This is a genomic window from Acetobacter indonesiensis (genome assembly GCF_000963945.1).
Lineage (GTDB): Bacteria > Pseudomonadota > Alphaproteobacteria > Acetobacterales > Acetobacteraceae > Acetobacter > Acetobacter indonesiensis.
This window is the reverse complement of sequence record NZ_BAMW01000026.1, coordinates 56,743-111,366: the sequence shown is the minus strand read 5'-3', so window position 1 is coordinate 111,366 and position 54,624 is coordinate 56,743. Positions and strand designations below refer to the sequence as shown.

The following is a 54,624-nucleotide window of genomic DNA, read 5'->3' as shown; positions in this document are numbered from 1 at the left end:
CACACTCTGGTGGCGGAGGGCTGGCGACACATCAGAGGGCTGGACCTGTTCAGTCTGCCACCCCGCACCACCAGACACGGCAACCATCACACCGCAGACAATGGATGGACTGGCCGCAACGGCATGACAGGCAGGAATGTCGTGGGAGACTGAGCAACAACCACAGTCAGATATCTCTGGGGTCTTCTTACAAGGAAGGCCCCTTTTTTATGCGTCTATGAAGAAGAGTGTCCCTACCTAAAAAGGAGATTTGTAGACGAACCTATTTATTCATTTTTTCTATATCAACATAGAGAAAGGGTATTTATTGACCCTTCTTCCTTCTACCTCCTGAAAGCCTAGCGTTCGTTTTAAGAGGGGGAATAAGAGGGGTAAAAGTTTTTCACAAACTTCTAAGTTATTGTTTTTATTGGCTTTTATTTTACTGATTGGCGGACCCGAGAGGATTCGAACCTCCGGCCTTCAGATTCGGAATCTGACGATCTATCCAGCTGATCTACGGGTCCACGGCCACTTACCTAGCGCAAAGCAAGCAAGCTGCCAAGCCCGTATTCCACGCGGATGCAGATTCTGGGTGCCTCAAGCGCAAAAATAGTCTGATTTGCCTGTGAGGTGCCATGAACGGGACGCCACCTCATTTGCTTTCTGTCATTGTGATATCAGACGGGTTGATCTCTGGTTCGTTGTGGGCTTGTAGCGCTGGCTGATGCCTCTCTTTGCCAGAAGCGTCGTCTTTCCGTGGTGCGGGTGGGGCGCACTCTTCATTGCCCTGTGGACGCCCTAATTGCTGTTGCCCCATTCTTTGGTGGCCGCCAAAACCACCGATCATCGAAGGGCCCATTCTCATCGATCCAGAGGACCCGTTGCCCATTTCTGGAAAGTGGCCTCTCATTCCGTCTGGGGAAGGCCCACGGTGCTGACAGTTTTGCGTCGTATCATTCTCATGAGCGCAAGCTGTCAGTCCTATGACTGTAATAAATAAAAGTAACCCAAAAATGGAAAAGGAACGTCTCATATGCGTCTCTCACGCTGTTTATCCAGCGGCTCTGTCGTGTGTGGCTACTTAAAGCATGAGCGCAAATGAAAGAGAGAAAAAAGGAATATTTTTCTAAAATTCCCTATAATTTTCTGAAATGACACTTTTGTATCGAAAAAATCTGGGGATATTATTTTTCTCAGCCACCCAAAAAGGACGACTTCATTAAGCCGTCCTTTTGATTTAGGTATAAGACTGCGTTAGGGATAGGATATTAGTTGCCGCCCTGATTGTCATTCTGCGGACCGTGCCTTTCGTTAAACTGACCGCCGTCTTGGGTATTCTGATTTCCAGACTGGTTATTTCCGTTTCTGCCATTGTAGCCACCACGGTTGTTACCAAAGCTACCGGAGTTTTCACGGTTGCTGTTCATGCGTTCCATGCCACTACGATTGCCAGAGTTTGATCCCATGCCTTGCATGTTGCCCATCTGACCATGAGAACCGCCCATATTTCCCATGCGGTTATTCATGCTTCCTCCTTGACCACCTTCACGGTTGCCATGCCGACCAAAATTTTCACTTTGAGACTGCTGGTCGTTGTCTTCCTGTGCATGCGCCAGAACCGGGACTGCGCAGAGTAATGAAGCTGTCAGAAAAAATGCTTTCTTGATCATCTGAAATCCTTTCCGCTGGTGGTTTCGTGCCAGCGATAAGAAAAAACGCTATGGCTGAATAAGAGCGCAGCCAAGAGCGATAAGAGGATGGCTGGCATGTTCAGGTCAGGAGCGTAATGGAGAAAATGCACGGATTTTTCTTAGTTAATAAAATAAGTGATTTATATAAAAGGATTTTATCTAAAAACAAAAGACGATACGCAATAGGTTGTGGTGTAAAAACCAAAAGATATAAAATATAATTTTATGAAATATGTCAGTGATGACATGAATATTTTCTAAAAACGTTTACTTAAACGGTGTTTCCCTGGAAAATAAAAAGGGCAGCCTAAGCTGCCCAAAAATAACAAACCCGAATGTCTGGTCAGTAACCACCGCCACCGCCGCCAGCATAAGGCCCTGATTGGCGGCCACCCTGCTGGTTTCCGTAGTTGCCGTAATTCTGGCCCTGACGGTCGTGGTCACCATAGCCACCATGCCTGCCGCCACCCGGGCCGTGGCCACCCATGCCGCCGGGTGGGGGTGGTGGCTCGCATGCTGCAAGAGCACACGTTGCGAGAATAGCTGCGGCAGTCGCAATATTTTTTAACATGATGCCCGTTACTCCTTTATCTTCTCGCACCATGGCGGATGAAAAAGAGGAAAATAAGGCTACTGGCTTTTTATTGTGACAAAATTGAAAAATACCACGTTTTTCAATTATAAAGGCCAAGTGGACCGGCTATAAACCATAATCCGGCTATCAGCAGAATACCCGCCAGAATGACAGGCAAGACAACAGCAACCAGAAAGCTGCGGCCATTCTGTTCTGGTTCAGGGATTCCATTTGCGCGCAGAATGGCATCCGCGCGGGCGTCAATCTCTGCGTCTTCAGGGTTCTGTTCCGTCCAGTTTTCATCAGCCATGAAAAATACCTTTCTGTTCAGGGCACTGTATCAGCAATATAGCCTAATGTGGTCATATTTGCCTTGCTTTTGTCGCAATGTGACTGCCTTTTTCATTCGAAACGTTCGTCCCATTTCGGTAGTTTCAAGCATGAAGCAAACTCTTCTTACTCTGACATTCCTATGCGTCGCTGTTACAGGGTGTGCATCCCATAAACCTGATGATGCAGACAGCGTATGCCAGCATAAAAACCCTTCAAAAGGCATGCATGGTAGTTTCACATCCAGTGTAGGGCATGCTGTTGGTGGTGCGCTGCCTATGGCGTTGGGGGCAATTCCGGGTGTGGGCAGTGCAGCGGGGTTTGCCGGTATGGGAATGCAGCAGGCCATGAATTCATGGGGCGGCGGCGGTGGAGGCCCTGGCCAGCAGGATGATGGTTTCAGACAAAGCGGTTTTGATCATTCTCATCGCGGACCGGATGAGGAAAGGGATTTTGACCAAAGTCAGAATAAGGTCCCTTCAGTTCCATGCGGCAGTGAGTCAAAAATTGTTGCACAAAGCAATGATCAGGACATCCGGATGGATGAAGCAAAATAGGTCTTCAGGAAAACCGATAGATTGTGAATGAAAAAAGGCTACCCGTTGGGGTAGCCTTTTCTGGTTTCTGATTACTTATCAGCCGGAGGAGGTGGTGGCGGAGGCGCACCGTCACCCGGCGGTGGGGGAGGAGGCGGGCAGTGAGCGTCCTCTTTCTGCTCGGCAATCTGTGCAAGCTGCTTCTTTGTCAGCACATCATGAATCTGCACTTCTTTCTGTAGATGTGCTGTTTCACGCTGTGTGTGAAGCGTTGCCAGTTGCTGTGTCAGCGTGTTGAGCTGTGCTGTATCAACCGTGCCCGGCGTGGTCAGCAGGGTGCGGATCTGTTCGTGAATGGAGTGTTCCTGTTCCATATCACCTTTAAAATCAGGGCGGTTGGCCTCCATAATCGCCTTGATTTTCTTTTTCTGCTCGGACGTCAGTTTAATGCCGTCAAGCGACAGAATGTGACCATGCGGATGGCACATGCCATGGTGTGGTGGCGGAGGAGGCGGCGTAGGCGTATCGTCTGCCCGCGCAACTGAGCCCGCCGCGGTGAAAAGTCCGAATGTAAGCGCCGTGGCTAGCAAAGCCTTTTTCATTTCAAATGCCTTTACCGTCATTCAAAGGGAAAGACCCGACTGGTGCCTTTCCATGATCGTATGATGCTTAAAAATATATGGTCATAAAATGGCGGCCAGATAGAGAATTGGACAGATAAACAGATCTTCCAAATTGTTTTCAGCGCTACGTCTCGCGTCACATTAATCATAAATACGAATAAATAGGTTATATTTAAAAATAAAATATCTTAATAAATATAAAATAAAACAAGACTAAATTGGTTCATTTACTTATAGTTCTAAATATATAATTGACTGTTAAAGAAAAAAGAGTAGCCTCCAGATTAGACGGATAGATACAGGTTTGTGATAGATCATCAGAACCTGATCTACCCATCATGTTTTGCAGGTTTAGAGGCGAACAGCCCGTGTCGTGTCACATGGCTTTGCCCCTGAATGCATTTGACGGAGGCCGGAAATGGGCATGTTTGCGATTTTGATTGTTATGGGGCTGGACATCATTCTGGTCGGTTTGAAGTTGAACGAACTTAGCTTTCCCGCTTTTGTTGTCGCCTTCGTGGTGCCGGCAGTTCTGATGGCAGGCTACGTTCTGCAGGGGATCAAGCAGGATAATCTTTCTATCCACTGATTTCCGGCCAATAGGTCAGACAATTTTACGCCTGCGTGATCCGTCACGCAGGCGTTTTTTGTTTGGATAGTTGCAAAACAAAAACGGGCACTAAACGCAATACGCACCCGAACCGGCCTGTGAGCATTTATTTTTTATTAGAAAGACAATCCGCGACAGGCGACTGGTGGAGCTGAGGGGAATCGAACCCCTGACCTCCTCATTGCGAACGAGGCGCTCTCCCAACTGAGCTACAGCCCCGCCTGTTCTATTTTCGGGTGTAAAGGGCTTATCAACGCGCTGTCAAGCTGTATTGTAGGCGCAGAAAACGGGTGATTTCGCCCGGAAAATCTTGGCCCTGAGGAGTCGCGGTTTGCTGTTTGGCCTCTTTTTTCTGTTGATGCGTCTGCTGACCATTTACTGTTGGATTTTGCTTCTTTCCTGCATTTTCATCAATTTGTGCATGTTCGGCATTCTGGACAGCCGGAATCAACTGGTCTGGAAAGTTGGCGTGTTCCTCAACCGTTTAACCGAACCGGTTCTTGAACTCGTTCGCCGTCTCTTGCCCAACCTGGGTGGTATTGATTTCAGCCCTATGGTCGTGCTGCTGGGCATCCAGTATGTGTTGCAGCCCCTTCTGGTAGAAGTCTTCAGAACACTTCTGACACGCTAAAATACGAGGCAACTGATAAGGGGCAGGGCTTACGTAGCCCTTACCCTTCAGGCAGTAGATTTAGAGCCTGTCATGACGAGTGACAGGCCATTTTACGTTTTTCAGGAAAGAAGATCGCGCCTGTCGGCAAAGAAAGTTAATTTTCTCTGTCGTGCTGATCACAAAAAAACGGCGACAGGCCATTTTTCAATAAGGCTAAAGTAGCCGGTTTTATTGAAGAATTATTTTTGTAAGAAATTGGAAAGTTTAAAGCTTTCAAGATGGTGCCCAAGACCGGGATCGAACCAGTGACACTGCGATTTTCAGTCGCATGCTCTACCAACTGAGCTACTTGGGCACCGCAACCTTGCGGTGTGAAAGGGGGTTTATCCCAGCCAGCCGATGGGATCAAGTCACCTTTCGTCGTTTCTTTCTTCTTTTTCCATATTTTCTTCATCAACCGGTGGTCCGGGGATGCGATATTGCCCGGTAAACCAGCGTCCAAGGTCAATATCGGCACAGCGCTGCGAACAGAACGGCCGTGTGGCCGGTTGGTTGGGTTTGCCACATACGGGGCAGGTTGAAGTTTTACTCATGGTCTGTAGTCCAGAAAAAATCCGGTAAGGATGGATCAAGGGTCAAGGCTAATGGCTTGCCGCGTTGGGTTATGCAGTCCGTCATAGCCTGTGGGTCTTTTTCCAGCGCAGTGATAATGCCCACACCTCCACGCAACCGACTGGCTTTGGGGTGGTCAGAAAGAATACGGCGCAGAGCGTTCAGTGCCCGCCCATGCGGAGACGACAACAATTCTGGCAAAGACGGGTGGATTCGTGCCCGCACTATTTCTATCAACCCCAGTGCCGTGACACCGAGGCAGCGTGGCCGCAGAGGATCGTCCTGAAGCATCACTTTCACGGGTTCCAGTAATGCCTGCCGCTTACGCGTAGAAAGGCCAGCGGGGTCAATCAGAATGGCACCTGATAGATTTCTGAGTTGTATCTGGCGCAGCAGGGCGGGAAGGGCATCCCGATTGGCCGCGAACTGAGCAGTCTGCTTGGTCCACCCTGTAGAGGTTGGGGGGGCATCCATATCTATGGCAATAAGGGCAGGGGTCGGGGTAATGCTGGCCTGCATACCGCCGGGAAGCGCAACAGAAGCGTCTTCCAGCGCATCACAAGCCTGCGCAATATCGGCTGGGAGGACGTGAAATCCCTGTGCTTTGCGCGCTCGCAAGGCTTGCGGTATCAGGGCTGATGCTGCGGCAGAATCGACAATAATGCGCGCCTCTGGCCAGCGGTCTGACAGACGCACCAGCGGTGTTGGTCCCCGCACTATTAACCCAACTTTATCCGGCAGAATGTCAGGTGCGGGCACCTGTTGTAGGCGTAGCCCTTTGCCTCCCTGTGCTGCGCGCGTCACACGAACGACGAGGGTTTGGCCTTCTGTCAGGGGCTCCTTACCGCTTTGAAGCGGAAGAAACCCGCTTTCTCCACCACCAAGGTCAAGAAATGCACCGCCCATACCGGGTACAAGGGTGCTGATACGGGCCAGATAGACGTCGCCCACACCGTCAGGTGCTGCGGGCCGCCACAAGGCGTAATCAAGAAGGTTCTGATGGTCTGTGACAGCAAGCCGGTATTCACCGGGGAAAGACGCGATGCGAAGAAAAAGGCTCACGACACCCAGTGATAAGGCTGACCCCGCAGTAATTGGGCTGTTTCGAACAGGGGCAACCCGATAACCGCTGATGGGCTACCTGATACAAAGCGGATAAAGCCTGCGGCATGGCCCTGCAGGGCATAGCCCCCGGCTTTGCCTTGCCAATCACCAGCGTCAAGCAGTGCTTCGATCTGCTGCTCTGTCAGGCGGGAAAAGATAACAGCGGTTTCTACAATTCGCTCACAGACACGGCCATTCGGCCAGGTAGCTGTAGGGCGGCAGTGGATCGCTGTCAGCACCGTGTGGCGGCGGCCAGAAAGCATCCGCAGGCAGGCACGCGCGGTGTCTCTGTCTTCAGCTTTTGGCAGAATGCGGCGGCCAAGGGCTACCACTGTGTCAGCGCCAAGCACCAGGGCCGGGTCTGTTATCTGGCTGGCAACCGATACGGCTTTTTCTGCTGCCATGCGACGCACGTACGGGCGTGGCTGTTCGTCACGCGCGGGTGTTTCATCAATATCGGCAGGAAAAACGCGATCAGGCGTCAGCCCCAGCTGGGCCAGAAGGTCCAGCCGGCGGGGCGATGCCGAAGCCAGCACAAAGGCAGGACGCGCCGCTTTTTCCGTGCCATTGGGCCCGGATGCGGTCATTGTCTTACTTGAAGCGGAAGGTGATGCGACCTTTTGAAAGGTCATAGGGTGTCATTTCAACATTCACGCGGTCACCGGCCAGCACACGAATGCGGTTCTTGCGCATTTTGCCGCTGGTGTGCGCCAGAATCATGTGTTCGTTGTCGAGTTTTACCCGGAACATCGCGTTGGGCAGCAGTTCAGTTACCGTGCCGCTAAATTCAATCATGTCTTCTTTAGACATGGCGTCCTTCGTTCATTTTAAAGCCTCGTTACAGTTTGGATGTGCAGATATGGGTGAGGGACCGTATCCGGTCAAGCATTAGGTGTGCCGTGCGCCAAAGCATCCAGTCGGGCGGAGATGCTCAGGGCATGGGCTTCAAGCCCTTCTGCATGCGCCAATGCCACCCCGGCGGGGCCAATACGCCGCAGCGCATCCGGCCCACCGGATAGGAAAGTGGTGCGTTTCAGGAAGTCAAAAACAGACAGGCCAGATGCAAAGCGTGCCGTACGGGATGTGGGCAGCACATGGTTGGGGCCACCGACGTAATCCCCCACGGCTTCCGGGCAGTAGCGGCCAAGGAAAACCGCGCCTGCGTGCCGTACATGCACAAACAGGCTTTCCGGGTCATCCACCATCAGCTCAAGATGCTCGGGTGCCAGACGGTTTGCCAGTTCAACCGCTTCTTCCAGTGAGCGCACAATGAGCACCGCCCCGTTTCGCTCCCAGCTTGCCCCGGCAATGGCGGAACGTGACAGGGTGCGCAGTTCGGTTTCAACGGCTGCAATAACGGTGTCGGCAAAAGCGGCATCAGGCGTAATAAGCGTGGCCTGCGCCAGTTCGTCATGTTCAGCCTGCGCCAGCAGATCAAGCGCAATCAGGCGAGGGTCCGTAGCCGAATCGGCAATCACGACCACATCAGATGGCCCCGCAATGCTATCAATGCCGACATGCCCGAACACCTGCCGTTTGGCTTCTGCCACGTAGGCATTGCCGGGGCCGACAATACGATCAACCGGGCGAATGGTCTGGGTGCCAAATGCCATGGCCCCCACGGCCTGCGCCCCCCCAACACGGTAGATTTCCGTTACCCCTGACCGATGGGCTGCTGCCAGAACCAGCGGGTTAATCACACCGTCCGGGGTGGGCACACACATAGCCAGGCGCTGAACACCCGCTACACGGGCAGGAATAGCGTTCATCAGCACAGAAGACGGATAGGCGGCTTTGCCACCCGGAACATACAGGCCAACGGCATCCAGCGGGATCCAGCGCATGCCCAGCGTCATGCCTGCATCATCTGTGTAACGAATACCCTCTGGTAACTGCGCTTTATGGAAAGATTCGATCCGTTCCGCCGCAACATCCAATGCTGCCAGTAATTCGGGGCTCACCTTTGCACGGGCTTCGGCTACTTCGTCAGCAGTGAAAGCCAGTTTTTCAGGTGTTAGCGGCAGACGGTCAAACTTTTCTGTCAACGCGCATAAGGCAGTATCACCATCGCGGCGCACTTGCCCCAGAATATCCGCAACCGGAGCATGAACTTCCTGCCCTTGCTCTTCCCGCGCCGTCAGCAGGGACGCAAAAGCGGTTTCAAAATCAGAATCGCGAATGTCTAACCGTTTCATGAAGACTGCTCTGCCTTAGCGTTCTCGGTCTGTTTGGCTGTGGCCTCAAGAGCCGTACGGAATCGGGTTATGATGGCGGCAATTTCTTCAGGCCGCGTTTTCAGTGCCGTTCTGTTAACAATCAGACGGCTGGTGACATGGGCAATCGTCTCAACCTCTCGCAGGCCATTGGCGCGCAGGGTTGATCCGGTATCGACCAGATCCACAATCAGACGAGAAAGGCCCAGCATGGGGGCCAATTCCATAGCGCCATGCAGATGCACAATATTGGCGTTAATGCCGCGTGCGGCAAAATAGCGCCGTGTTACAGCCGGATATTTTGTGGCGGCACGCACTTCTGACCATCTGGCCCATTCAGCCGGGTCATGCGGTAACTCTTTTGGCTGCGCGATGGAAATGCGGCATCCGCCAATACCCAGATCAAGCGGGGCATAAATTTCCGGGTAATCAAATTCCATCAGCACGTCCGCACCACAGATGCCAATCTGTGCGCCGCCAGACGCCACAAATGTCGCTACGTCAAACGACCTTACGCGCACAACATCCAGTTGCGGGTCTTGGGTGGGAAAGCGCAGCTTGCGGCTGTTGTCGCCCAGACAATCATCAGCTGGCGCGCAGCCAGATTGGGCCAGAAGCGGCGTAACAGCTTTCAGGATACGCCCTTTGGGCAGGGCCAGAACCAGCGGCCCCCGTGTTTCCGTGCCCGAAGAGCGTACGGTCTGAAGATCAGGCTGGGGCACGGTCATAAAAACTCCGGTCGGACAGCAGGGCAAAAGAAGCGCGACGGCGGCACTCCTAGCACAAGGCGGCCCGGTATCAAAGGCAGCAGGGCAACCTGGGGCGTGTTCAAAACACGCCCCAGGCAATTATCCCTTAACGACGCCACCACCCCGTGCGACGGCGGGTAGCCGGCTGTTCGTCATCAATGACGATCGGCTGCACGATGGACGGATCAGCAGCATCCTTGCCGTCAGCAGCAGTGTCTTCGCTTTTGCTTTCCGCAACTGTCGCTTTGGCCGCAGTGCGACGGCGACGGGGGGCAGGCTTCTGCTCTTCCGTTGCGTCATCGGCAGCAGTGTCCGCTTCAGAAGGGGCTGCTGCCGCTGTTGTGCGCGATGTGCGACGGCGGCCGCGCGGTTTGGCTTCTTCTGTCGCTTCAGCAGTGTCAGCCACTGCATCCGCTACCTTGCGCGTGGTGCGACGACGGCGTGGTTTGGGCGCGTCTTCTTCCGGCGCATCGGCCTGCTCTTCAGCAGGGGTTTCAGCGACGGGTGCGTCCGCGTCCTCACCCTCTGTTTTCCGACGGCGACGCGGCGTACGGCGGCGGGTCGGCTTGGTTTCTTCTGCTGCACCTTCGGCGTCCGTGTCCACGGCTTCTGGTGCCGTATGCGGTTCAGCTTCAGTTGGCTCTGGGGCCACAACCGGGGGTTCAACCGCTGGTGTGGTCTTGGCTGTGGGAGCAACCCGTGCAGGTTGTGCTGCGGCATCAGCATCATTCACGCTATTTTCGATCAGATCGAAAATATCGATGCTGCCACCAAACGGATTGGCTGGTGTCGGACCCTGCCACACAGGCCGCGCCGGGCGTTCCGGGCGAGGAGCCGGACCTTCTTCAATCGCTACCCGAATTTCAGGGCGATCCTCACGCTGCACACGTGAATGACGGGTGCGGCGACGCCCTGGCACCAGATTGCCGTTTTCGTCATGCTTGGCTGGTGCCTGATGCTGTGCGTTGGCTGCTGCGGCAACCGGTTCTTCACCCTGTTCATCCGTAGCATCGTTCTGCTGGGTCTGCTGTTCGTCACGCTGCCCGTTGCCCCCACCACGACGGCGACGACGGCGACGGCGACGGCGCGGTTCTTCGTCGCTGCCTGCGGCTTCGGTCACGGCTGGGACGGCGGTCTGGTTTTCTTCTCCATCCGCTTCCGCTTCGATGACCTGTGCCTGCGCTGGTGTTTCAGCGGCAACATTTTCCACTGGTGGCAACACATGCGGTGCACGGCTTACGCGCGGCGGCTGCAGGCGCTCAATCCGGATTTCCGGAATCGGCAGCGAGGAGTCAGCCGCAAACAGGATTTCCATGTGGTGGCGTTTTTCAATTTCAGCCAGCCAGTCGCGCTTGTTGTTCAGCACATACAGCGCGATTTCACCTGCAACATGAACGGTAATAACTGAAGCGCGGCGGCGTGCGCCCTCTTCTTCAACCGCACGCAACACATGCAGGGCCGAGCTTTCAATGCCACGAACCATCCCCGTGCCCTGACAGTGCGGGCAGGTGGTAAAGGCCGCTTCCGCCACAGATGGGCGTAGCCGCTGGCGTGACATTTCCAGCAGACCAAAGTGAGAAATCGAGCCCATCTGGATGCGGGCGCGGTCCTGCCGCAGGGCATCTTTCAGGCGACGTTCGATTGTGATGTTGTGGCGACGTGACTCCATATCAATGAAGTCGATCACAATCAGCCCGGCCAGATCGCGCAGGCGCAACTGACGCGCGACTTCATCAGCCGCTTCCTGATTGGTGCGGTAGGCGGTTTCTTCAATATTGCGCTGATTGGTCGCCTTGCCGGAGTTCACGTCAATCGCGACCAGCGCTTCCGTCTGGTTGATGACCAGATACCCACCTGACCGCAGCGACACGACGGGCGAGAACATGGCGTCCAGATGCCCTTCCACATGGTAGTGGGTAAAGAGCGGCTGGTTTTCCTTGTTCCACAGGCGCACTTTTTCAGCATGCTGCGGCATCAGCAGGCGCATGAAATCGCGTGCCGCTTTCCAGCCACTTTCCCCATCCACCAGAATTTCGCTAATTTCACGCGTGTAAACGTCGCGGATGGCGCGTTTTACAAGGCTCGCTTCTTCATAAATCAGTGCTGGGGCGACCGACTGCATCGTCAGCTCGCGAATGTCATCCCACAGATGAAGCAAATATTCGCAATCGCGCGTAATTTCCGGGCCAGGGCGTTGGGCACCAGCCGTACGCACAATCATGGCCATGCCACGGGGCAGGTTCAGGTCAGAAATAATATCACGCAGACGACGACGGTCAGCCACAGACGTAATTTTGCGCGATACCCCGCCACCACGCAGCGCGTTTGGCATCAATACGCAGTAACGGCCAGCCAGAGACACGTAGGTGGTCAGCGCGGCCCCCTTGTTGCCGCGTTCTTCCTTGACAACCTGAACCAGCAGAACCTGCCGGCGGCGGATAACTTCCTGAATGCGGTAGTTCCGCATGAAGCGCGCAATGCGCTTCTGAATCAGGGCTTCTTCGCCCGTGTCGGTTTCACCACCAACATAATCGGGTGCGTTTGACCGATTATTCTGGCGCGGAGCGTCTTCGCTGGCTTCTGCTGCGCCGTCAGCCTCACCAGATTCAACGCCGTCTGTTTCGGCTGTTGCGGCGTCGTTCAGGGGCACGTCAGATTCAGCGTCCGTGTCCTCGTTATCGGACTCGTCAAGAAGCTGTTCTTCTTCTGCCTGCAGGGCCAGCAGCTTTTCACGGTCGGCGACCGGAATCTGGTAATAGTCGGGGTGAATTTCGCTGAAGGCCAGAAAACCGTGACGGTTGCCGCCATATTCAACAAAGGCGGCCTGAAGGCTAGGCTCTACGCGAACAACGCGGGCAAGGTAGATGTTCCCTTTAAGCTGCTTTTTGGCAGCGGCCTCAACATCATAGTCTTCAAGTCTGTTTCCATCCATCACGACGACGCGCGTTTCTTCCGCGTGCGTCGCATCGATCAGCATACGCTTTGACATAAAAAGAAAAACTCCGGTGCGCTGGTGGCCGGCCTGTCCGGTGCATCCGCAGGGGCGGGGGGGCACAGGACGGGGGCGCTTCCAACTGGCAAGAATAGGTATTTGCGAAAATAAGAGGGGCAGAGCCCTGCCCGGACAGCGAGGTGACAGCAGAGCGACGGGAACAGAATTCTGTCTCCGCTCTGGTCATGCACTCAACACTAAGGCCCCGGGCGATGGTCATGTATCCTTCAACCAATGTTTCCTGATCCCATCCGCGCGGGGCGGCGCTGTAACGCCAGCCGCGCCCTTTGACGAAAAAAGGAGCGGAAACAGGATGCATGACGGGCAATCTGCCTTGAGCCATGCCTCCCCAACATGACGCAAAGCGGAACAAACCGCAAGCCGTTCAGAATAACTGTTTTTTAGGTCTTTCTGTTCTGACACGGTTTCGACATTATTAGGCGCAACAGTGCCACACAGTTTTCTATGAAGGTGCGAGAAAATTATGCCGCCAGAGCACCCCGCCTGCAAAGACACGCTGTCCCGTCTCTGGCTGGCAGACCATGCTCCGTCTAAAGGGCTGATACCTTCTGCCGTCACGCCGCCGCTTCTGTTGCCTGACTCTCTGACCCGCCGTGCGCTGGTTGGGGTTGGTATTGTGGCAACAGGTCTCATCGCTTCAGCCGCTCATGCCGCCGGGCGGGCGAAAGGGACTCTTGGTTCGCCCCTCTCAGCCCCGGCCATTATTGGGAAGGCGCAACCTGCTTTGCCATTGGTCATGCTTGACCCTGGGCACGGGGGCAAAGATCCGGGCGCTATCGGCTTTTCAGGTACGTATGAAAAGCATGTGGCTGAAGCTGCGGCAGATGAACTTCACCGGCAACTGCTGGCCACAGGGCGGTACCGTGTGGCCATGACCCGTACCTCGGACCGCTTTATTCCCTTAGACGGGCGCGTGGAGCTGGCACAGCAGCATGGGGCTTCGCTCTTTATTTCCATGCACGCTGATGCGCTTCACAATGCGTCTGTGCGCGGTGCAAGTGTCTATACCCATTCTCACGGCGCGTCAGATAGCCAGACGGCGGCTCTGGCCCAGACTGAAAATAGTGCAGACCGCTTTGGGGGGCCGCTGGTGCAGGGGGCATCCCCCGAAGTACAGCAGATTCTGGCTAGTCTGGTGACAGAGGAAGCACGTCGCGGGTCGGCCCATATGGCCAGTGCTGTCGTGTCCTCTTTTCAGTCCCGCATTAACCTCCTGCCGCACCCACATCGCCACGCGGCCTTTGCTGTTCTGAAATCAGCGCAGATTCCGTCTGTTCTGGTTGAGATGGGATTCATGTCAAACCGGCTTGATGAAGCAGCGCTTCGTCAGGCGGGGCACCGGGCCATGGTGGCGGGTGCCATGTGCACGGCGGTGAACCGTTATTTTTCTGCCGCTGGCGTTGGTTTGGCGGGCTAACGCGTTATTGGGCTGCGCAAGGCCCCTTGGCTGATCTGTGTGTTTGTTGATACAATGCAACATTATAACATGACGGACAGGATGCATTATGAAACAGACACAGCGGATCAAACTTGGTCTTGCAGGCGTTGTCGCAATAGGGGCGTTGCTGGGAACCACAGCACTGACTTTTTCTGCCTCCCCAGTATGGGCTGAAGATCAGAAGCCTGCTTCTGAAGCATCCAAGCAGAAAGATGCCGGGCAGGATTTTTTCACAAAACCCCAAAGTGTTACCTCCAATGGCTCCGTTACGGTGCATGGGGCGCATATTGAGTATCAGGCTGTATCAGGCACATTGATTGTTCACCCAAAAGGGTGGGATGATTCTGCCAGTGCAGATGACGAAAAAGATAAAAAGCCCGGTGCAGCAGCGTCAATTTTCTACGTTGCCTATTTCAAAAAAGGAGCCGCTGCGGAAAACCGGCCTATTACCTTTATTTATAACGGCGGCCCGGGGTCTTCCAGCGTGTGGCTGCATATGGGTGCTTTTGGCCCCAAAAAAGTTGTTACGGCGGATGATGCGCATACACCAGCAGCGCCGTATAGCATTGTGAACAACAATGACAGCCTGCTTGACGTGTCCGATCTGGTGTTTATCGACGCGCCGGGCACAGGCTATGGTCGCCTGACAGGAACCGACAAAGAAAAAGCCTTTTTCGGCACCGACGCTGATGCCAATGCGTTTACAGACTTCATTGCGCAGTTTTTGTCCCGCTATGGTCGCTATAATTCTCCCAAATATCTGTTTGGCGAAAGCTATGGCACAACCCGTTCCGCCATTGTTGCCAACCAGTTGGCGGATGACAAAGGTATTGATCTGAACGGCGTCATTCTGCTGTCCCAGATTTTGAATTATGATAACGATATTGATGCCGCACAGATGAACCCGTCTGTCGATCAGCCTTATGTGCTGTCATTGCCCAGCTATGCGGCAACGGCATGGTATCATAAACGCCTGCCCACGCAGCCGGCTGATCTGAAAACGTTCCTGCAGGAAGTCGAGCATTTTGCCCTGACAGACTATACCTCTGCGTTGCAGGACGGAAACGCCATTACGCCAGAAAAGCGCGATGCCGTTGCCCAGAAACTGCATGATTACACTGGTCTTCCGGTTGATTACATCAAGAAAGCTGATCTGCGCGTAAATGGCGGAGAGTTTGAAAAAACGCTTCTTGGTGATAAAGGTATCGACACAGGTCGTCTGGATAGCCGCTTTTCTGGCCCCACAATGGACCAGTTGGCGCAATATCCGTATTACGACCCGCAATCTTCCGCCATGTCTTCTGCCTATATTGCAGCGTTTAATGACTATGCGCGGAACAGCCTGCATTACGGCAACAGCCCCGCATTTGGTAACGGGTATCAGGAATACAAATTCTTTTCTGATGCCATCATGAAATGGGATTTCTCGCACAAGCAGCCGAATACGGATTTCCCTATCCATAATGCGGTGAATGTGCTGCCTGATCTGGCGTCTGCCATGAAGCACAACACCAGTCTGAAAGTTATGCTGAACCAGGGGTATTTTGACCTCGGTACGCCTTACTTCCAGGGTATTTACGAAATGCGCCATCTGCCGGTGTCTTATGACCTAAGCAAAAACGTGCAGATTGTACAATATGAATCCGGACACATGGTCTATGCGCATCAGGATTCTTTGGCGCAACTACATGATAACGTGGCAAAGTTTATTACCAGCACATACAAACCCACTTCAGCCGCGAAGTAACAAACGATCCTTTTTCTGCCAGAGATAGTCTTTGACAGAACAGGTCTGAAAAAACGGGGAGCTCTCTAGTGGAGAGTTCCCCGTTTTCGTTTCAGTAAGACCATCAGCAGGCTTATGCTTATACCCGCCATCGACCCCAGCCCAAACCAGTATAAGAGGCCGTAAGCAACGTCCCGGGCCAGGCACAGGAATAACCCCAGCAAAGGTCCGACAATCCGCAGACAGAACAGAGCCTTCTTTTTCTGGTTCGACGCAGGAAACAGTTTCAGTGTGCGGGGTTGCAGACTTTCATGCGCCCAGAAACTGATAGCCCACAAAAAAAATACGCAAAATGCCGTCATACGCTGCGTCGCTTGAGAATGGTCAAACTGAAAAGCGCGCTAAGGCCAAGCAGAAACACTAAAATATCTAACACATAATAGCGTGTGGCATCATGCAGCCATGAATGTGTCTGGCTGCAAATATCAAGGGCGGGAACGCCCATCGCCATGATTGCTAGTGCTGTTATCTGAAGTTGCCACCCAATAAGCGGCTTTTTCAGTATTGAAAATAAAACGCCATGAAGACAGCTAAGCGCCCACAATGCAAAGAAAACATCTGTTTCTGCACTTAACCGCTCTGGCATGTTAACGGGCAGCAGGCGATTAGCCCAGAATAGCCCCATAATGCTGATGGGCAGGCCAATAAAGGTCGCAAGTGTCAGCCCTTCAGCAAGCCTGAACATGATTCTGTTTCCAGCGTTCTTGCGCCGTTTGATCAGAAAAAGAACAAGACCGCTGGCCATAAGAACGGTGCAGGCAAAACCAGAGACAAAATAAAGCCACAGCAGAAGGCGCGTTGAAAAACGGGCATAATGCAGACCATGTATCAACTGCGTTGTTTTGGCTGCTGCGCCGTTCTGAATGTGGGTGCCAAGATAATGCCCATCCGCACGACTGAAGGAGACCATATCGCGGCTCAGAAAAAGGCTGGCTTCATCACTTCTGAAAATACGAATTTCTGTTTTAGAAAACAGGATCAGTTCGCATTTATCTGTTTGTAAACGCTCTTTTGCTTCAGCAATAAGCGGAGCCAACGGGGGCGGTAGCAGGTCTGTTTGCTGTGCAGCCGCTTTGCGTCCACCTTTTGGGCGATCATCCGCCTTTTGCGCTGTCTGTTCCGAGTGCCGGGCAACAAGCAAAGGGTGAGGCGGCAAAATACCACGCGCCCGTATGGCCGTGCCCGTGTAAGTGATCATGATAAGAAAAGGCAGAAACAGAACGCCCGTAATCAGATGGGCATCCAGCCATGCACGCGGGCGGGCACCAAAAGGGCGAAACACAATCAGGTCTGGCCACATGGCTTTGATCTGAATGGCAATGCCGGACCCGATAGCCACCAGCAGACATATCCCTAAAATAGTGACGATCGTGCAGCCTAAAACCGGCCCGCTGCGAAGCGCGAAATGGAAATCAAAAAAGAACTGCCCCCCGGCTGTCTGTCGGGCGGGAAACAGGTGCCCATCAATCGGGTCAAGCACCGGGCCGATAAATTCGTGCCCGTCATAATGCAAAACGCGGATAACCGGGTCACGCCATGATGGCAGTGTTATGAAAGCAAACCGGCCCTGTTGCTGTTCGGCCTGCATGGTTTCGGCAGCATGATGCAATGCCACTGGGGTGGCAGTAACGGAGTTGGCTTTAAGAACAACCTCTGGCTGCATCCATTGCGTTATTTCTTTGTCAAAAACGGCCAGTGTGCCTGTTGCAAAAATAGCAGTCAGCACCAAGCCGCCAAGAAAGCCGACCCAGCTATGTAGCCAGCCCATATGGGTGCGAAAGGTTTCACGCATTGTTATGGCGGCCACTTACAGAAGGCCACGGCATACGACAGCACCAATGCCGCAGCAGACCAGCGCAAGCCATAGCCCCCATTTATAGGTGCGTGCCCCATAAGCCACCAGAATCAGCAAGGGTAGCAGGGCGGTGGCAATCACTTCTCCTACATTCACGGCTATACGGTTTTCTTCACCGCCCCATTGCAAACTGGTGATCACGGCAAAATGGGCGGCTACATACGCAAGCACGCAGGCGCACGCCAGCCATCCAATACGGCGATAAACCGTCTTGCGTTTTTCAGCCTTTTTTGTCCGTGCTGACACGGAAGCAGGCTGCGTGCCGGGGCTGGCAGGTTTAACCATTGATACTCTGTTAGGGTTTGGATGCCACAGTGTTTAGACAGAATTGCATCAAGATGCGAATCTAATGTTGAGAATAGCTCTTAATCGCGTATATGAGGTGCGGCAATTCGAAAATGTGAGAAAGTTTTGAAGATCATGACAGGCTCTCTGGTGCTGTGGCAGTCCTCGCGGAAGCAGATGCTGCGGATTATGCTTGCTTCTGTCTGTATGGCCTCCCTTACGGCGGGAGCATACGCGCAGTCGGCAAAGCCAGCAGACAGCGCCGACAGCGCGGCTGGCCAAACCAGTCAGGCAGCCAGTCAGGACGAACAGATTGTGGTCAAGGCCAAGCGCCGTAACCAGATGGAAGTCATAAGTGGTGGTCAGCTTGGTGCGCTGGGCACAAAAAAAGGGCTGGATGTGCCCTTTAACATCCGCAGTTACACATCCAGCCTGATACTCAACCAGCAGTCTCAAACTTTGGGGCAGGTGCTGGAGAACGACCCATCAGTCCGTACCACGTATGGCTATGGCAATTTTTCGGAAATGTTCGTTATTCGCGGTTTCCCGGTTTATGGGGATGATATCGCCATTAATGGCCTATACGGCATTACACCGCGCCAGCTTGTGTCTCCCCAACTGTTTGATCAGGTACAGGTGCTGAACGGTGCCAGTGCGTTTCTGAACGGTGCTGCGCCGGGTGGTTCCGGAATTGGCGGCAACATCAACCTGATGTTCAAACATGCTGAAAACACGCCTATTACCCGTGTTACGGGCGACTATACCAGCAAAGCCATTGGTGGTGGCAGTCTGGATGTCGGGCGTCGTTTTGGGCAGGATAAAGCCTATGGCCTGCGCCTGAACGTCGCTGGTCTGTCAGGGCAGAGCGCGATTGATCATGAACGCAGGCATAGTGCCGTGCTGGGTGCGGATTTCGATTGGCACGATGATAAAACGCGTATTTCTCTTGATATGAATTTCCAGAATCAGGGCGTGAACTGGGGTAGGCCGGGTGTGTTTCTTGGCTCAGGCGTTACCAAAGTGCCGCGTGTGCCATCGGCCTCACACAATTACGGTCAGGCATGGACGTATAATGACCTGAACTACATTTTTGGTATGCTGAATGTCGAGCATGATTTTTCAAAATACCTGACAGCCTATGCTGCCTTTGGCGGTATGGGTGGCGATGAAAAGGGTGATTATTCATCACTGACGGTCACGAACGGGCAAACAGGTGCTGCCACAAACGGGGCCATGTATGTGCCGGTGGTGCAGACAAACGAAAGTACGCGTGCTGGTGTTCGGGCCCATTTCTATACCGGCCCGGTCAAGCATGAAGTCAACGCTGGTGGCTCCGGTTTGTGGGAAGAATTTGATACAGCTTACGCGATGGCTTCAGGCTCTATCGCCTCTAACCTTTATCACCCAACTTATACAAGCCGACCAGCCAATGCTTATATTGGTGGGAATGTCGATAACCCGCAGCGCAACAGCTTTACCCGGCTTTATAGCCTGTATTTTTCAGACACGATGTCTTTCTGGAAAGATCGGATCTCTCTGACAGCAGGTTTCCGCTATCAGAACATGCTGCTGAATGGCTACGCCTATAATGGGGGTGCCATGACCAGCCATTATGACCGGGATGCCATCACACCGGTTGTCGGGCTGGTTATTCGCCCCACCCGTCAGACGTCCATCTATTTCAACCGGATTGAAGGCCTTGCGCAAGGACCGCAGGCAACAGGAAATGTTGTCAATCTGGGGCAAATCTTCCCGCCCTATAAAAGTGTCCAGTATGAAATCGGTGCGAAATACGATACAGGTCGTTTCAGTACTACACTGGCATTTTACCAGACGTCCCAACCTAATTCTTACACAGAACCATTCGGGAATACAGGGCAGCTTATTTTCCGTGCTGACGGTATGCAGCGTAACCGCGGGGCTGAACTGACAGTCAACGGCCAGATTCTGCCGGGCCTACGCTTCAATGGCGGTGCCACGCTGATTGATGCCAACCTGCGGAAAACTGGTGACGGCACTAATAATGGGCATACCGCAATTGGCGTGCCAAACTATACCATTAACGGAAACCTTGAATATGATCTGCCTTTCCTGAAAGGTGGAACCGTTATCGGGCGCGTTGTAAACACCGGGAAACAGTGGGTGAATACAGCCAATACGCTCCACATTCCTGTCTGGACACGGTTTGATCTGGCTCTGCGTTATACATTTGCGGTTGAGCACAAACCGCTGACGTTGCGTTTTGGTGTCGATAACATTGCAAACACACGTTACTGGGCTTCAGCCTTTAACGGGTATCTGCTTCAAGGCCTGCCCAGAACTTTCAAATTCTCTTTCACGGCTGATTTGTAAGGCCGCGTTTCAAAGCCTGTAATACTCTTGCTGGCGCGCGTGGTCAGCGTTAATGCAGAGACAGCTTGGTAGAGGTCTTTTTTTAACTCTACCGTTTCTGAAACCACCTCTCGGGGTGGTTTTTCTGTTTCTGGACACCCAAAATGCAAGATGTACGATGCGCCACAGCCGAAGAGGTTGCGGTTCTGCGGGAGCGCGTAGCCCGTGTGGAAGGAGGGCATGACCATCTGCGTGATGGTCTGGATAGCCTGTCCCGACAATTTTCTGAATTAAGGCGAGACCTGACGCAGGCTATTGATGAAAATGCCGCCTGTACCCGGCAGGAAATCATGTCCCGCGTAGAAACTATTGGGCGCAGCACCCAACAGCGCGATGCCGAGGTATCAGACCGACTTGCGCGTATAGAAGGGGGTATCCGTCTGGCAAACTGGCTGACCGTGACAGTTATTGCAATCGCAACAACATTGTTGAGCTGGGCCAGAATGGGTGACAGCTTCTGGCATATGTGGGCGCATATTCTGGCAACCCATGCATGATGTCCGCACAGCAGATAGCCGCCCGTACCGCGTGGGGAGAGGCCAGGGGCGAAGGCGTTTCTGGCATGCAGGCGGTTCTGAATGTGATTCAGAACCGTGTCATGCACCCGGGGTGGTGGGGGCGGGATGTTGTGTCGGTCTGTCAGGCCAATCAACAGTTTTCATGCTGGAACAGGCAAGACCCGAACAGAGCAAAACTGTTATCGGTTACTGACAAAGACCCGCAGTTTTGCGTTGCCTTGCATCTGGCAGAAAAAATGAATGGATCTGCACTGCCTGATTTAACGGGGGACGCGGACCATTATTTTGATTGTCGTGGGGGCAGACCGTTCTGGGTACAGAAGAAATTTTACCGAAAAACAATAGGCCATCACGCGTTTTATCGCGTTGGTCTGCACGGAGACGGGCAATGAAGCAGGCGCTTATCACAGGCGGTAAAATTAGTGGCATTGCCGCGGCTGTGCCTCTGTTCCTTTCACAAGTTCCGGCCCCGTGGGACACAGTTGTTTGCGCCGTTATAATTGTTTGCGGTGCAGTTACAGCTGCAATCCCTGCACCAGAAGAACAATCAGCCTGGTTTCCCGCTTATAAAGTGGTTTCTATGATTGGTCTTAACTTCGGCTGGGCGGCTAATCATCTGACCATATTACACGGCGGTGCGGCACAGTCTGACGAAAGCCAGAAAAAATAAAAACAGTTTTTTAAAAAGACACAGATTTCCACACGCTGCTGCAAGGCAGCGTTTTTTATGGAGCATCTTTTCATGACACGATATTCTCGCAGACAGGTTTTGCATGCGGGCGGGGCAGGGTGCGTGCTCGGGCTGTTAACGGCGTGCACTCTCCAGTCAGACGGGCCGGTTACGTCTCTATCGTTAAATATTGCAAAAATTCAGGCCTATGCTCAGGCAGGCTACAATTTTTCGCAAATGCTACTGTCTATTCCTGTCGTTGCTCAACAACTAGGTGAGGCTGGTTGCGCCTTTGTGAAAACAGTTGGCCTGAATATTAACACTGCATTGGATGCCCTGATTGCCACAGCAGGTGGTGCCTTAACAGTTTCCTATAATAACGCATCTGTCAAAACGGCTTTTCAGTCTATCCTTTCAGATATTCAGATGCTTGTTTCACAAGCCGCGAATATTTTGAACACACAAGGTAAGTCTGATTCTATCAGCCAGAAAATCCAAATGGCCCTCACAGCGGCGCAGACTATTGTTTCGCTGATGCTGGCTATGATCAGGTCTTCAGTGGTTGCCAAAGCGGTTCGGCCTGCCATGAACGAGCACGAGGCCCTGCATTATTTTGGTGTGGACTGTCCTGCATGATCTGCAAACTACTCAGCATTCTGTGCGGCATGGTTATACAAACCATTTTTGTAATTTTCTTTGTATGGGCAAAGCGGAAACGCCAGTGGCCTGAGGGGTGAGGCGCAAAACACTTTGCTCGCTTCTCTTTGTCCCTGTTTTTGTGGCCTCATGCGCAGGGTCAACACTGCGCGCTAAAAAGGATTTGATCGGCTTGTCCCGTTCAGACCTGATTGCGTGTGCAGGCATCCCGGATGGGGCTATGACGCTGAAAGATGAAGAAGTATTAGAATGGAAGCAGGAGCAACCCACACAAGGTAGCTTTTCCCTTAAAACTCCCTTTTCTTTCGAAATCGATTTTGGTCCTAGTGGTTTGTGCCATGTCGTGGCGCGCTTGCGGCATGGCTTCGTCATACAGATTGCTTATACCGGCCCGAGCACAACTATTTTAGGGCCTTATCACGCTTGCTGGTCGCTGGTTTCTGCGTGTGTGAACTGGCGAGATGCTCTGAAGCTGGACGTTAATCGCAATCAGGGAACAATGTTTCCCCAAAGACGTTAACCGTAAAAACAGGGAGTGTTCTATGATGGAAAAACTATCTGAAGACTTTCAGAAGCGGCAAAAACCGGTCGCGCGTCTTATTGTATCGGCCAGTGTCGCGCTTGCAGTCTTTTTTATGATGATTGCGAAAGCAATACGCAAAAAATAATCTCGACCCGATCTCTTTCTGCTGGAAATAACAAAAACAGCGGGAAGAGTTTTTTATTTGCATTCTCTTGAATGAAAGCAGCCATCAGGCTGCTTTTTTAGTTCTACAGCGTCTTTTAACGCACGCTCTCTTTTCGGAATGTCATGCAAAGAAAATTAGGATGTCGCCCGGCAGAATGCCGGGTTGGGCAGCCGCGTCTGTCGTCCTTGCGGATGATGGCGCGGTCTGCCCCTGTGCGTCTGTTGCGTAACCACATCAACCCGGCCCCCCTGATGTTGGGAAATGACAAAGTAGGAAACTGTACATCCGTTGGTCTGGCCAATCATATTCGGGCAACAGCAGCCCTTGCGGGGTTTCAGGTTGATATAGTGCCTGAAAATGCAATCAGCTTTTACAGCCGCTCAACCGGATATGTACCCAGCCGCCCGGAAACTGATCAAGGGGGTGTTGAAGTCGATGTTTTGGCGTGTGCCTCTCGGATCGGGTATGATGTGCCACATCAGCGGTTCTACCCTTTATGGGGGTCATCGGAACCTGAAGATCTGAATGCCTTGCGGTTAATCGTTGCCGGTTTTGGGGCTGCTTATGTCGGTGTGCAGCTTGCACAGGCTGACCAGATGTCGGGTATTTGGGATACAATAACCCCCGGCAACCAGCAGCCCGGATCATGGGGTGGTCATTGCCTTCTGGTGTGGGAGTATACTGGCACAGCGGATGATGACCTTGTCACTGTGTTGACATGGGGCATCAGGCAGAAATGCACATGGCGGTGGTTGCGGTCCCGCCTAATGGAAGTGCATGGCGTTATCTGGCCTCAGCTTGTGCTGCCAGGCGGCCTTTACCCTACCGGAGATGACTTGGAAAAACTGCGGGCCGAGAACGCGGCTTTTCTGGGAAACTGACACAACCCCCATAGGTTGTACCCACTATCCACAGGCTTACCCACGTAAGCATCCGCAGAATCTGGGGATAACTATCGTGTGCCAGATAAGATGACGTTCTAGTGGAAACATGCTTTGATCTTGATAAGATCAGACGCTGTTAGAGCCATAATTTTTCAGAAAGATATCGTGCAAACGGGACGGGGAGAGATGACCGTCTCAGCCAGACGATAGATACAAAAAAACCACGGCGAACCGTGGTTTTTTTTTGGTGCCCAGAAGAAGACTCGAACTTCCACGACCTTGCGGCCACAGATACCTGAAACCTGCGCGTCTACCAATTCCGCCATCTGGGCTCAGACTGGCAACCCGGTGTCCCGGGCTGGTGAAGGGGGATTTACCCTGACTGTCTGGGGGCGTCAACAGGGAAAATAAAAAATTCTGACAGATTTGTGTGGTGGCCTGCTCTGGCCCTGTGCGGGTGAATGGCACACACTGAAATTCATCTGCCTGACCGGTGCACGCGCAGCGTGAAGCGGTGCCCGGAAAACGGCAGAGTGCTTTGCTGTGACCTTCAGTAAAGCATGGGCTGACCATCTGGTGCCAATGATGTGGCGTGTTCTGAAGCAGCCCGTCAGAAAACGAATGTGAGCAGGAGAGTGTGAAGTGAGCACAGCCAAGATTGCCACGGTATTGGGTGGAAACGGTTTTGTGGGGCAGTATGTCGTGCAGAATCTGGCGGCCGCTGGCTATACAGTGCGTGTTGCCAGCCGGCGGCCCGATCGCGCGGCGTTGCTGCGCCCATTAGGGCGTGTTGGGCAGATAGCCCCTTTCTATGCGTCGGTGCTGGATGATGCGTCTGTGGCGTGTGTGGTCAAAAATGCATCTATTGTCGTGAATCTGGTTGCTGTCCTCGGTTCAACATCCCGACAGGGGCTGGAAGCTGTCAACGTACAGGGGGCGGAGCGCGTGGCTCGCCTCTCCGCGCAGGCCGGGGTGGGCAGCTTTGTACAGATGTCTGCGCTGGGCGCATCGCCATCAGCGGCTTCTGCTTACGGTCGCAGTCGCGCTGCGGGGGAGGACGCTGTTCGTAAACATCTTCCCAATGCGTCTTTTGTCAGGCCTTCCGTTATTTTTGGGCCGGATGATCACTTCTTCAATCTGTTCGGCACTTTGGCTCGTTATCTTCCTATTCTGCCGGTTTATGCGCCTGCCGCGCGGTTACAGCCCGTTTTTGTTGGGGATGTCGCCCATGTGGTGTCACGTGTGGCGCTTGACCCTGCGCTGGCGGGTAAAGTCTGGTCTTTGGGTGGCCCAAATGTGCTGACCATGCGTCAGATTTATCAGTGGGTACTGAAGGAGACGCGGCGCAACCGGATTCTGTTTGCCGTGCCGCCTGCATTGGCAAAAATTCAGGCAAGTATTTTTGAGCGTTTGCCGGGTAAACTGATTACCCGTGACCAGTTGCTCATGCTTTCAGAAGATAATGTTGTGCCCCCCGGCCAGCCCGGCTTTGCGGATCTGAATATTGCGCCCCGTAGCATTCAGACCACAGTCCCCTTCTATCTTGACCGCTATCGGGCGGGGGGTGGTCGTTCTGGTGTTCTTGTTCCAGAACAGTAAGTTAGAGTAATATTGGTCCGATTTGGTATGTAAATCGTATAAGATTTAAGGGTGAAATTGGTCTGATTTCAGGAAAAACGAAGAAAGGGCAGCAATACTGTCTTTTCAAGTCGGGGGCTAAGGCGCTACCTGATGTTCGCTTGTTTTGAGGGGTGAAGTCTGTCTGGCGCGCCCTTTTTCCAGGAATTGCCTCATGACCACACCGATGCTCAAATTTATCTCTGTTGCGCAGAAGCAGCCTGAAAAACGGACCGCACAAGACCGGCGCGCCGACTTCAATGAAATTTATGAAGATTTTCAGCCTGTTGAAGCGACCGAGCAAGCCAGCCGGTGCTCGCAGTGCGGCGTGCCCTTCTGTTCCGTTCATTGTCCGTTGGGGAACAACATCCCGGACTGGTTGATGCTGACGGCTAACGGACGGCTGGAAGAAGCATATGAGATTTCTTCCGCAACCAACACCTTTCCTGAAATCTGTGGCCGCATCTGCCCGCAGGACCGCCTGTGCGAAGGCAACTGCGTTATCGAACCCGGATTTGAAAGTGTTACCATTGGTGCAGTCGAGCGCTATATTACTGATACCGCTTTTGAAAATGGCTGGGTCAAACCCACCCGTCCGGTAACTGAACGCGCAGAATCTGTCGGGATTGTCGGTGCTGGCCCTGCTGGTCTTGCTGCGGCGGAACGTCTGCGCGCCATGGGGTATCAGGTGCATGTGTATGATCGGTATGACCGCGTGGGCGGCTTGCTGGTTTACGGTATCCCTGGCTTCAAACTTGAAAAGGAAATTGTCGCGCGTCGCCACGCCCTGCTGGTTGAAAGCGGTGTCACGTTTCATCTGGGGCAGGGGATCGGCAGCGGCGCGGACGAACTGGCCTTTGCCGAACTACGCAACCGGCATCAGGCTGTTCTGATTGCAACCGGCGTTTATAAATCCCGCGAAATTGGCGGCCCGGGTGCAGGCCTTGTCGGCATTGAACGTGCGCTTGATTACCTGACGGCTTCTAACCGTCGTTCTCTGGGTGATACCCTGCCAGACGATGCCAAGGCTCTGGATGCCGCAGGCAAGAACGTGGTGGTGCTGGGTGGGGGTGATACCGCAATGGATTGCGTGCGCACCGCCATTCGTCAGGGGGCGAAGTCGGTCAAATGCCTGTATCGGCGTGACAAGGCCAATATGCCAGGCTCTGCCCGTGAAGTGAAAAATGCGGAAGAAGAGGGCGTGCAGTTTGAATGGCTGGCCGCACCTGAAGCCTTTGTGGGGGACGATCACGTCACAGGCGTGCGGGCTATTCGCATGAAGCTGGGTATGGCCGATGCGACAGGCCGTCAGTCTGTTGAAGCGCTGGAAGGCAGTTCTTTCACGCTTGAGGCTGATCTTGTCATCAAGGCGCTGGGGTTTGACCCAGAACCCCTCCCGCAACTGTGGGATGCACCAGAACTGGGCGTTTCGCGTTGGGGCACGCTGAAAGTGGGGCAGGATAGCTTCATGACCAGTCTGCCGGGTGTTTTTGCCGCAGGGGATATTGTGCGCGGGGCCAGTCTGGTTGTGTGGGCCATTCGCGATGGTCGGGATGCGGCAGAACGCATTCACACATGGATTAAAGCAAACGCACCGGCTGCCGCCGTGGCAGAGCAGGGATGAAAATGATGGACAACTTCCCGAACACCGGAACTGGTGAAAGCGCAGAAGACTTTCTGAAAGCTTGGGACAGCAACGTCTCCGCGCTGGAAGGTCTTTATGACCCGGCGGATGAACGCGATTCCTGTGGCGTTGGCCTGATTGCCGCGCTTGATGGAAAACGCCGTCGTGACGTGGTGGAAGCCGGGATTGCCGCCCTTAGCGCCATCTGGCACCGCGGTGCTGTGGATGCGGATGGCAAAACAGGTGATGGTGCCGGTATTCACGTTGAAATCCCGCAGGATTTCTTTGCCGATGCCATTACCAGCACGGGCGACCAGCCTGAAGAAGATACCATCATTGCCGTTGGGCAGGTGTTTCTGCCCAAAACGGACCTGACCGCGCAGGAACAGTGCCGCCAGATTATTGAAACCGAAATTCTGGCGTTCGGTTACGGCATTTATGGCTGGCGTCAGGTGCCGATTGATACGTCGTGCATTGGTGAAAAAGCCAACGCCACACGCCCTGAAATTGAACAGATCATGATCCGCAACCTGCCCGGTAAGGCAGAGGATGTGTTTGAGCGTGACCTGTACGTCATCCGTCGTAAAATTGAAAAAGCCGCCATTGCAGCGCAGGTTGATCTGTATATCTGCTCTCTGTCATGTCGGTCTATTATCTATAAAGGCATGTTCCTGGCGGAACATCTGACCGAGTTCTATCCAGACCTGCTGGATAAGCGCTTTGTCAGCCGCTTTGCCATTTATCATCAGCGTTATTCCACCAACACCTTCCCGACATGGAAGCTGGCGCAACCGTTCCGTCGTCTGGCGCATAATGGTGAAATCAACACCATTTCCGGCAATATCAACTGGATGAAAAGCCACGAAACCCGGCTGTCTCATCCTGATCTTGATCCGTGGATGGATGATATCAAACCGCTGGTGCAAGCTGGCGGGTCTGATACCGCAACATTGGACAACGTGTTTGAACTGCTGACCTTTGCTGGGCGTGATGCGCCTGCGGCCAAGGCACTGATGGTACCTGCCAGTGTGGGGGGAAATTCCTCCATGAAGCCGGCACATCGGGATATGTTTGCCTATTGTAACGCGGTTATGGAACCGTGGGACGGCCCGGCCGCCCTGTGCGCGACGGATGGACGCTGGGTTGTTGCAGGCCTTGACCGTTCCGGCCTGCGCCCGCTGCGCTATACCGTTACCGGGGATGATCTGCTGATTGTCGGTTCTGAAACCGGCATGGTGCGTGTGCCCGAAGCCAATGTGGTAAAGCGCGGCCGCCTTGGGCCGGGTGAAGTGATTGGCGTCGATCTGCACCGCCCGCATCTGTACGGTAACGAGGAGCTGCTGGATCTTCTGGCCTCGCGGCAGGAATTCTCATCCTGGATTGGTCGGATTCAGAAAATCGGTTCTATCGTGCGGTCTGATGTGACGGAGCCTGTCCATTACCAGCCCGAAGAACTCCGCCGTCGTCAGCTAGCGGTTGGCACCACGCTGGAAGAACTTGAAACCATCCTGCACCCGATGGTTGAAACCGCAAGCGAAGCCATCGGCTCCATGGGGGATGATACCCCGCTTGCCGTTCTGTCCCCCCGTTATCGCGGGTTGGCGCATTATTTCCGTCAGGGGTTCAGTCAGGTCACGAACCCGCCGATCGATTCCCTGCGTGAATCACGGGTCATGAGCCTTGTCACCCGTCTGGGTAATCTGGGGAACATTCTTGATCAGTCGGCTGATCAGTGTGAAATGCTCCAGCTTCCCAGCCCGGTTCTGACATCGGGTGAATATGAAGGTCTGCGCACTTTCTGCGGTACGTCCGGCTGTGTGATTGACTGCACGTTTGTTGTAAAAGACGGCGAAGCCGGCCTGCGTGAAGCCATTGCCCGTATCCGGCGTGAAGCTGAAGATGCGGTGCGCGGTGGGTGCACGCACGTCTTCCTGAGTGATGAAAACCAGTCTGCTGATCGGGCCTATATCCCGATGATTCTGGCGACTGCTGCGGTCCATACCCATCTGGTACGGAACTCCCTGCGTACGTTTACATCGCTGAACGTCCGCACCTCGACAGCGCTTGATGTGCATGCCATTGCCGTCACCATCGGGGTGGGTGCCACGACGGTTAACCCCTATCTGGCGCAGGAATGTATTGCGGACCGGCATCGCCGTGGGTTGTTTGGTAAGCTGACCCTGCGTGAATGTATGGAACGCTACCGCAAGGCCGTTGATAAGGGCCTGCTGAAAATCATGTCCAAAATGGGCATTTCGATTCTGGCGTCCTATCGCGGTGGGTGTAACTTTGAAGCTGTCGGCCTGTCCCGTGCGCTGACGGCCGAGTTCTTCCCTGGTATGCCGTCCCGTATTTCCGGTATTGGCTTGCCAGGTATCGCCCGCAATGTGCAGACGTTCCATGGTGAGGCATGGGATGCCAGCCACCTGACCCTGCCGGTTGGTGGCCTGTATAAAATGCGCCGGGGTGGAGAGCAGCACGCCTTTGATGGTGGTCTGATCCACATGCTGCAAACTGCTGTGGCGACAGACAGCTTCACCATTTACAAACGCTATGCTGATGCCGTGCGTGCACAACCTCCGGTTGCATTGCGTGACCTGCTCGACTTCCGTGAAGGCCGGACGCCTATCCCGGTGGACGAAGTAGAAAGCATCACGCTGCTGCGGAAACGGCTGATTGCCCCGGCTATTTCGCTGGGCGCGCTTAGCCCGGAAGCGCACGAAACGCTTTCCATCGCCATGAACCGGATCGGGGCAAAATCTGACTCGGGTGAAGGTGGGGAAGACCCGGCGCGTGCAAAGCCACGCCCAAATGGGGACAACGCGTCTTCTGCCATTAAACAGGTTGCGTCTGGTCGCTTCGGGGTAACAGCCCAGTACCTGAACGATTGCCGCGAACTGGAAATTAAGGTGGCACAGGGTGCGAAACCGGGTGAAGGCGGTCAGCTTCCCGGCTTTAAGGTCACGGGCCTGATTGCCAAGCTGCGTCATGCCACGCCGGGTGTGGCGCTTATTTCTCCGCCGCCGCATCACGATATTTACTCGATCGAAGATCTGGCCCAGCTCATTTATGATCTGAAGCAGATCAACCCGGATGCGACCGTGACGGTAAAGCTGGTTGCGCGCTCTGGCATTGGCACGATTGCTGCCGGTGTTGCGAAGGCGAAAGCTGATGCAATCCTGATTTCGGGCCATTCCGGCGGCACAGGTGCCAGCCCGCAGACATCCGTGAAGTATGCGGGCCTGCCGTGGGAATTGGGGCTGGCGGAAACGCATCAGGTGCTGATGCTGAACCGCCTGCGCCATCGCGTGAAGCTGCGCACGGATGGTGGCATCAAAACCGGGCGTGATGTGGTGATTGCCGCCATGCTGGGTGCTGAAGAATTTGGTATTGGCACAGCCAGCCTTGTGGCCATGGGCTGCATCATGGTGCGCCAGTGTCACTCCAACACCTGCCCGGTTGGCGTGTGCTCTCAGGATGAAGAACTGCGCAAGAAGTTTGACGGCACACCGGAGAAAGTCATCAACCTGTTCTCCTTCATTGCTGAAGACGTGCGTAACATTCTGGCCTCTCTGGGCTTCCGCACCCTGAACGAGGTCATTGGCCGTACGGATCTTCTGCGTCAGGTTTCTCGTGGTGCGGATTATCTGGATGATCTGGACCTGAACTCCCTGTTGTCGCAGGCTGATCCGGGACCATTTGCGCGCTATTGCACGCTGGATGGCCGCAACGAAGTGCCAGATACCCTCGATGCACAGATGATTGTGGATGCCAAGCCGCTGTTTGACCACGGCGAGAAAATGCAACTGCATTATAATGTGCAGAACACACAGCGTGCCATTGGCACCCGTATGTCCTCGCTTATTGTGCGTCAGTTTGGCATGAAAACGCTGGCACCGGGGCATCTGACCGTGCGTCTGCGTGGGTCTGCCGGGCAGTCTCTGGGTGCGTTTGCCGTGCAGGGCATCAAGCTGGAAGTGCTGGGTGACGCCAACGATTACGTGGGCAAGGGGCTGTCAGGGGCCACCATAACGGTGCGGCCTTCTCCGTCCTCCATGCTGGTGTGCAACCAGAATGCCATTATCGGCAACACGGTGCTGTATGGCGCGACTGCGGGTGAACTCTACGCCGCCGGGCAGGCGGGTGAGCGTTTTGCCGTGCGTAACTCTGGCGCTACGGCTGTGATTGAAGGCTGTGGGTCAAACGCCTGCGAATACATGACGGGTGGCACCGTGGTGATCCTTGGTGCGATTGGCGATAACTTTGGCGCTGGATTCACGGGCGGCATGGCCTTCGTGCTGGATGATGACAACAGCTTTGAACGCAAGGTGAATCCGGAGTCTCTGCTCTGGACCCGCGTTGCCGATGGCGAATGGGCCGATAAGCTGAAAGCCCTTGTTGAGCGTCATGTGGAAGAAACGGGTTCTCCGTATGCGACCATGCTGCTACATAAGTGGGACGAGGTTCTGCCGCGCTTCTGGCAGATTGTACCGCGGGAATACGCCCGGATTATCGGGTTCACCGCCCCGGCCGAGGCTGAAAAACAGTCGGCCTGATACGCTTTAGCGTCTGGTCGGAAAACGGGCGGGGCAGGGGGCGAAAGCTTTCTCCCCGCCCGTTGTGTTTGCAGTGTGATCGGCCTTGCATTCTACAGGCTCGCATCGCGCAAAATTGCGGGTTACAGTAACCCCATGCAACACACGACGCTCTTTCCCCGCTTTCAGCAGTTTCCGGCTCTGGCCGCTGAAACGGCTGTGTCTTCCTCTGCTTCTGATGAAGCTTCATCCCTGCCACGGTGGGACCTTTCGGCCCTGTATGCCGGGATGGATGATCCAACCCTGAAGCAGGATTTGGATAACGCTGCACAACAGGCAGAAGCATTTGCTGCCCGGTATCAGGGCAAGCTGGCCGGTCTTTCAGGTGCTGATCTGGCAAAAGCCATTTCGGAGGGGGAGGAAATTGAGGAACTGATGGGCAAGGCGGGGTCCTATGCGTCCCTGCTGTTTGCGGCCAATTCATCCGATGCGGCCATTAGTCGCTTTAGTCAGTCTATCAATGAACGACTGACAGATATTTCAGCGCACCTGCTGTTCTTCACGCTGGAACTGAATCGCATTGATGACGCAGCGCTGGAACAGAAGCTGCAAGACCCGGCACTGGCGCACTGGCAACCCTTTTTGCGGGATACGCGCCTGTTCCGCCCTCATCAGCTTTCTGATGAAGTGGAAAAGGTACTGCTGGAAAAATCTGTTACAGGTGCGCAGTCTTGGTCCCGCCTGTTTGATGAAACAATCGCCGCCCTGCGTGTCACGCTCGATGGCAAAGACGTGACGGTGGGTGAGGCGCTTAACCGTCTTTCAGATAGCGACCGTGCCGTGCGTGAACAGGCTGGCAAGGCCGTTGGTGCTGTTTTTGGCGCGAATATCCGTCTGTTTGCTTTGATTACGAATACACTGGCCAAGGATAAATCAATTTCGGACGGCCTGCGGCATTATGCGCGGCCAACTTCGTCCCGCAATCTGTCTAACATGGTGGAAGATGAGGTTGTCGATGCGCTGGTGTCTGCCGTGCGGCAGGATTATCCACGGCTGGCGCATCGCTATTACGCCCTGAAAGCCAAATGGATGGGGCTTGAAAAACTGGAGCATTGGGACCGCAACGCTCCGCTGCCCGGTTGTGAAGACCGCAAAATTCCGTGGGATGAAGCCAAGCAGATTGTTCAGACCGCTTATGATGGCTTCGACCCGCGTATGGGCGCGGTCATCAAGACATTCCTGACCAAACCTTGGATTGACGTGCCCCCTGCACCGGGTAAATCACCTGGCGCTTTTGCGCATCCAACTGTTCCGTCTGCCCATCCGTTCATTTTGCTGAACTATCATGGCCGTACCCGTGACGTCATGACATTGGCGCATGAACTTGGGCATGGCGTGCATCAGGTCCTTGCGGCCAAGCAGGGCTATTTTATGTCTAATACACCGCTGACACTGGCTGAAACGGCCAGTGTGTTTGGTGAAATGCTGACCTTTCAGTCTTTGCTGGATGCTGAAAAAGACCCGGCGCGCAAACGCACGTTGCTGGCGGGCAAAGTTGAAGACATGCTCAACACCGTAGTGCGCCAGATTGCGTTCTACGAATTTGAAACCCGTGTGCATGATGAACGGAAAACGGGTGAACTGCTGCCAGAACGGATTGGTGAAATCTGGCGGGATGTGCAGACTGAAAGCCTTGGTCCGGCCTTTAACTTCACGTCTGATTACGATGTGTTCTGGGCATATATTCCGCACTTCATTCACTCACCGTTCTATGTTTACGCCTATGCGTTTGGGGATTGTCTGGTGAACGCCCTGTATGGCGTATTCAAAGACGGCGCTTCCGGTTTTCAGGATAAATATATTGCCATGCTGGAAGCCGGTGGCACCCTGCGTCATAAGGAACTTCTGGCTCCATTCGGGCTTGATGCGTCAGACCCGACCTTCTGGCGCAAGGGGCTGGATGTTATTTCAGGCTTCATAGACCAGCTTGAACAGGTTTGATCCATGGCTGAACGTGATCTTGATAATACCGGCATGCTTGGGGAACTGCGCCGCATGGTGCAGACCACAGGTACCGTAGGCGGCATTGCCGCCCGCTTTGCCGGGCACAAAATGGGTCTGCGCTCTGGCGGTGCGTCTCACGCAGAAGATTTGAAATCGGTTCTGGGGGGGCTGAAGGGGCCGTTGATGAAGGCAGCCCAGCTTCTGTCGACCATTCCCGGTGCCTTGCCGGATGACTACGCAAAAGAACTGGCCGAACTACAGGCCAATGCGCCGCCTATGGGGTGGAACTTTGTGCGCCGCCGCATGACAGCGGAACTCGGTGCCGGGTGGGAAAAGAATTTTCGGTCCTTCGGGCGGGAGGCTGCGGCAGCGGCCAGTCTGGGCCAGGTGCATCAGGCTGTTCTGACCGATGGTCGCCGCGTGGCCTGCAAGCTGCAATATCCGGACATGAAGGCAGCCGTTGAATCTGACCTGCGTCAGTTCCGTATGGCCATAGGCGTGTATCATCGGCTCGATAACGCCATCCGTCAGGACGATGTGGTTGAGGAACTGACAGAGCGCCTGCGTGAGGAACTGGACTACCGGCGCGAGGCCGCCAATATGCGGCTTTATCGCGCTATTCTGGCGGATTGCCCGGAAGTGACGGTTCCCGCGCCGATTGATGAATTTTCTACCCAGCGGCTTCTCACCATGGAATGGGTGAGCGGTCGTGGCCTGAACGCCGCGATTGAGGCCGGATTGACCGAGGAGCAGAAACAGAAAATCGCACGCTCGCTGTTCCGGGCGTGGTATCTGCCGCTCTATCAATACGGTGTGGTGCATGGTGACCCGCATATGGGCAACTTCACCCTGCGGGATGATTACGGCCTGAACCTGCTGGATTTCGGGGCAATCCGTATTTTCAATCCGTCCTTCATCAAAGGAAATATCGACCTTTACCGTGCTTTGCAGACGGGCAACAAAGCTCTGGCAACAGAAGCCTATGCCGCGTGGGGGTTTGATGGCCTGACGTCAGAAAAAGTCGATGTTCTGAACGAATGGGCAGGCTTCCTGTTTGCCCCGCTGATGGATGACCGGGAACGCTTTATTCAGGAAGACACGACGGGCGTGTTTGGTCGGGATGTGCTGACAAAAGTGCATGAAGGCTTGCAGCGCACAGGCGGTGTCAAACTTCCACGGGAGTTTGTGCTGGTTGACCGTTCAGCCGTTGGGCTTGGGTCTGTCTTCATGCGGCTGAAAGTGAAAATGAACTGGTACCAGCTCTTTCACGAAATCATTGCCGAGTTTGATGAACAGGCTTTGGCCGCCCGCCAGAAGGCCGCAATCGAAGCGGCCCGTTTTCCGGAACCACCAGTAGTCTGATCTATCACCTGTCTTCGCTTTCTCGCCTGTTGGCAGAGAGGTGAAGACGGTTTCATCGCTTAAAGCGGGGAGCAGACCAGAAAAGTGTTGGCCGGGTTGCTCCCCGTTGGTTTGCGGGAATGTTCAGTAGGCCTGATACGCTGGCTTTTTCAGGTGGGTTTCGTTGTAGTCCAGTTGTTCCTTGGTCAACTGGAAGCCGACTTCAAAGCGGTAGTCAGACTCCGTGTTCTTCGGTGGGATGGGCAGATCAACTGTGACCACATGGGTATCGGTGGTGAAGCTGGACAGGTTCGCCGGGAACTGGAACGTGTGGTGGAACACGTGCTTGTTCACAATTTTATCGCCATGCAGCACGGCGATAAACCACGGTAGGTTAACGGTGCCATCACGGGCGGCCATGCCCCGATTTACCACAAAGCGAAGCGCGATTCGCGTTTGCAGGTCTTTACGCCCCGCAGCCAGACAGTCGCCCTGTAGTTTCAGAATACTGGCGCGGGTTACCAGATGCGGGAATGTGGGCGTTTTGCCGTCGTACACGTAGTAGTCAGCCGCTTCGGGCGGAATATGCGTCAGCGGGCAGCTTGGCGCGAAAGAGACAGAATTGCTTTCTTCATCCCCGCAGCCTGTCAGCGTGGTGAGCATGCCAAGCACCGCAAGGCCGGACAGCGCAAAGCGCGGCAGCAGGCGGTATGGACGGGAAAATTCATGCGGCATGTGCGAATCCGGGCTCATCAGTTAAAGGGGTGAACAGGCAAATCAGGACTAAAAAAGGACGCAAAGAGAGACATACATAGCACACTCGTGGCTCCGATGCCCGAAAACGGCTTGCATCGCCTTCGCGCTTTGCGTAGGCCATGCGCACGGTTACCGTGCCTTCTCCGGGTTTCGGGCATAGCCACCTTTGTAATATGCTTCGTCATATCCAGTTTCTTCTATACCGTCCGCCGCAAGTTTGGGGAACACCATGCCCGATCAAACTCAGACCGTTGCCACAGCAGAACCCGATACGGGCTCTCATGGCAAATCCCTTAAAGTTCTTCTGGCTGGCCCGCGTGGGTTCTGTGCCGGGGTAGACCGCGCCATTCGTGTGGTGGAAGAAGCAATCCGCCGGTATGGCGCACCCGTTTACGTGCGCCACGAGATTGTTCACAACCGCACAGTTGTCGAAGCGCTTGAAGCGCAGGGTGCCATTTTTGTCGAGGAACTGGATGAAGTTCCGCCTGACGGGCACGTTGTGTTCTCGGCCCATGGTGTGCCCAAGACCGTTCCGGCCGAAGCTGAACGCCGCAATCTGCTGTATCTTGATGCAACCTGCCCACTGGTGTCCAAGGTGCACCGTGAAGCAGAACGCCATTATGCCGGCGGTGGCCCGGAAAGCCGTCATATTCTGATGATTGGTCACGCTGGCCACCCGGAAGTGGTGGGCACCATGGGTCAGTTGCCGCCCGGTGCCGTAACGCTGATTAACGATGCGGAAGAAGCTCGCTCCGTTCAGCCGGCTGACCCGGCGCGTTTGGCCTTTATTACCCAGACCACGCTGTCTGTTGATGATACGGCCGAAATTGTGGACATTCTGCGCGAACGCTTTCCGCTGATTGAGGGGCCGAAGCGTGAGGATATCTGCTACGCCACCACCAACCGTCAGGAAGCAGTCAAGGCGATTGCCCCGGAATGTGATCTGGTGATTGTTATTGGCTCACCCAATTCCTCCAATTCGCAGCGTCTGCGTGAAGTTGCTGAACGGTCTGGTGCCCGCCGTGCGCTGCTGGTGCAGCGTCTGGACGCGCTTGACTGGTCCGTGCTGGATGGCGTGAACACGCTGGGCATCACGGCCGGGGCGTCTGCGCCGGAAGCACTGGTGCAGGAAATGGTGGCTGAAATGGCCAAGCGTTACACCCTGTGCATTGATGAGCGTACGGTAAAGGAAGAAAACGTGACCTTCCGCCTGCCTGCGCCTTTGGGCTAAGGGGTTCTGCTGCTTTATGGCCGTTTACACGGATGTCAGTGACGAAGCGCTTGCCGCGTTTCTTGCAGACTACGCGATAGGAGAACTTGTCTCCTTTCGCGGCATTGCCGAAGGGGTAGAAAACAGCAACTTTCAACTGCGTACCACACAGGGGGATTTCATTCTCACCCTGTATGAAAAGCGGGTGAATGTGCAGGAACTCCCCTGGTTTCTCGGCCTGATGCAGCATCTTGCGACCGAGGGGGTAACATGCCCCCAGCCGGTTGCCGATAAAACGGGCGAAACCCTGAAAATACTGGCAGGCCGTCCCGCCGCCATTACAACCTTTTTGCCCGGTGTGTGGCCGCGCAAGGTTAGGGGGAGCCATTGCCGCCCATTGGGGCAGGCGCTGGCACAACTGCATCTGGCCGGCCGAAGCTATGCGCCGGTACGCCACAACAGTCTTGGTCCGGCGGCATGGGTGCCGCTGCTGAATTCATGCCGAAGTGGGGCCAATACCGTTCTGGCCGGCTTGGAAGCAGAACTGGATGCCGCGTTTGCGCATATTCTGCCGCATTGGCCGGGGCGTGAGCAGAACCCGGAACTACCGCGCGGACAGATTCATGCCGATCTGTTCCCGGATAACGTGTTCTTTCTGCACGATACGGTCTCCGGCCTGATTGATTTCTATTTCGCCTGCACGGACTTTCTGGCGTACGACATTGCCATCTGCCTGAACGCCTGGTGCTTTGAAGAGGACGGAGCTTTCAACGTCACCTTCGCCCGGCAGCTTCTGCTCGGGTATCAGGACGTGCGGGCGTTGACGGATGCTGAACTTGCTGCTCTGCCTGTTCTGGCCCGCGGTGCCGCAATGCGCTTTCTGCTAACGCGCCTGTACGACTGGATCAACACCCCGGCCGATGCATTGGTAACCCCTAAAAACCCGCTGGATTACCTCAAGCGCCTGCGCTTCCATCTGGCAACGGAGAGTGTGGATGGATACGGCCTCTGATAACCAGTCTGCTACCGTTCAGGATGTGGTTGAAGTCTGGACGGATGGTGGATGCCGCCCCAACCCCGGCCCCGGCGGCTGGGGTGTGTTGCTGCGCTTCAAAGGCACGGAAAAGGAACTGTCTGGCGGTGAGTTGGAGACAACCAACAACCGGATGGAACTGACAGCCGCCGCCGAAGCACTGGAAGCCCTGAAGCGCCCTTGCACGGTCCGCCTGCACACCGATAGCGAATATGTAAGAAACGGCATTACCCGCTGGCATACCGGATGGGTCAGACGGAATTGGCGTAATGCCTCTGGTGACCCGGTCGCCAATATGGATTTGTGGCGTCGGCTGTTAGATGCTGCAAAACAGCATGATGTGTCCTGGCATTGGGTCAAAGGTCATTCCGGCGTGCCCGAAAACGAACGCGTGGATGAACTGGCGACAGAAGCCCGCAAACGGATAGAAGAAACGCTGTAAGCCTGTGTTGAGGCACCCAGTCAGCCAAAGCTAGGGCCGCTCATGTGCAGATTGTAGCGTCTTGCGGCAGGGGGGCAGCGTATCCTTCTGACCATGGGAAAAGCCCCATGCCTGCACAAACAAAAGCAGACAGGAAAGGCGCTTTATCATTGTTTGTAAGCTGCCTGCGTAACGGCAACAGATTATCACGCAGGCACGCTCTTTCCGTTCTCGTGACAGAGAAGGGAGCGATCGGTTCCTTTATCGGTCTGTCAGGCGGAATTCGATACGCCGGTTCCGGGCATAGGCTTCTGGTGTGTTCTGGGTATCAAGTGGCTGATAGTCAGAAAACCCTGTGGCTGCCAGCCTGCGGGGATCAATCCCCTCTGCCACCAACAGCTTGACCACAGTGATAGCACGCGCGCTTGAAAGCTCCCAGTTGCTGGGAAATGCTGTGTGGATGGGTTGTCTGTCAGCGTGCCCGTCAACACGCAGCAACCACGGAATATCCGCGGGAATATGGGTGGTTACGGTTTTAAGCGTATGCGCCAGCGTTGCGATTTCCTTTTTCCCTTCCGCAGACAGTTCCGCACTGCCTACCGGGAACAGAACTTCGCTTTGGAAAACAAACCGGTCCCCAACAACGTGAACGCCTTTCTGGTTATGCAGAATATCGCGCAGACGCCCGAAAAATTCAGACCGATAACGGCTGAGTTCAGTAACCTTGTTTGCCAGTGCCACATTCAGCTTTGCCGAAAGGTCGGCAATTTTGGCATCACGGCCTTGAATGTCTTTTTGTGACACATCCAGCGCCTGCCCCAGGGCGGCCAGGCGGGCGTTCAGATCCGTCAGTTCATCATCAAGCTGGGTAATGCGGGCCTGATCAGCCACGGTAAGCGCCGTTGCGGCGTCAGCAGTCTTGTGGGCGTCCTCAATCGTGCTGGCTTCGGCAGCCAGAGCGGCCGTGTCTTTGTCATGCTGGGTTTGGAGGCCGGTTACGGTCTCACTTAACGCGTGGCTTCGGGCGTGTTCGGTGTCGAGTTGCCGGGAGAGTTCAGCAGCCTGTCCCTGCAATTTTTCCAGCACATGCTCGCGCCGGTTCAGCGCTGCTGAAAGCAGGGTCTGCCCCATGACAAAGACCAGCAGCACAAAAATAACCACCATCAGCAGGGTGGAAAGGGCATCCACATAGCCGGGCCACGCATCAAGCCCGGCATGCAGTTTTCTACGGCGGCGGGCCATGATTATGGTGCCTTGGGTGCGTGGGGGGCCGCTTCGGCGCTGGCGGCAATGGTGCGGGCCAGCAGGCGTAGGTCATTGCGCAGGTCAGCCGTCATGCGGGTGCGGCCATCTTCCGTGTTCTGCACCAGTGTGTGCAGCAGACGTTCAATATTATGCAGTGTTTCCGTCTGCGTGGCTGTGCCTTCAAGCCGGTCAGACAGCTTGCTGAGCACCGCACTTTCCTTTTCCCTGCGCGCTTCACTGACACGCACCAGATTTTGCAGGGATTCAAGGTTTTCCGCTGTCTGTTCAAGCAGAGCCTGAATATAGGCGGGCAAAGGGGCAGATCCCTCAATCGTATGGGCCGATGGTGCCGCCGCGCCAAAGCGCGTCTGTTCGGCCAGCCATTCTTCCAGTTCATTGAAAAAGCGGTTCTGGGCCTGTCCGGCGGTCAGATCAAGGAACCCCAGCACCAGTGCGCTGGCCAACCCGAACAGCGAACCGGAAAATGCTGTGCTCATGCCATGGAGCGGTTTGGCCAACCCGGTTTTGAGCTGGCCAAACATGGCGTCCAGATCCCCCCCGCTGACGGACATATTGGCAATGACATCAGCAATGGCGGCAACAGTCAGCAGCAATCCGTAGAACGTGCCGAGCAGCCCCAGAAAAATCAGCAGGCCCGTCATGTAGCGTGAGACTTCACGCCCTTCATCCAGTCGGCCAGAAACGGAATCAAGCACAGCCTGCATGGCAGGGGTGGAAAGGGCCATGGGCTGCCCGCGATGGTCTGGCTGAGACCCAAGCGCGGTGGCCAGTGACGCCAGAAGGCGCGGGGCGGGCGTTGTTGTCAGCCCAGCCCGTGACTGCCGAATGGTTTCAACCCAATGCACTTCCGGCACCAGACGGCGTACCATCATCATGTTCCACACAACACCGACAGCCAGAATACCCAGAATAAGGCCATCAAGCAGCGGGTTGCTGAAAAAGGCATCTCTCAGGGGGCGCCAGAGCGTGGCCGCCACAGCAGCCACGGCCACAAGAAACCCGATCATTCTGAAGAGATAATGTGTAGGACGGGTCATGCTCTTGGGTTCCGTTTGTCAGGGAATGGAAACGTCAGGGGGCAGCGTCAGACTGGTAGATATCAATGTAATCCTGCCCGCCGTCAGCAACGGGGGTTTTGGGCACCCCAATGGTGCGCAGGTAAATGCGGGTGGAAGGGGTGCCGCCATTCATCAGCACGCTGCGGGCGGCCAGCCCACGGGCCAGCGCCATACGCCGCGGCAGAGACGGATCATCAGCCGCGCCAGAGCTATAGGCATCAATATGGGCTCGCACATGCGGCTTGTCAGACAAAAGCTGCCCAAAGGCCAGAATCGCCTGATGTGTTTCCGGGTTCAGCGCGGCAGAGCCCGCAGCAAATGTCAGACGCACGCCACCGGGAATAGAGCTGACCTTTCCCACAGCCTTCAGATCAACAGCAGGTTGTGGTGGGACCGGGAACGGATGAAGCTCAACATCAGGCGGTGCTGGCGTGAGCTGCGGTTCTGCGGGGGGCGCAGGCGGAATGGTGGGGGATGGCGGGGTATGACCCGGTGCCGGTTTGGTCTTGGTGGCGGCCTGTGGTTCGGTCTTTTTCTCAGTAGGGGGTGACGCAGTTTGTACTGCGGGCTTGGACACAGAAGACACGGCAGGTGCCGGGGCACGCTTCTCCGTTGTCTGCGGCTTTACAGGGGGCGATGCCTGCTGTTGCGCTGGAGCGGACGTCAGGGGTGGTTCCATCGCAGGTTTCTGCGCTGCGGCACGTTGACGCGTCGGTGTGCGCTCTGTCTCCTGTTGCGTGGTTTTAGGTGCGCTTTGTGTCTGATGGGTGGCAGAGCCGCCCAGATCATCCAGCGCTTGAGAATTGGTAACAACCTGTGCGTGCGCGGCTGTGGCGGGCAACAGAAGGAGGGCGCATAACGCACCAAGATGGCGCGATGGGGAAGGGGTGCTCTGCATCGGGGGCAAGACTAAACCAGAAAAGAGGCGGGGTGGAATAAGGGAACGCATTTTCTGCCCGCAAAGGGGCGAATATGCGGCATCAGGCTGAAAACTGTTCGGCGGTAATCCGCTCCGACAGGGTCTGGCCGGGGTCAAACAGCACCGTAACTGTCAGAGAGCGATCTTCCTGGATGTGAACCGATGTGACGTCACGGATTTCAATCGAATCTGCCACGGCGGCGACAGGCCGTTTCTCGTGCTCAAGAATGGTGAAGCTGACACGGGCGGTGGAGGGCAGAAGCGCCCCGCGCCAGCGCCGGGGACGGAAGGGGCAGATGGGGGTCAGCGGCAGCAGGTTGCCAGAAAGGGGCACAATCGGACCATGGGCGGACAGATTATACGCGGTTGACCCGGCAGGCGTGGCCAGCAAAGCGCCGTCACAGATCAGTTCGGGCATACGCACCATGCCATCGACTTCAACCATCAGTTTGGCAGCCTGTCGTGTCTGCCGGAACAGGAACACATCATTTAGGGCAAGCGCTTCAAAACATTCGCCAGAAATGCGGGTGGCTTTCATGCGCAGGGGGTGTAGTTCCGCCGCCTGTGTAGTGGCCAGCCGTTCGGGCAGATGGTCTTCTATCATCGGGTTCATCAGAAAGCCGACAGACCCACAATTCATACCGTAAACAGGCGTTTTCAACCCCATTTCCAGCACCACGCGCAGGGTTTCCAGCATGAAACCGTCTCCGCCCAGACAGACAATGACTTCGGCTTCGCCGGGGTGGATGTTGCCGTACCGCCGGGCCAGCCGGTCAAATTCGTGCCGGGCACTGTCGGTTGGTGCGGCCATGAAGGCAATGCGGGTTGGGATATCCTGCACGGAGGGCAGGGGGGGCGGAGCCGGTACCGGGCTGAACGTCATGAAAATGCCCCAGAGAAATATGTGTGGAAAACGCGATAGACGCGGAAAACAGAGACTCTTTCCCTTATCCCGCTACGGCCTGAGGATGAAAGGGGGCCTGCGTATTTTTATGATCATCAGCGGCCCACTGGTTTGCGGCCAGAACATCTGCAAAATGGGGGGCTAGAGTCGTGCCCAGCAGATCATCATAGACGGTTAGGGTGGCGTATTGCATAGCCTGCGTGGTGTAGTTCTGTAATACGGCATCCCGAGCGGCATGGCCCATGGCCTGTAGGCCTTCGGGTGGGGCCTGAAGGACTGCGGCCAGTGCCTCGGTCAAGGCTTCAGTGTCGGCCGGGGGCACACTTAAACCTGTCATGCCATGCTGCACGGTTTCAAGCGCTGCGCCGTGGCTGGTGACAATAACCGGGCGGCACATGGCCTGTGCCTCCACCACCACGCGGCCAAACGGTTCAGGTTTGAGCGAGGGGATGACGACCACGGTTGAAAGCGCCAGCGCGGCAGGCATATCCTGACAATGACCGGCAAAATAGACCTGCTCGGTCAGACTCTGCTTCTGTGCCTGTGCCATCAGTTCCTGCCCGTACTGGCTTTTGGGCGGGCAAGATCCCACAAAAACACAGCACCATCGCAGCATGGGGGCCTGTGTTTTCAGGCGCGCCAGAGCATCCAGCAAAAAGCGCTGGCCTTTCCATTCCGTTAGTCGGCCGGGCAGAAGAATGACTGGGGTATCAGGCGGCAATCCCCAGCTTTCGCTTAATTTATGCACACGCTGACCGCTGACGGCATCCGGGCTGAACTGAAGGATATCCGCCCCACGCGGTATGACACGCAGACGGTCAGCCCCGACATGATACTCCTCTGAAAGCCGCTTTCCGATATGGCGGCTGATGGCAATTACGCGGTCTCCGGCTGCCAGAACGGCGTTATACGCTTTTTTGCCGGGGAAGTTATTGGCATGCACACCATGCCATGTGGTGACAAAAGGGGTGCGCGTACGGCGGCACGCCCATTTGGCCACCCAGGCTGGCGCACGCGAACGCGCATGCACCAAGGAGACCCGATGGTCTTTTATGATCTGTGCCAGCTTTCTGGCGTTTTGCAGGATAACAAGCGGGTTTTTACGGCCACAACCGGGGAGCATGATGTGCGTGGCACCCAGTCGCTCTAACGACGGAACCAGCCGCCCCCCTGCGCTGACAACAACAGCTTTTCCCCCTGCCTGTAGAATGGCATCGGCCATTTCCAGCGTGCCCCGCTCGACACCACCCTGATTCAGGGCAGGCAGAATTTGCAGGATAACGGGCGAAGATGGCAAATTGGTCATGTTCGGCTGTTAGCATGGTTTTCAGGCCACAGACCACACTCCGTGTCTTTCCGTTGCCAAGTTGTTGCTTGACCAGTTACTTAGGCTTGTTTCCCTATGGCAGGCGTCATGTCCGATTTATCCTTTTCTGCCCGTGGTCCGGCATTGTGTGTGCCTTTTGGCATCGGTCTGCTGCTGGCCAGTCAACCGGCCAAAGCCGCAGCAGTAGTTGGTGCGGCGTCTGCGGCCCATACGGTTCAGGCGTCCGTGCATTCTGCGGTCTCTACGCCCGGCAAGGCCGAGAAGGGAACATGGTCAAGCACGGCCTGTCTGGCGATGATGGGTGAAGACCCGTTTGGCGCAAGGGATTATGCACTCGACTGGTTGCGGCATGATGGTGGCCGCCCGGCGCGCCATTGCCATGCTCTTGCTTTGATTGAACTGGGGGACGAGCAGACAGCCGCGCAGGAACTTGACGACCTGTCCCGTAAGGAACCGTTTACGGGGCCAGATAGCTCGGCCAGCGTCCGTGCCGTGATGGCGACAGAAGCGGCAGAGGCATGGCTTTCAGCCAACCAGCCTGCCAACGCACTGAGTATTATTGCGTATGGTCTTTCCATTCGCCCCGGTGATGAAACGCTGATTCTGGCCAAGGCACGCGCCTTGCTTGCCCAGAATGACATGAAGACCGTTGTGTCAGAACTGACTGCTTTGGTGGCGCGTAACCCGGCAGTTAGCCCCGCAGCGTATGTCATGCTGGCCACTGCCGAGCGCAGGCTGGGCGCGTTAGATAAAGCCCGTGCCCATATTGAGGAAGCCCTGTCTCGCACCCCAGACGATGCCGCAGCCTTATTGGAGCGCGGTATTATCCGTGAACAGACAGGGGATGCCACAGGCGCACGGGTGGATTGGCAGCGCGTGCTCGACCTTGCCCCGGATGGCCATGAAGCTGATCTGGCCCGGCAGGATCTGGCTGTTCTGGCCGCAGATCCGGATTCCCCGTGACCCGACACAAAGCGGTTGGGCGTCAGAGTGAACAAAACGCATCGCTACGCCGTATTCTGGTTATCCGGTTAGGGGCGTTGGGTGATTTTGTGCAAAGTTTTGGCCCGTTTCAGGCTATCCGGCAGGCCCACCCGGACGCGCATATTACGCTTCTGACCACCGCGCCTTTTGCTGAACTGGGCCGCCTTTCCCCGTGGTTTGATTCGGTTGGGGTCGATGCCCGCGCAAGTGGGGCGGATATCAAGGGGCTGTTGCATTTGCGGGCGCAACTGCAAGGGTACGACCGGATTTATGATCTTCAGACATCCGGTCGCACAGCACGGTATCGGTTTTTGGCTCCGGCAGCGGAATGGTGCGGGCATGTTGGCACTGGGGCGCTGGTGCATCGCAACCCGTGGCGGAACGACATGCACACCCGCGCACGTCAGCGCGACCAGTTGCGCAATGCGGGCATTACAGATGTGCCCGCCCAACCCGATGTGACATGGCTGCGCGAAAAGGGACCTGTTGTTGGCCTCCCCTATGCTGTTCTGGTGCCCGGAGCCGCCCCCCACAGACCGGGAAAGCGCTGGCCAGCGGAACGTTATGGGCAGTTGGCCCAAAAGCTGGTTGACCATGGGCTGATACCCGTTGTGGTTGGCACACAGGCCGACCAACCACTGGCGCAGAAAATCGGCCATTTCTGCCCGCAGGCGCAGGATTTGACTGGCAGTACGTCTTTACCAGACCTCGCTGGCCTACTGGGGCGTGCGGAACTGGCTGTGGGGAATGATACGGGTCCCATGCATCTGGCCGCCATCATGGGGGTTAGGTGTCTTGTTCTGTTTTCAGCCGACAGCAACCCCGCTCTGACAGCGCCGCTTGGGGCCTCACCCGGGCAGGTTTGTGTCTTTTCTGTGCGTGATCTGGCCCAACTTTCGGTTGATAGGGTTGCAGCCGCGCTCTTGGGGCGTCATTAAACGCTTTTACAACTTTCAGCTTTTCGGAGTTTTCCATGCCCGCCATCACCTTGCCTGACGGATCCGTTCGTAGTTTTGACGGGCCGGTGACGGGCACGACCATTGCCGAGGCAATCGGGCCGGGTCTGGCTAAGGCGGCGCTGGCCATGGAAGTGAACGGCGAACTGCGCGACATCAGCCGCCCGATTGAAGACGATGCCGCGCTCCGGTTCATTACCCGCAAGGACCCGGAATCGCTGGAAATGATCCGGCATGACGCCGCCCATGTGTTGGCCGAGGCCGTGCAATCCCTGTTCCCCGGAACACAGGTGACCATCGGCCCGTCTATCGAAAACGGGTTTTATTACGATTTTTACCGTAACGAGCCGTTCAGCCCGGAAGATTTCGCCGCCATTGAAGCGCGGATGAAGGAAATTGTGGCCAACGCCGAGCCATTCGTGCGTGAAGTCTGGCCCCGGAACGAGGCGATTGCGTTCTTTGAAGAAAAGGGCGAACGCTTTAAGGCCGAACTGATCCGGGATCTGCCGGAAGACGAAGATATTTCCATTTATCGTCAGGGTGAGTGGCTTGACCTCTGCCGTGGGCCGCATTTGCGGAACACCAAGGACGTGGGCACCGCCTTCAAACTGATGAAAGTGGCGGGTGCTTACTGGCGCGGTGACCACCGTAACCCCATGCTGACCCGTATTTACGGCACCGCATGGCGCGACCAGAAAGAACTCGACGCCCATCTGCACCAGCTTGAAGAAGCAGAACGGCGCGACCATCGCCGCATTGGCCGTGAGATGGACCTGTTCCATTTTCAGGAAGAAGCGGTGGGTCAGATTTTCTGGCACCATAAAGGCTGGCGTTTATATACCGCGTTGCAGGATTACATGCGCCGCGCCCAGACCCGCCACGGGTATCAGGAAGTGCGCACCCCGCAATTGGTTGACCGTGGCCTGTGGGAAGCGTCTGGCCATTGGGACAAATACCGCCACCACATGTTTGTGGCGACCATCGAGGATGAAGACAAGACACTGGCGCTCAAGCCTATGAACTGCCCGTGTCATGTGCAGATTTTCCGCCATGGCCTACGTTCATATCGTGAATTGCCGCTGCGCATGGCCGAATTTGGTGCCTGCCATCGGTATGAACCGTCTGGTGCTCTGCATGGGTTGATGCGTGTGCGTGGTTTTACGCAGGACGATGCGCATATTTTCTGCACTGAAGACCAGATAGCCGATGAAACGGTGAAGTTCGTGCACATGCTGTACGAAGTTTACAAGGATCTGGGCTTTGAGCACGTACGCGTCAAATTTGCTGACCGTCCGGAACAGCGGGCGGGCAGTGACGCGACATGGGATAAATCTGAAGCCGCGCTGAAAGAAGCATGTGAGGTCGCAGGCGTCACGTACGAATACAACCCCGGAGAAGGGGCGTTCTACGGGCCGAAACTGGAATTCGTGCTGCGTGATGCCATCGGGCGTGACTGGCAGTGCGGCACCCTTCAGGTTGATCTGGTTCTGCCAGAACGACTCGATGCCAGCTATGTAGGCGAGGATTCAGCCCGTCACCGTCCGGTTATGCTGCATCGCGCTATTCTGGGGTCTTTCGAGCGGTTCCTGGGTATTCTGATTGAACAGCATGCTGGCCGGTTCCCGCTGTGGCTGGCTCCGGTTCAGGTGGTGGTGGCGTCTATTGTCAGTGACGCGGCTCCTTATGCAGAAGAAGTCGCGGCAGCGCTGCGGGATGCAGGCCTTGCGGCCGAGGCAGACGTGCGAAACGACAAGATCAATGCCAAGGTGCGTGAGCACAGCGTGGCCCGTGTGCCGGTGATTCTGGTTGTCGGGCGGCGTGAGGCAGAACAACGCACCGTAGCCATGCGGCGTCTGGGAAGTCAGGATCAGGAGAATCTTGGTTTTGATGAGGTGGTGAGCCGTCTGGTAACAGAAGCGACTCCGCCAGATCTGCGCAAAAAGAAGTGAAAAGGCAACACAGGGCAGCTTTGCCCGTGTTTTCTGTCATGACACGCTTGATAATTGGCCCGGAATTGCGCACATAATACCGCGCAGAATGGAAGCACCCGGCGAGGTGCTTTTGTTTGTTTTTTAATCCACGACAGGAGCTGACCATAGCCAGACCCCCTATTCCCGCGCCGCCGACCCGCGAGGGACCACGTGTTAATGAAGAAATCCGTGTACCGCAGGTTCGTCTGATTGACGAAAACGGCGAGATGGCCGGTGTGCTGACCACCCGTGATGCGCTAGCACGTGCGTATGGTGTTGGGCTTGACCTTCTGGAAATTAGCCCGAACGCAGAACCGCCCGTAGCCAAGATTCTGGACTACGGTAAGTTCAAGTACGAACAGCAGAAAAAGCGGAACGAAGCCCGTAAGAAGCAGAAAGTTATCGAAATCAAGGAAGTCAAGGTTCGTCCGAATATCGACGAAAACGACTACCAGGTTAAGATGCGCGCTGCGAGAGGCTTTCTGGCTGACGGGGATAAGGTGAAGGTAACGCTTCGTTTCCGCGGCCGTGAAATGGCGCATCAGGAACTGGGCGTAAAGGTTCTTGAGCGTATCCGCACCGAAATGGAAGAACTGGCTAAAGTTGAGCAAATGCCTCGGCTTGAAAACCGCCAGATGATTATGGTGCTGGCTCCGAAGTAAGACCGGAAGCCGACGCCGTATGACTGGCTCGGTTTTCTGACTGATTGCTTGAAAAATGCCGTGTGGTTTTATACCGCACGGCATTTTTTGTATCAGGGGGCCAGCAGCACAGTTGCGTTGGCGGTAGCGTTGACGTTCTGGGTTTCAGCCGTGCTGGAAGGTGGTGTTACGCTGTCCATGCTACGGGCCGCCATGGCAGCCATAAAGACAGGCCGTGGAAAAGACGACCCAGAGACAGAAATAGTGCTGAAGCGCACCACTTTCAGGCCCAGCGTTGCGGCCAGAGTTTCGGCCTGTTTTTTTGCGTCAGTGACGGCAGCTTTTTCGGCTTCCAGAAACAACGTCTTCTGTTTGTCGGGTGAAAGAGACCATTCCAGCCCCTCCAGCAGCAGACCGTTTGCCTGTAATTGGCCGGTTAGAGGCAGAAGGGATTTTCCGTCTGTGGCCGTGAAAGTCATGGTCTGGCTGGCAGACCATGAGGGCGGTGTTTTGTCTTTCTCGCCGCGCAGTTCCGACACCGAATAATGCAGCACAGCATACGTCACCCCCTTGGCTTTTTCAGCCAAATCGGTGGCTTTGTGCACCTGCGTATTTACACTTTGTTGGGCAGCAGCAGCGCTGGTATCGCGGCTTTCTGCTCTAAACCGGGCGGTGAGCTGGTCCGGGGGAGCTTGAATGGTACCCGTGCCGGTAATATCCAGCTTGGTGTAGCGTGCTTCAGCATCGTTTTCCGCAGCAATGCTGACGGGTGAGACAGCCAGAGTGCCCAGGGCGACAAGGGGAATAATTCTGGCGGCGCGGCGAAAAGAAAAAGTCATTGTGGTGTCCTTTTCAGGCTCATAAGGGCACGGCGCAGACGAACCAGACCAGCGCGGATCATGCCCTTCTGACATAAGGCGGCTCCATCATTGCGCATCTGAAGCACAAATAAAGGCAAAGTTGCCTCTTTATAGTCATCAATTGCGTGGATCAGTGTGCCACAGAATGGGGCACTGTCGGACGTAATGATGATTGGTTTCTGAGTAACCGTCGCAGCGAATGATGATTTGTTATTTTGTTGTGTTGCCAATGGTATTTCAGAAGACTTCATTGGTTCTGCCATGGAAATACTACTAATATTTCCTAGAATCAAAGAAATGATAATGGGCAGAAGCACTCTCATAGCCTGCACATCTAAGAATTCGAAATGGCATTTTAAAGGCATCGAGAGATTTTATAACAAGGGTGTTTGATAAGAATAAAATTATTTCTTATCCATAAATTTATGTTTGTTAATTCTTATCATATATCGTGTGGGTAGAGTGGGGTTTCGATTTTAACCACCAATCCGGGAGCGTTCGATGCAAGTCGCAAGGTACCGCCGTGTAGCTGAATAATGGCCTGAACCAAGGAGAGGCCCAAGCCAGAGCCCGGTGTGTTGCGTGCTTGTTCAGCACGGAAAAAACGCTCCGTTGCGCGGGCCATGTCGGCATCGTTCATGCCGGGCCCTTGATCGGCAAGAGTGAGGTGAACCAGCGCAGGAGCGGTATCAGACGGGGCAGGGGTGACCTCAACCGTCAGGCGGATGGTGCTTTGCGGTGGCGAGAACTTGATCGCGTTATCCAGCAGATTGGCCACGGCTTGCTGATACAGAATGCAATCACCAAAAAACGGCAGTTTTTCTGGCATCTGACAGACAAAATTGACCTGATGTTCTTCCGCAACAGCTTCGTAAAGCTCCACCACCGTTTCCAGCGCTGAGACCAGATCGAACTCGGAAAAAGCGGAGCGACGCGCGCCAGCTTCAATCTGGGCAATCCGTAAAATAGCCTCGCAGATGGAGGTCACATTATCCAGATTTACAACGGCCTTATCAATGGCGCGGCGTAGTTCGTCTTCGCTTTTGGCGGTTAGAGACGCTTCTTCTAACTGGGCACGGGCACGGGTGATGGGTGTGCGCAGATCATGTGCCATACTGTTTGAGACCTGACGCACGCCGTCCATCAGGCGCACGATGCGGTCGAGCATTTCATTTATGGTAAAGGCGACTTCGTCCAGTTCCTTATCCGTCCCCTTAATGGGGATGCGACGTGTCATGTCGCCATGAGTAATGGCCTGCGTGGTGCGGCCAATGGAATGAATGATGTTGCGAAACAACCGCCGAATGAACCAGCCACCACTCACGGCCAGAACCAGCATCATGATGCATGTCCATAGCAGCATTTCAGTCAGCATATGGGCAAGCTGGGTACGACCGTTCAGGTCACGCCCGACAAGAAGCTTATAACCGTCTGGCAGTGTGTAAGCCCGCACACGGGCCGTGTTCAGCATATCCGCACGCTGAACGGGCAGACTGAACCAGTAGTGGCCGTGAATTTTTACCGGCCATTCTGCCAGATTGCCCGCGACCCATTCATTATTGGGCGTCACCAGCAAATACAGCGCGTTGTCGTCTATATCCTGCTCTAGCCGCTCATTAATGAGAGCGACCAGAGCGGGTCGGCCGCTTTCTGTAAATGTCTGGGCCAGAATTTGCGCGTCAGTGGTGATGGCGTTTTCGGTCCGCCGTTCCAGCAGCCCGACCGTGCCCCACCACACAAACGACAAAAACAGAAACCCGGAGCCGACAAACAATGCTCCGTAAATCAGGGCAAAGCGCAAGCTGACAGATTTTATCCGTAAGGACCTGCAATCAAGCCAGGCAAGCGGCATCCGCATCATTCTTGCAGCATGTATCCTGCATTTCGCACGGTATGCACCAGTGGGCGGCCAAAGGGTTTGTCAATTTTCTGGCGCAGGCGGGAAACATGCACGTCAATGACGTTTGTCTGCGGGTCAAAATGGTAATCCCACACACCTTCCAGCAACATGGTGCGGGTCACGACCTGACCGGCATGACGCATCAGAAACTCCAGCAACCGGAACTCACGTGGCTGAAGGTCAATGCGCGTATCGGCCCGCTTCACGTTGCGGGAGAGCAGGTCGATTTCCAGATCCCCGACACTCAGGCGTGTCTGAGGTTGGGCTTCATTGCGGTTGCGGCGTACCAGCGCCTCAATGCGGGCCTGAAGCTCATTGAAGGAAAAAGGCTTGGCAACATAATCATCTGCCCCGGCTTTCAGGCCTGCTACCTTTTCGTCCACATCAGAAAGGGCAGAGAGCAGAAGCACGGGGGTCAGATTATTCTGCTGACGCAGGGTAGAGAGAATATGCAGGCCATCCACACCGCCCGGAAGCATGCGGTCGAGAACAATCGCGTCAAACTTTTCGGTGGTGGCCAAGCTTAGGCCATCCTTGCCGTTATCAGCATGTTCGACCAGATGGCCGGCCTCTGTTAACCCTTTGGTTATAAAATTCTTTACCGTAGGGTCGTCTTCTATTAGAAGAATGCGCATTCTTTAAACTCAGGTTCCGGGGCGAATTACCAAATTATTACGGTGTTCCTACCGCTTTGTCACGGCAGAGTTTTTATACGCGTTCGTCATCTGACAGGGGCGGCGTTAATCCATCAAAAATTGCCAGCAGGGCTGCGGTCAGCGGAGACGCAAAAATCAGGCCCGGAAACCCCAGAATAGCGCCAAAAAGCGTCTGTGATAAAATGGTAATAGCCGGAGGCATCTGCACAGCATGGCGCTGAATAACCGGGGCCAGCACGTTCCCTTCCAGAAACTGGATAACACTATAAAGGGCGGCAACCATGATGGTTTCCCGCGTGCCCAGTGACAGCGCCAGCAAAAGCGCAGGTACCGCGCCCATAATAGCGCCGATATAAGGAATGAAGTTACACAGCCCGGCCAACACGCCCAGCGCCAGAGCCAGCGGTACCCCAATAAACCAGAGCCCAAGGCCCGACAGCACGCCGACTACCAGCATATCCAGCGACTGACCGGCGACCCATGCCCACAGGGTTTGCCCGGCGCGCAGCATCAACTCCCGCGTGCGCGGACGTTGCGCCACAGGCACAAGCCGCAGTGCCCCGTTGGCGTAGAGCGAGGGCGACATGGCAAAATACAGCCCCGCAATCAGAATCACCACAACGGTGCCTACAGCGCCAAAGGCCGAGCCCACGATACCCGTCATGGAGCCAGCAATGCGGGAGCCGATGGAGGCCAGACTGCTGTTACCGCCACCCTGATGGCCACCAAGGGAGGCTGGCAGATAATTCAGGATCATCTGTCCGGTCGGGTTGCCTTCCAGCGTGGAGCGAAGCGAGGCTTCCTGCTGGCGCAAGGCGTCTTGCAGGCGGGAGGCTTCACTGACTATGGCAGGGCCGCTTCCCCACACCAGCAGCACAACCGCCGCAATCAACCCAAAACTGACAATAGAGAGAGACCACCCATATGGCAGGCGTAAATGCTTGACCAGAATACGGGACAGACCGTGCAGGACGACGGCAAAGAGTGTTGCGGCAAAAATAACCGTCAGCACGTCACCCAGAAGCCAGACGGTTAGGGAAATAATGGCCACCGTTACGGTCAGGCGCAGAATATGCGTGATACTGCCCAGCCACGCAGGTGTGCTGGTGTCTTGCTGTGGCGGCTGCAAATCTTCAGGAGAAGAGGAAAGGTCTGACGTCATTTTAAGTAAAAATCTTTCAAGAAGGGAGCAGCCAGCTTAACGGCCGACTATACGTATTGGTGGCATAAGAACTGTATCTCTTTTTATGCCGTTGGTAATGATATGTCGTTTTAGAAACAGTTTGGGGCGGCGAAAGGCAGTTTTACTTACCATCCGGCCGAGCCGCCCCGTGAAAAATCAGTCTTCGTCTGCGGTGCTGGCTTCCAGCTCAGCTTCGGCTTCCAGCCATTTTTCTTCCAGCTCGGCCTGTTCCTTGCCGATCGCGGCCAGCCGGGTGTTCAGCTTTGTCACTTCGTTGGTTTTGCCGTCTGTATAGAGGGCCGGGTCAGCCAATGTGGTTTCTATCTTGGCGCGTTCAGTTGCCAATTTGGTGAGTTTGGCTTCGGCATCCTTGATGATTTTGCGTAGGGGAGCCTGTGCCTTGCGGGCCTCGGCGCGATCGCGACGGTCGTCCTTACGGCTTTGTGTGCCTTGCGCATCTGGTTTGGTTGCCCGGCTTGACGCCCGGTTCTGTTCAATCAGCCAGCTTCGATATTCGGCCATATCGCCTTCAAATGGCGTGACCTTGCCGTCTCCGACCAGCCACAATCTGTCGGCCACAAGTTCAACCAGATGGGGGTCATGGCTAATCAGCAGCACAGCGCCTTCAAATTCGGACAAGGCCCGCACCAGAGCGTCACGCGCATCCAGATCAAGATGGTTGGTTGGTTCGTCCAGAATCAGGAGTTGTGGGGCATCACGTGTGGCCAGAGCCAGCAGCAGGCGCGCTTTCTCACCACCCGACAGGTCGCGCACTGCGGTCTCTGCCCGTTCGGCATCCAGCCCGAACCGGGCAAGCTGTGCCCGCACTACGGGTGGCAGCGCTTTTGGCAGGGCACGGCTCATGTGGTCGATGGGCGTATCATCCAGCACCAGTTCCTCGGCCTGATGCTGGGCAAAATAGCCTATTTTCAACCGTGGGTTGCGTTCCATCGTGCCAGAGAGGGGCTCAAGCCGCCCGGCTACCAGCTTCGCGAAGGTTGATTTCCCGTTGCCGTTTGCCCCCAGCAGGGCAATGCGATCTTCCATATCCAGCCTAAGCGAGATGTTGGAGAGAACGGGTTTGCCACCATACCCCACACTGACACGGTTCATGGTGAGCATGGGCGGGGGCAGTTGCTCGGGCTCGGGGAAGGCAAAGCGTGTTGGTGTATCTTCTACCACCGCTTCAATGACCGGCAGTTTTTCAAGCGCCTTTACGCGCGCCTGTGCCTGTCTGGCCTTGGTCGCTTTGGCCCGGAAGCGGTCAACAAAAGACTGCATATGGGCGCGCTGGGCGGCAATTTTTTCTGCCTGTCTGGCTTGTTGCAGGGCGTGTTCCGTACGGATTCTAACAAAATTTTCGTAGCCGCCGGGGGTCAGGGTCAATTTGCCTTTGTCCAGATGCGCAATGGCATCCACACACGAATCAAGCAGCCCGCGATCATGACTGACAATCAGGGCGGCACCCGCGAATCGGATAAGCCACGTTTCAAGCCACAGCGTTGCTTCCAGGTCGAGATGGTTGGTCGGTTCATCCAGCAGCAGCAGGTCTGGTTCAAGAAACAACGCTGTTGCCAGTGACACACGCATGCGCCAGCCGCCGGAAAAGTCAGAAACCGGGCGAAGCTGGGCTTCT

Annotated in this window: 50 protein-coding genes and 4 tRNA genes (1 of these 54 only partly in view); 25 read left to right on the top strand and 29 right to left on the bottom strand. The window is 55.2% G+C overall.

What is annotated here, in order from left to right; all coding sequences use genetic code 11:
* Window positions 1–429: 429 nt before the first annotated feature.
* The 4 genes from Abin_RS08725 to Abin_RS08710 form a co-directional block, all read right to left on the bottom strand.
* A tRNA-Arg gene (locus Abin_RS08725) sits at window positions 430–506 on the bottom strand.
* A 744-nt stretch (window positions 507–1,250) separates the two neighbouring features.
* Complete coding sequence (locus tag Abin_RS08720) at window positions 1,251–1,652, bottom strand: hypothetical protein (RefSeq protein WP_048845966.1); 402 nt, start codon at window positions 1,650–1,652, stop codon at window positions 1,251–1,253.
* Window positions 1,653–2,016: 364 nt separating this feature from the next.
* A complete protein-coding gene (locus tag Abin_RS08715; RefSeq protein ID WP_084593545.1) occupies window positions 2,017–2,244 on the bottom strand; it encodes a hypothetical protein in 228 nt (75 codons plus the stop codon).
* Window positions 2,245–2,347: 103 nt separating this feature from the next.
* Window positions 2,348–2,557, bottom strand: a complete 210-nt coding sequence (locus tag Abin_RS08710) for a hypothetical protein (RefSeq protein ID WP_048845961.1) — start codon at window positions 2,555–2,557, stop codon at window positions 2,348–2,350.
* A gap of 130 nt (window positions 2,558–2,687) precedes the next feature.
* On the opposite strand from Abin_RS08710, the gene Abin_RS08705 reads away from it, so the two are divergent.
* Window positions 2,688–3,134, top strand: a complete 447-nt coding sequence (locus tag Abin_RS08705) for a hypothetical protein (RefSeq protein ID WP_143217118.1) — start codon at window positions 2,688–2,690, stop codon at window positions 3,132–3,134.
* Between the two features lie 71 nt (window positions 3,135–3,205).
* On the opposite strand, the gene Abin_RS08700 is transcribed toward Abin_RS08705, so the two are convergent.
* Window positions 3,206–3,715: a Spy/CpxP family protein refolding chaperone gene (locus tag Abin_RS08700; protein ID WP_048846003.1), complete on the bottom strand. Its 510-nt coding sequence runs from the start codon at window positions 3,713–3,715 to the stop codon at window positions 3,206–3,208.
* A 445-nt stretch (window positions 3,716–4,160) separates the two neighbouring features.
* Between Abin_RS08700 and Abin_RS08695 the strand changes: the two genes are divergently transcribed.
* Entirely contained in the window at window positions 4,161–4,325 is a 165-nt protein-coding gene (locus Abin_RS08695) for a hypothetical protein (RefSeq protein ID WP_158319905.1), read from the top strand.
* Window positions 4,326–4,489: 164 nt separating this feature from the next.
* On the opposite strand, the gene Abin_RS08690 is transcribed toward Abin_RS08695, so the two are convergent.
* A tRNA-Ala gene (locus tag Abin_RS08690) sits at window positions 4,490–4,565 on the bottom strand.
* 112 nt (window positions 4,566–4,677) lie between these two features.
* Between Abin_RS08690 and Abin_RS08680 the strand changes: the two genes are divergently transcribed.
* The gene (locus tag Abin_RS08680) at window positions 4,678–4,977 is read left to right on the top strand and encodes a YggT family protein (RefSeq protein WP_052948198.1); all 300 of its coding nucleotides are present in this window, start codon (window positions 4,678–4,680) and stop codon (window positions 4,975–4,977) included.
* Between the two features lie 261 nt (window positions 4,978–5,238).
* Here the strand turns inward: Abin_RS08680 and Abin_RS08675 are convergent.
* The 8 genes from Abin_RS08675 to Abin_RS08640 all read right to left on the bottom strand — a co-directional run bounded on the left by Abin_RS08675 (window position 5,239) and on the right by Abin_RS08640 (window position 12,626).
* Window positions 5,239–5,314, bottom strand: a tRNA-Phe gene (locus tag Abin_RS08675).
* 55 nt (window positions 5,315–5,369) lie between these two features.
* Window positions 5,370–5,552: a DNA gyrase inhibitor YacG gene (locus Abin_RS08670; RefSeq protein ID WP_048845955.1), complete on the bottom strand. Its 183-nt coding sequence runs from the start codon at window positions 5,550–5,552 to the stop codon at window positions 5,370–5,372.
* On the bottom strand, window positions 5,545–6,633 hold the full coding sequence (locus Abin_RS08665) for a ribonuclease E/G (RefSeq protein WP_048845954.1): 1,089 nt from the start codon (window positions 6,631–6,633) through the stop codon (window positions 5,545–5,547). Before Abin_RS08665 ends, Abin_RS08670 begins: the two co-directional genes overlap by 8 nt.
* Window positions 6,630–7,262 (bottom strand): Maf family protein, encoded by a 633-nt coding sequence (locus tag Abin_RS08660; protein WP_048845952.1) that lies wholly within the window; start codon window positions 7,260–7,262, stop codon window positions 6,630–6,632. The genes Abin_RS08665 and Abin_RS08660 overlap by 4 nt, the downstream gene beginning before the upstream one ends.
* A 4-nt stretch (window positions 7,263–7,266) precedes the next feature.
* On the bottom strand, window positions 7,267–7,485 hold the full coding sequence (gene infA, locus Abin_RS08655) for a translation initiation factor IF-1 (protein WP_003622234.1): 219 nt from the start codon (window positions 7,483–7,485) through the stop codon (window positions 7,267–7,269).
* A gap of 71 nt (window positions 7,486–7,556) precedes the next feature.
* Window positions 7,557–8,870: a histidinol dehydrogenase gene (gene hisD / locus Abin_RS08650; protein WP_048845950.1), complete on the bottom strand. Its 1,314-nt coding sequence runs from the start codon at window positions 8,868–8,870 to the stop codon at window positions 7,557–7,559.
* Entirely contained in the window at window positions 8,867–9,616 is a 750-nt protein-coding gene (gene hisG, locus Abin_RS08645; protein ID WP_146867652.1) for an ATP phosphoribosyltransferase, read from the bottom strand. Before hisG ends, hisD begins: the two co-directional genes overlap by 4 nt.
* A gap of 127 nt (window positions 9,617–9,743) precedes the next feature.
* Window positions 9,744–12,626, bottom strand: a complete 2,883-nt coding sequence (locus Abin_RS08640; protein ID WP_048845948.1) for an Rne/Rng family ribonuclease — start codon at window positions 12,624–12,626, stop codon at window positions 9,744–9,746.
* 487 nt (window positions 12,627–13,113) lie between these two features.
* Here Abin_RS08640 and Abin_RS08635 point away from each other — a divergent pair, with 487 nt between their 5' ends.
* Window positions 13,114–14,067, top strand: coding sequence for an N-acetylmuramoyl-L-alanine amidase family protein (locus Abin_RS08635; protein WP_084593544.1), 954 nt, complete (start codon window positions 13,114–13,116; stop codon window positions 14,065–14,067).
* 88 nt (window positions 14,068–14,155) lie between these two features.
* Window positions 14,156–15,835: a S10 family peptidase gene (locus tag Abin_RS08630; RefSeq protein WP_048845946.1), complete on the top strand. Its 1,680-nt coding sequence runs from the start codon at window positions 14,156–14,158 to the stop codon at window positions 15,833–15,835.
* Between the two features lie 337 nt (window positions 15,836–16,172).
* On the opposite strand, the gene Abin_RS08625 is transcribed toward Abin_RS08630, so the two are convergent.
* Both Abin_RS08625 and Abin_RS08620 read right to left on the bottom strand, forming a co-directional pair.
* Window positions 16,173–17,666 carry a PepSY-associated TM helix domain-containing protein gene (locus tag Abin_RS08625; protein ID WP_146867651.1) on the bottom strand — a complete coding sequence of 498 codons (1,494 nt, stop codon included), beginning with the start codon at window positions 17,664–17,666 and terminating at the stop codon, window positions 16,173–16,175.
* Window positions 17,667–17,681: 15 nt separating this feature from the next.
* Window positions 17,682–18,014 (bottom strand): hypothetical protein, encoded by a 333-nt coding sequence (locus Abin_RS08620; protein WP_048845940.1) that lies wholly within the window; start codon window positions 18,012–18,014, stop codon window positions 17,682–17,684.
* A gap of 177 nt (window positions 18,015–18,191) precedes the next feature.
* On the opposite strand from Abin_RS08620, the gene Abin_RS08615 reads away from it, so the two are divergent.
* The 8 genes from Abin_RS08615 (at window position 18,192) to Abin_RS08585 (ending at window position 23,820) form a co-directional block, all read left to right on the top strand.
* The gene (locus Abin_RS08615) at window positions 18,192–20,366 is read left to right on the top strand and encodes a TonB-dependent receptor (RefSeq protein ID WP_048845997.1); all 2,175 of its coding nucleotides are present in this window, start codon (window positions 18,192–18,194) and stop codon (window positions 20,364–20,366) included.
* Window positions 20,367–20,509: 143 nt separating this feature from the next.
* On the top strand, window positions 20,510–20,902 hold the full coding sequence (locus tag Abin_RS08610; RefSeq protein ID WP_048845938.1) for a hypothetical protein: 393 nt from the start codon (window positions 20,510–20,512) through the stop codon (window positions 20,900–20,902).
* Complete coding sequence (locus tag Abin_RS08605) at window positions 20,899–21,315, top strand: cell wall hydrolase (protein ID WP_048845936.1); 417 nt, start codon at window positions 20,899–20,901, stop codon at window positions 21,313–21,315. Before Abin_RS08610 ends, Abin_RS08605 begins: the two co-directional genes overlap by 4 nt.
* On the top strand, window positions 21,312–21,593 hold the full coding sequence (locus Abin_RS08600) for a hypothetical protein (protein WP_052948197.1): 282 nt from the start codon (window positions 21,312–21,314) through the stop codon (window positions 21,591–21,593). The genes Abin_RS08605 and Abin_RS08600 overlap by 4 nt, the downstream gene beginning before the upstream one ends.
* A 72-nt stretch (window positions 21,594–21,665) precedes the next feature.
* Complete coding sequence (locus Abin_RS08595) at window positions 21,666–22,229, top strand: hypothetical protein (protein WP_146867650.1); 564 nt, start codon at window positions 21,666–21,668, stop codon at window positions 22,227–22,229.
* A gap of 193 nt (window positions 22,230–22,422) precedes the next feature.
* Entirely contained in the window at window positions 22,423–22,770 is a 348-nt protein-coding gene (locus tag Abin_RS08590; RefSeq protein WP_174766854.1) for a hypothetical protein, read from the top strand.
* A gap of 22 nt (window positions 22,771–22,792) precedes the next feature.
* The gene (locus Abin_RS15845) at window positions 22,793–22,918 is read left to right on the top strand and encodes a hypothetical protein (RefSeq protein ID WP_255319314.1); all 126 of its coding nucleotides are present in this window, start codon (window positions 22,793–22,795) and stop codon (window positions 22,916–22,918) included.
* A 143-nt stretch (window positions 22,919–23,061) separates the two neighbouring features.
* Window positions 23,062–23,820, top strand: coding sequence for a hypothetical protein (locus Abin_RS08585; protein ID WP_084593543.1), 759 nt, complete (start codon window positions 23,062–23,064; stop codon window positions 23,818–23,820).
* Between the two features lie 248 nt (window positions 23,821–24,068).
* Here the strand turns inward: Abin_RS08585 and Abin_RS08580 are convergent.
* Window positions 24,069–24,155: transfer RNA gene (locus tag Abin_RS08580), tRNA-Leu, on the bottom strand.
* 310 nt (window positions 24,156–24,465) lie between these two features.
* On the opposite strand from Abin_RS08580, the gene Abin_RS08575 reads away from it, so the two are divergent.
* The 5 genes from Abin_RS08575 (at window position 24,466) to Abin_RS08555 (ending at window position 34,965) form a co-directional block, all read left to right on the top strand.
* Window positions 24,466–25,422, top strand: coding sequence for a complex I NDUFA9 subunit family protein (locus tag Abin_RS08575; protein ID WP_048845931.1), 957 nt, complete (start codon window positions 24,466–24,468; stop codon window positions 25,420–25,422).
* A 193-nt stretch (window positions 25,423–25,615) separates the two neighbouring features.
* A complete protein-coding gene (locus Abin_RS08570; protein ID WP_048845930.1) occupies window positions 25,616–27,064 on the top strand; it encodes an NAD(P)-dependent oxidoreductase in 1,449 nt (482 codons plus the stop codon).
* A gap of 2 nt (window positions 27,065–27,066) precedes the next feature.
* The gene (gene gltB / locus Abin_RS08565) at window positions 27,067–31,620 is read left to right on the top strand and encodes a glutamate synthase large subunit (RefSeq protein WP_048845929.1); all 4,554 of its coding nucleotides are present in this window, start codon (window positions 27,067–27,069) and stop codon (window positions 31,618–31,620) included.
* A gap of 135 nt (window positions 31,621–31,755) precedes the next feature.
* Window positions 31,756–33,600, top strand: coding sequence for a M3 family oligoendopeptidase (locus tag Abin_RS08560; RefSeq protein ID WP_143217121.1), 1,845 nt, complete (start codon window positions 31,756–31,758; stop codon window positions 33,598–33,600).
* 3 nt (window positions 33,601–33,603) lie between these two features.
* On the top strand, window positions 33,604–34,965 hold the full coding sequence (locus Abin_RS08555) for an ABC1 kinase family protein (protein ID WP_048845928.1): 1,362 nt from the start codon (window positions 33,604–33,606) through the stop codon (window positions 34,963–34,965).
* A gap of 123 nt (window positions 34,966–35,088) precedes the next feature.
* Here Abin_RS08555 and Abin_RS08550 read toward each other — a convergent pair whose 3' ends face one another.
* Window positions 35,089–35,679, bottom strand: a complete 591-nt coding sequence (locus Abin_RS08550; protein ID WP_048845927.1) for a hypothetical protein — start codon at window positions 35,677–35,679, stop codon at window positions 35,089–35,091.
* A 250-nt stretch (window positions 35,680–35,929) separates the two neighbouring features.
* Here Abin_RS08550 and ispH point away from each other — a divergent pair, with 250 nt between their 5' ends.
* Genes ispH through rnhA form a run of 3 tightly spaced genes read left to right on the top strand, consistent with a single transcriptional unit; the run spans window position 35,930 to window position 38,385 of the window.
* Window positions 35,930–36,931, top strand: a complete 1,002-nt coding sequence (gene ispH / locus Abin_RS08545) for a 4-hydroxy-3-methylbut-2-enyl diphosphate reductase (RefSeq protein WP_048845926.1) — start codon at window positions 35,930–35,932, stop codon at window positions 36,929–36,931.
* A gap of 16 nt (window positions 36,932–36,947) precedes the next feature.
* On the top strand, window positions 36,948–37,922 hold the full coding sequence (locus Abin_RS08540) for a homoserine kinase (protein WP_048845925.1): 975 nt from the start codon (window positions 36,948–36,950) through the stop codon (window positions 37,920–37,922).
* Window positions 37,906–38,385, top strand: a complete 480-nt coding sequence (rnhA, locus tag Abin_RS08535) for a ribonuclease HI (protein WP_048845924.1) — start codon at window positions 37,906–37,908, stop codon at window positions 38,383–38,385. Before Abin_RS08540 ends, rnhA begins: the two co-directional genes overlap by 17 nt.
* Before the next feature lie 240 nt (window positions 38,386–38,625).
* On the opposite strand, the gene Abin_RS08530 is transcribed toward rnhA, so the two are convergent.
* The 5 genes from Abin_RS08530 to Abin_RS08510 all read right to left on the bottom strand — a co-directional run bounded on the left by Abin_RS08530 (window position 38,626) and on the right by Abin_RS08510 (window position 43,817).
* Entirely contained in the window at window positions 38,626–39,606 is a 981-nt protein-coding gene (locus Abin_RS08530; protein ID WP_048845923.1) for a peptidoglycan -binding protein, read from the bottom strand.
* 2 nt (window positions 39,607–39,608) lie between these two features.
* Entirely contained in the window at window positions 39,609–40,667 is a 1,059-nt protein-coding gene (locus Abin_RS08525) for a hypothetical protein (RefSeq protein WP_048845922.1), read from the bottom strand.
* A gap of 34 nt (window positions 40,668–40,701) precedes the next feature.
* Window positions 40,702–41,586, bottom strand: a complete 885-nt coding sequence (locus Abin_RS08520) for a hypothetical protein (protein WP_143217122.1) — start codon at window positions 41,584–41,586, stop codon at window positions 40,702–40,704.
* An 82-nt stretch (window positions 41,587–41,668) separates the two neighbouring features.
* Complete coding sequence (locus Abin_RS08515; RefSeq protein ID WP_048845920.1) at window positions 41,669–42,490, bottom strand: NAD kinase; 822 nt, start codon at window positions 42,488–42,490, stop codon at window positions 41,669–41,671.
* 64 nt (window positions 42,491–42,554) lie between these two features.
* On the bottom strand, window positions 42,555–43,817 hold the full coding sequence (locus Abin_RS08510; RefSeq protein ID WP_048845919.1) for a glycosyltransferase family 4 protein: 1,263 nt from the start codon (window positions 43,815–43,817) through the stop codon (window positions 42,555–42,557).
* A 108-nt stretch (window positions 43,818–43,925) separates the two neighbouring features.
* Between Abin_RS08510 and Abin_RS08505 the strand changes: the two genes are divergently transcribed.
* The 4 genes from Abin_RS08505 to infC all read left to right on the top strand — a co-directional run bounded on the left by Abin_RS08505 (window position 43,926) and on the right by infC (window position 48,410).
* Window positions 43,926–44,801: a tetratricopeptide repeat protein gene (locus tag Abin_RS08505; protein ID WP_255319313.1), complete on the top strand. Its 876-nt coding sequence runs from the start codon at window positions 43,926–43,928 to the stop codon at window positions 44,799–44,801.
* Window positions 44,798–45,760, top strand: a complete 963-nt coding sequence (locus Abin_RS08500) for a glycosyltransferase family 9 protein (protein WP_048845918.1) — start codon at window positions 44,798–44,800, stop codon at window positions 45,758–45,760. Before Abin_RS08505 ends, Abin_RS08500 begins: the two co-directional genes overlap by 4 nt.
* Window positions 45,761–45,795: 35 nt before the next feature.
* Window positions 45,796–47,727, top strand: a complete 1,932-nt coding sequence (gene thrS, locus Abin_RS08495; protein ID WP_048845917.1) for a threonine--tRNA ligase — start codon at window positions 45,796–45,798, stop codon at window positions 47,725–47,727.
* Window positions 47,728–47,888: 161 nt separating this feature from the next.
* Window positions 47,889–48,410: a translation initiation factor IF-3 gene (infC, locus tag Abin_RS08490; RefSeq protein WP_048845988.1), complete on the top strand. Its 522-nt coding sequence runs from the start codon at window positions 47,889–47,891 to the stop codon at window positions 48,408–48,410.
* A 92-nt stretch (window positions 48,411–48,502) separates the two neighbouring features.
* On the opposite strand, the gene Abin_RS08485 is transcribed toward infC, so the two are convergent.
* The 6 genes from Abin_RS08485 to Abin_RS08460 form a co-directional block, all read right to left on the bottom strand.
* Complete coding sequence (locus Abin_RS08485) at window positions 48,503–49,228, bottom strand: SIMPL domain-containing protein (RefSeq protein WP_048845916.1); 726 nt, start codon at window positions 49,226–49,228, stop codon at window positions 48,503–48,505.
* The gene (locus tag Abin_RS08480) at window positions 49,225–49,566 is read right to left on the bottom strand and encodes a hypothetical protein (RefSeq protein ID WP_048845915.1); all 342 of its coding nucleotides are present in this window, start codon (window positions 49,564–49,566) and stop codon (window positions 49,225–49,227) included. Before Abin_RS08480 ends, Abin_RS08485 begins: the two co-directional genes overlap by 4 nt.
* 125 nt (window positions 49,567–49,691) lie before the next feature.
* On the bottom strand, window positions 49,692–51,110 hold the full coding sequence (locus Abin_RS08475) for a sensor histidine kinase (protein WP_048845914.1): 1,419 nt from the start codon (window positions 51,108–51,110) through the stop codon (window positions 49,692–49,694).
* The gene (locus Abin_RS08470; protein ID WP_048845913.1) at window positions 51,107–51,784 is read right to left on the bottom strand and encodes a response regulator transcription factor; all 678 of its coding nucleotides are present in this window, start codon (window positions 51,782–51,784) and stop codon (window positions 51,107–51,109) included. The genes Abin_RS08475 and Abin_RS08470 overlap by 4 nt, the downstream gene beginning before the upstream one ends.
* Window positions 51,785–51,857: 73 nt before the next feature.
* Window positions 51,858–52,967, bottom strand: a complete 1,110-nt coding sequence (locus Abin_RS08465) for an AI-2E family transporter (protein ID WP_048845912.1) — start codon at window positions 52,965–52,967, stop codon at window positions 51,858–51,860.
* Between the two features lie 177 nt (window positions 52,968–53,144).
* Window positions 53,145–54,624, bottom strand: the 3' portion of a protein-coding gene (locus Abin_RS08460; RefSeq protein WP_048845911.1) for an ABC-F family ATP-binding cassette domain-containing protein. It continues 416 nt past the right edge of the window; 1,480 of the gene's 1,896 nt are visible here — the last part of the coding sequence; its start codon lies off the right edge, out of view — the gene reads right to left on this strand; its stop codon occupies window positions 53,145–53,147.

Excerpts from the sequence above, each read along its gene's own strand:
- Abin_RS08720 (WP_048845966.1), bottom strand. The coding sequence starts at position 1,652 with ATGATCAAGAAAGCATTTTTTCTGACAGCTTCATTACTCTGCGCAGTC.
- hisG (WP_146867652.1), bottom strand. The coding sequence starts at position 9,616 with ATGACCGTGCCCCAGCCTGATCTTCAGACCGTACGCTCTTCGGGCACG.
- Abin_RS08560 (WP_143217121.1), top strand. The coding sequence starts at position 31,756 with ATGCAACACACGACGCTCTTTCCCCGCTTTCAGCAGTTTCCGGCTCTG.
- infA (WP_003622234.1), bottom strand. The coding sequence starts at position 7,485 with ATGTCTAAAGAAGACATGATTGAATTTAGCGGCACGGTAACTGAACTG.
- ispH (WP_048845926.1), top strand. The coding sequence starts at position 35,930 with ATGCCCGATCAAACTCAGACCGTTGCCACAGCAGAACCCGATACGGGC.
- Abin_RS08555 (WP_048845928.1), top strand. The coding sequence starts at position 33,604 with ATGGCTGAACGTGATCTTGATAATACCGGCATGCTTGGGGAACTGCGC.
- Abin_RS08470 (WP_048845913.1), bottom strand. The coding sequence starts at position 51,784 with ATGCGCATTCTTCTAATAGAAGACGACCCTACGGTAAAGAATTTTATA.
- Abin_RS08475 (WP_048845914.1), bottom strand. The coding sequence starts at position 51,110 with ATGATGCGGATGCCGCTTGCCTGGCTTGATTGCAGGTCCTTACGGATA.
- rnhA (WP_048845924.1), top strand. The coding sequence starts at position 37,906 with ATGGATACGGCCTCTGATAACCAGTCTGCTACCGTTCAGGATGTGGTT.
- Abin_RS08540 (WP_048845925.1), top strand. The coding sequence starts at position 36,948 with ATGGCCGTTTACACGGATGTCAGTGACGAAGCGCTTGCCGCGTTTCTT.
- Abin_RS08660 (WP_048845952.1), bottom strand. The coding sequence starts at position 7,262 with ATGACCGCATCCGGGCCCAATGGCACGGAAAAAGCGGCGCGTCCTGCC.
- hisD (WP_048845950.1), bottom strand. The coding sequence starts at position 8,870 with ATGAAACGGTTAGACATTCGCGATTCTGATTTTGAAACCGCTTTTGCG.
- Abin_RS08505 (WP_255319313.1), top strand. The coding sequence starts at position 43,926 with ATGTCCGATTTATCCTTTTCTGCCCGTGGTCCGGCATTGTGTGTGCCT.
- Abin_RS08585 (WP_084593543.1), top strand. The coding sequence starts at position 23,062 with ATGCAAAGAAAATTAGGATGTCGCCCGGCAGAATGCCGGGTTGGGCAG.
- Abin_RS08610 (WP_048845938.1), top strand. The coding sequence starts at position 20,510 with ATGCAAGATGTACGATGCGCCACAGCCGAAGAGGTTGCGGTTCTGCGG.
- Abin_RS08635 (WP_084593544.1), top strand. The coding sequence starts at position 13,114 with ATGCCGCCAGAGCACCCCGCCTGCAAAGACACGCTGTCCCGTCTCTGG.
- Abin_RS08595 (WP_146867650.1), top strand. The coding sequence starts at position 21,666 with ATGACACGATATTCTCGCAGACAGGTTTTGCATGCGGGCGGGGCAGGG.
- Abin_RS08625 (WP_146867651.1), bottom strand. The coding sequence starts at position 17,666 with ATGCGTGAAACCTTTCGCACCCATATGGGCTGGCTACATAGCTGGGTC.
- Abin_RS08550 (WP_048845927.1), bottom strand. The coding sequence starts at position 35,679 with ATGCCGCATGAATTTTCCCGTCCATACCGCCTGCTGCCGCGCTTTGCG.
- Abin_RS08700 (WP_048846003.1), bottom strand. The coding sequence starts at position 3,715 with ATGAAAAAGGCTTTGCTAGCCACGGCGCTTACATTCGGACTTTTCACC.
- Abin_RS08615 (WP_048845997.1), top strand. The coding sequence starts at position 18,192 with ATGCTGCGGATTATGCTTGCTTCTGTCTGTATGGCCTCCCTTACGGCG.
- Abin_RS08515 (WP_048845920.1), bottom strand. The coding sequence starts at position 42,490 with ATGACGTTCAGCCCGGTACCGGCTCCGCCCCCCCTGCCCTCCGTGCAG.
- Abin_RS08570 (WP_048845930.1), top strand. The coding sequence starts at position 25,616 with ATGACCACACCGATGCTCAAATTTATCTCTGTTGCGCAGAAGCAGCCT.
- Abin_RS08465 (WP_048845912.1), bottom strand. The coding sequence starts at position 52,967 with ATGACGTCAGACCTTTCCTCTTCTCCTGAAGATTTGCAGCCGCCACAG.
- Abin_RS08605 (WP_048845936.1), top strand. The coding sequence starts at position 20,899 with ATGATGTCCGCACAGCAGATAGCCGCCCGTACCGCGTGGGGAGAGGCC.
- gltB (WP_048845929.1), top strand. The coding sequence starts at position 27,067 with ATGATGGACAACTTCCCGAACACCGGAACTGGTGAAAGCGCAGAAGAC.
- Abin_RS08695 (WP_158319905.1), top strand. The coding sequence starts at position 4,161 with ATGTTTGCGATTTTGATTGTTATGGGGCTGGACATCATTCTGGTCGGT.
- Abin_RS08525 (WP_048845922.1), bottom strand. The coding sequence starts at position 40,667 with ATGACCCGTCCTACACATTATCTCTTCAGAATGATCGGGTTTCTTGTG.
- Abin_RS08705 (WP_143217118.1), top strand. The coding sequence starts at position 2,688 with ATGAAGCAAACTCTTCTTACTCTGACATTCCTATGCGTCGCTGTTACA.
- Abin_RS08485 (WP_048845916.1), bottom strand. The coding sequence starts at position 49,228 with ATGACTTTTTCTTTTCGCCGCGCCGCCAGAATTATTCCCCTTGTCGCC.
- Abin_RS08510 (WP_048845919.1), bottom strand. The coding sequence starts at position 43,817 with ATGACCAATTTGCCATCTTCGCCCGTTATCCTGCAAATTCTGCCTGCC.
- Abin_RS08640 (WP_048845948.1), bottom strand. The coding sequence starts at position 12,626 with ATGTCAAAGCGTATGCTGATCGATGCGACGCACGCGGAAGAAACGCGC.
- thrS (WP_048845917.1), top strand. The coding sequence starts at position 45,796 with ATGCCCGCCATCACCTTGCCTGACGGATCCGTTCGTAGTTTTGACGGG.
- Abin_RS08630 (WP_048845946.1), top strand. The coding sequence starts at position 14,156 with ATGAAACAGACACAGCGGATCAAACTTGGTCTTGCAGGCGTTGTCGCA.
- Abin_RS08520 (WP_143217122.1), bottom strand. The coding sequence starts at position 41,586 with ATGCAGAGCACCCCTTCCCCATCGCGCCATCTTGGTGCGTTATGCGCC.
- Abin_RS08670 (WP_048845955.1), bottom strand. The coding sequence starts at position 5,552 with ATGAGTAAAACTTCAACCTGCCCCGTATGTGGCAAACCCAACCAACCG.
- Abin_RS08710 (WP_048845961.1), bottom strand. The coding sequence starts at position 2,557 with ATGGCTGATGAAAACTGGACGGAACAGAACCCTGAAGACGCAGAGATT.
- Abin_RS08530 (WP_048845923.1), bottom strand. The coding sequence starts at position 39,606 with ATGGCCCGCCGCCGTAGAAAACTGCATGCCGGGCTTGATGCGTGGCCC.
- Abin_RS08620 (WP_048845940.1), bottom strand. The coding sequence starts at position 18,014 with ATGGTTAAACCTGCCAGCCCCGGCACGCAGCCTGCTTCCGTGTCAGCA.
- Abin_RS15845 (WP_255319314.1), top strand. The coding sequence starts at position 22,793 with ATGATGGAAAAACTATCTGAAGACTTTCAGAAGCGGCAAAAACCGGTC.
- Abin_RS08715 (WP_084593545.1), bottom strand. The coding sequence starts at position 2,244 with ATGTTAAAAAATATTGCGACTGCCGCAGCTATTCTCGCAACGTGTGCT.
- Abin_RS08600 (WP_052948197.1), top strand. The coding sequence starts at position 21,312 with ATGAAGCAGGCGCTTATCACAGGCGGTAAAATTAGTGGCATTGCCGCG.